Source organism: Micropruina sp., assembly GCF_047606365.1.
GTDB lineage: Bacteria > Actinomycetota > Actinomycetes > Propionibacteriales > Propionibacteriaceae > Micropruina.
Genome location: NZ_JASGEN010000032.1, coordinates 1 through 40,507 on the forward strand (window position 1 = coordinate 1; position 40,507 = coordinate 40,507).

General features: G+C 68.3%; 36 protein-coding genes and 1 pseudogene. 22 read left to right on the plus strand and 15 right to left on the minus strand.

What is annotated here, in order from left to right; genetic code table 11:
* The 5 genes and pseudogenes from QM624_RS04565 to ileS all read left to right on the plus strand — a co-directional run.
* Nucleotides 1–644, plus strand: a pseudogene (locus QM624_RS04565) (hypothetical protein); the annotation flags it as partial.
* 196 nt (nt 645–840) lie between these two features.
* Nucleotides 841–1,173 carry a YbaB/EbfC family nucleoid-associated protein gene (locus QM624_RS04570; protein ID WP_298131035.1) on the plus strand — a complete coding sequence of 111 codons (333 nt, stop codon included), beginning with the start codon at nt 841–843 and terminating at the stop codon, nt 1,171–1,173.
* A gap of 15 nt (nt 1,174–1,188) precedes the next feature.
* The gene (gene recR / locus QM624_RS04575) at nt 1,189–1,803 is read left to right on the plus strand and encodes a recombination mediator RecR (protein WP_415089187.1); all 615 of its coding nucleotides are present in this window, start codon (nt 1,189–1,191) and stop codon (nt 1,801–1,803) included.
* 139 nt (nt 1,804–1,942) lie between these two features.
* Nucleotides 1,943–2,359 (plus strand): hypothetical protein, encoded by a 417-nt coding sequence (locus QM624_RS04580; RefSeq protein ID WP_415089189.1) that lies wholly within the window; start codon nt 1,943–1,945, stop codon nt 2,357–2,359.
* 355 nt (nt 2,360–2,714) lie between these two features.
* A complete protein-coding gene (gene ileS / locus QM624_RS04585) occupies nt 2,715–5,852 on the plus strand; it encodes an isoleucine--tRNA ligase (protein ID WP_415089191.1) in 3,138 nt (1,045 codons plus the stop codon).
* A 106-nt stretch (nt 5,853–5,958) separates the two neighbouring features.
* Here the strand turns inward: ileS and QM624_RS04590 are convergent, their stop codons facing one another.
* Nucleotides 5,959–6,354, minus strand: coding sequence for a hypothetical protein (locus tag QM624_RS04590; protein WP_415089193.1), 396 nt, complete (start codon nt 6,352–6,354; stop codon nt 5,959–5,961).
* Nucleotides 6,355–6,548: 194 nt separating this feature from the next.
* Between QM624_RS04590 and QM624_RS04595 the strand changes: the two genes are divergently transcribed.
* From QM624_RS04595 to QM624_RS04605, 3 genes are read left to right on the plus strand one after another with little or no spacing between them, the layout of a single operon-like run.
* Nucleotides 6,549–8,471: a beta-glucoside-specific PTS transporter subunit IIABC gene (locus tag QM624_RS04595; RefSeq protein WP_415089195.1), complete on the plus strand. Its 1,923-nt coding sequence runs from the start codon at nt 6,549–6,551 to the stop codon at nt 8,469–8,471.
* Entirely contained in the window at nt 8,455–9,915 is a 1,461-nt protein-coding gene (locus QM624_RS04600; RefSeq protein WP_415089197.1) for a glycoside hydrolase family 1 protein, read from the plus strand. The genes QM624_RS04595 and QM624_RS04600 overlap by 17 nt, the downstream gene beginning before the upstream one ends.
* A gap of 14 nt (nt 9,916–9,929) precedes the next feature.
* Nucleotides 9,930–10,769 carry a PRD domain-containing protein gene (locus tag QM624_RS04605; RefSeq protein ID WP_415089199.1) on the plus strand — a complete coding sequence of 280 codons (840 nt, stop codon included), beginning with the start codon at nt 9,930–9,932 and terminating at the stop codon, nt 10,767–10,769.
* A 28-nt stretch (nt 10,770–10,797) separates the two neighbouring features.
* Here QM624_RS04605 and QM624_RS04610 read toward each other — a convergent pair whose 3' ends face one another.
* From QM624_RS04610 to QM624_RS04620, 3 genes are all read right to left on the minus strand, one after another.
* Nucleotides 10,798–11,241 carry a TA system VapC family ribonuclease toxin gene (locus tag QM624_RS04610; RefSeq protein WP_415089201.1) on the minus strand — a complete coding sequence of 148 codons (444 nt, stop codon included), beginning with the start codon at nt 11,239–11,241 and terminating at the stop codon, nt 10,798–10,800.
* A complete protein-coding gene (locus QM624_RS04615) occupies nt 11,238–11,471 on the minus strand; it encodes a hypothetical protein (protein ID WP_415089204.1) in 234 nt (77 codons plus the stop codon). Before QM624_RS04615 ends, QM624_RS04610 begins: the two co-directional genes overlap by 4 nt.
* A gap of 88 nt (nt 11,472–11,559) precedes the next feature.
* Entirely contained in the window at nt 11,560–13,815 is a 2,256-nt protein-coding gene (locus QM624_RS04620; RefSeq protein ID WP_415089206.1) for a glycoside hydrolase family 3 N-terminal domain-containing protein, read from the minus strand.
* Between the two features lie 291 nt (nt 13,816–14,106).
* Here QM624_RS04620 and QM624_RS04625 point away from each other — a divergent pair, with 291 nt between their 5' ends.
* The 8 genes from QM624_RS04625 (at nt 14,107) to QM624_RS04660 (ending at nt 24,086) form a co-directional block, all read left to right on the plus strand.
* Nucleotides 14,107–16,158, plus strand: a complete 2,052-nt coding sequence (locus QM624_RS04625; protein WP_415089208.1) for a bifunctional aldolase/short-chain dehydrogenase — start codon at nt 14,107–14,109, stop codon at nt 16,156–16,158.
* Between the two features lie 298 nt (nt 16,159–16,456).
* Nucleotides 16,457–17,251 (plus strand): (Fe-S)-binding protein, encoded by a 795-nt coding sequence (locus tag QM624_RS04630; protein WP_415089210.1) that lies wholly within the window; start codon nt 16,457–16,459, stop codon nt 17,249–17,251.
* On the plus strand, nt 17,248–18,720 hold the full coding sequence (locus QM624_RS04635) for a LutB/LldF family L-lactate oxidation iron-sulfur protein (RefSeq protein WP_415089212.1): 1,473 nt from the start codon (nt 17,248–17,250) through the stop codon (nt 18,718–18,720). Before QM624_RS04630 ends, QM624_RS04635 begins: the two co-directional genes overlap by 4 nt.
* A complete protein-coding gene (locus QM624_RS04640) occupies nt 18,713–19,372 on the plus strand; it encodes a LutC/YkgG family protein (RefSeq protein ID WP_415089214.1) in 660 nt (219 codons plus the stop codon). Before QM624_RS04635 ends, QM624_RS04640 begins: the two co-directional genes overlap by 8 nt.
* Before the next feature lie 263 nt (nt 19,373–19,635).
* Nucleotides 19,636–20,943, plus strand: coding sequence for a DUF6716 putative glycosyltransferase (locus QM624_RS04645; protein WP_415089216.1), 1,308 nt, complete (start codon nt 19,636–19,638; stop codon nt 20,941–20,943).
* Nucleotides 20,940–22,106 carry a cytidylyltransferase domain-containing protein gene (locus QM624_RS04650; RefSeq protein ID WP_415089218.1) on the plus strand — a complete coding sequence of 389 codons (1,167 nt, stop codon included), beginning with the start codon at nt 20,940–20,942 and terminating at the stop codon, nt 22,104–22,106. The genes QM624_RS04645 and QM624_RS04650 overlap by 4 nt, the downstream gene beginning before the upstream one ends.
* Nucleotides 22,103–23,023: an N-acetylneuraminate synthase family protein gene (locus QM624_RS04655; protein ID WP_415089220.1), complete on the plus strand. Its 921-nt coding sequence runs from the start codon at nt 22,103–22,105 to the stop codon at nt 23,021–23,023. The genes QM624_RS04650 and QM624_RS04655 overlap by 4 nt, the downstream gene beginning before the upstream one ends.
* Nucleotides 23,024–23,030: 7 nt before the next feature.
* On the plus strand, nt 23,031–24,086 hold the full coding sequence (locus tag QM624_RS04660) for a hypothetical protein (protein ID WP_415089222.1): 1,056 nt from the start codon (nt 23,031–23,033) through the stop codon (nt 24,084–24,086).
* Between the two features lie 34 nt (nt 24,087–24,120).
* On the opposite strand, the gene QM624_RS04665 is transcribed toward QM624_RS04660, so the two are convergent.
* Together QM624_RS04665 and QM624_RS04670 are read right to left on the minus strand one after the other, a co-directional pair.
* A complete protein-coding gene (locus tag QM624_RS04665) occupies nt 24,121–25,077 on the minus strand; it encodes a type IV toxin-antitoxin system AbiEi family antitoxin domain-containing protein (protein ID WP_415089224.1) in 957 nt (318 codons plus the stop codon).
* A gap of 93 nt (nt 25,078–25,170) precedes the next feature.
* Nucleotides 25,171–26,121, minus strand: a complete 951-nt coding sequence (locus QM624_RS04670; protein WP_415089226.1) for a Gfo/Idh/MocA family protein — start codon at nt 26,119–26,121, stop codon at nt 25,171–25,173.
* Nucleotides 26,122–26,338: 217 nt separating this feature from the next.
* Here QM624_RS04670 and QM624_RS04675 point away from each other — a divergent pair, with 217 nt between their 5' ends.
* Nucleotides 26,339–27,607, plus strand: coding sequence for an aspartate kinase (locus tag QM624_RS04675; protein WP_415089228.1), 1,269 nt, complete (start codon nt 26,339–26,341; stop codon nt 27,605–27,607).
* Between the two features lie 212 nt (nt 27,608–27,819).
* Here QM624_RS04675 and QM624_RS04680 read toward each other — a convergent pair whose 3' ends face one another.
* From QM624_RS04680 to QM624_RS04705, 6 genes are all read right to left on the minus strand, one after another.
* The gene (locus tag QM624_RS04680) at nt 27,820–29,358 is read right to left on the minus strand and encodes a tripartite tricarboxylate transporter permease (RefSeq protein WP_415089230.1); all 1,539 of its coding nucleotides are present in this window, start codon (nt 29,356–29,358) and stop codon (nt 27,820–27,822) included.
* A gap of 2 nt (nt 29,359–29,360) precedes the next feature.
* Complete coding sequence (locus QM624_RS04685; protein ID WP_415089231.1) at nt 29,361–29,963, minus strand: tripartite tricarboxylate transporter TctB family protein; 603 nt, start codon at nt 29,961–29,963, stop codon at nt 29,361–29,363.
* Complete coding sequence (locus tag QM624_RS04690) at nt 29,960–30,958, minus strand: Bug family tripartite tricarboxylate transporter substrate binding protein (RefSeq protein WP_415089233.1); 999 nt, start codon at nt 30,956–30,958, stop codon at nt 29,960–29,962. Before QM624_RS04690 ends, QM624_RS04685 begins: the two co-directional genes overlap by 4 nt.
* Nucleotides 30,959–31,092: 134 nt before the next feature.
* A complete protein-coding gene (gene lon / locus QM624_RS04695; RefSeq protein ID WP_415089235.1) occupies nt 31,093–33,402 on the minus strand; it encodes an endopeptidase La in 2,310 nt (769 codons plus the stop codon).
* 163 nt (nt 33,403–33,565) lie between these two features.
* Nucleotides 33,566–34,489 (minus strand): formylglycine-generating enzyme family protein, encoded by a 924-nt coding sequence (locus QM624_RS04700; protein ID WP_415089237.1) that lies wholly within the window; start codon nt 34,487–34,489, stop codon nt 33,566–33,568.
* A gap of 8 nt (nt 34,490–34,497) precedes the next feature.
* Nucleotides 34,498–35,358, minus strand: a complete 861-nt coding sequence (locus QM624_RS04705; RefSeq protein WP_415089239.1) for an aldo/keto reductase — start codon at nt 35,356–35,358, stop codon at nt 34,498–34,500.
* 180 nt (nt 35,359–35,538) lie between these two features.
* Here QM624_RS04705 and QM624_RS04710 point away from each other — a divergent pair, with 180 nt between their 5' ends.
* The gene (locus QM624_RS04710; protein WP_415089242.1) at nt 35,539–36,339 is read left to right on the plus strand and encodes a helix-turn-helix transcriptional regulator; all 801 of its coding nucleotides are present in this window, start codon (nt 35,539–35,541) and stop codon (nt 36,337–36,339) included.
* 131 nt (nt 36,340–36,470) lie between these two features.
* On the plus strand, nt 36,471–37,283 hold the full coding sequence (locus tag QM624_RS04715; RefSeq protein ID WP_415089257.1) for an aldo/keto reductase: 813 nt from the start codon (nt 36,471–36,473) through the stop codon (nt 37,281–37,283).
* Between the two features lie 154 nt (nt 37,284–37,437).
* Here QM624_RS04715 and QM624_RS04720 read toward each other — a convergent pair whose 3' ends face one another.
* Both QM624_RS04720 and QM624_RS04725 read right to left on the minus strand, forming a co-directional pair.
* Entirely contained in the window at nt 37,438–37,701 is a 264-nt protein-coding gene (locus QM624_RS04720) for a type II toxin-antitoxin system RelE family toxin (protein WP_415089244.1), read from the minus strand.
* Nucleotides 37,701–37,973, minus strand: a complete 273-nt coding sequence (locus QM624_RS04725) for a ribbon-helix-helix protein, CopG family (protein ID WP_415089246.1) — start codon at nt 37,971–37,973, stop codon at nt 37,701–37,703. Before QM624_RS04725 ends, QM624_RS04720 begins: the two co-directional genes overlap by 1 nt.
* Nucleotides 37,974–38,194: 221 nt before the next feature.
* Between QM624_RS04725 and QM624_RS04730 the strand changes: the two genes are divergently transcribed.
* Complete coding sequence (locus tag QM624_RS04730; protein ID WP_415089248.1) at nt 38,195–38,545, plus strand: hypothetical protein; 351 nt, start codon at nt 38,195–38,197, stop codon at nt 38,543–38,545.
* A 214-nt stretch (nt 38,546–38,759) separates the two neighbouring features.
* Here QM624_RS04730 and QM624_RS04735 read toward each other — a convergent pair whose 3' ends face one another.
* Nucleotides 38,760–39,182, minus strand: coding sequence for a hypothetical protein (locus QM624_RS04735; RefSeq protein ID WP_415089250.1), 423 nt, complete (start codon nt 39,180–39,182; stop codon nt 38,760–38,762).
* Between the two features lie 156 nt (nt 39,183–39,338).
* Here QM624_RS04735 and QM624_RS04740 point away from each other — a divergent pair, with 156 nt between their 5' ends.
* Together QM624_RS04740 and QM624_RS04745 are read left to right on the plus strand one after the other, a co-directional pair.
* Nucleotides 39,339–39,833: a pyridoxamine 5'-phosphate oxidase family protein gene (locus tag QM624_RS04740; protein WP_415089252.1), complete on the plus strand. Its 495-nt coding sequence runs from the start codon at nt 39,339–39,341 to the stop codon at nt 39,831–39,833.
* A gap of 178 nt (nt 39,834–40,011) precedes the next feature.
* Nucleotides 40,012–40,507 (plus strand): AAA family ATPase (locus QM624_RS04745; RefSeq protein ID WP_415089254.1); only part of this gene is annotated, 496 nt, incomplete at its 3' end.

A 40,507-nucleotide genomic window follows, 5' to 3' on the forward strand; every position in this document is an offset into this window, starting at 1 on the left:
CCGCGCCGGAGCGTCCGGCGACCGCACCGGAGCGTCCGGAGCAGTCGGCGCCCGCGGAACCTCCGACCGCGCCGCCGGCAGCCCCCGCCGAGCCGACCCCGGCGCCGACGCGAGGCGGACGGTCCTCGACCGGGTTGACCACCGTCGATTTCCGCCGGCTGTGGCCCGACATCCTCGACGAGGTGAAGAAGCGGCGCCGGTTCACCTGGATCCTGCTCAGCCAGAACGCTCATGTGGTCGACGTCCTCGACGGCGTTCTCACCCTCGGCATCGCCAACCCCGGTGCCCGGGACAGCTTCGGACGCGGCGGCAGCGAAGACGTGCTGCGCGAGTCGATCCTGCAGGTCACCGCCACCGGGGTGAGCATCAAGGTGATCGACGCCGGCCCGTCCGAGAATCCGGCAGCGACCCCGGCGCCCGTCCAGCAGGCGGCACCGTCTCCGGCGCCGCAGCCCTCGCCCCCGCGTCCGTCCGCCGCGGCTCAGGCACGGCAGAACATCCGAGCCACCAGCAACTCCGTCGAGCCGCCGCCCGAAGAGGACGAGCCCAGCCGCGACGACGAGTCGCTCGAAGAGGCCAGCGCCAACCACGACGAACTGCTGGCCAAGCACCTCGGCGCCGAACTCATCGCCGAAGAGGAGTAGCCGCACTCGATTCCGTTGGTCGAGCTTGTCGAGACCCTGGGACCGGCGACAGAGGTTTCGACAAGCTCAACCACCGGCGAGCAGCATCGGCCGTCGCTCGCGGACGTCTGTGCCGGCGACCCACCGACTGCGAACCGGGTCATCCACGCACGCGTGGGTAACATTGCCCGGTGCCCCACCACCGATTGGAGACGTGATGTTCGGCGAGCAGGGATTCGACATGAACGCGCTGCTGGCGCAGGCCCAGGCCATGCAGTCGCAGATTCAGCGTGCCCAGGACGAGCTGGCGGCCAAGCAGGTGCGCGGCTCGGCGGGCGGTGACCTGGTCGAGGTGACCGTGAACGGCGCCGGCGAGCTGCTGGCCGTCGACATCAAGCCCGAGGCCTGGGACGAGGACGACCCGTCGACGCTCGGTGACCTGATCGTCGCCGCCGTCCGGGACGCCAACAAGAAGGTGGCCATCCTGGCCGAGAGTTCGATGCCGCCGCTGCCCGACCTGGGTGGTCTGGGCGGCCTCCCCGGCCAGTGAGCCGGGGGTAACGCGGTGTTCGAAGGCCCTATTCAGGAGCTGATCGACGAACTCGCCCGGCTACCGGGGATCGGCCCCAAGGGTGCGCAGCGGATCGCGTTCCACATTCTCACCACCGATTCCACCGACGTCGAACGGCTGGCGGACGCCCTGCGGCACGTCGCCGAAAAGGTCAGGTTCTGTGAGCGCTGCTTCAACATCAGCGAGGGCGAGCTGTGCCGGATCTGCCGTGATCCGCGGCGCGACCAGACCGCCATCTGTGTCGTGGAGGAATCCAAGGACGTGATGGCGATCGAGCGGACCAACGAGTTCCGTGGCCTTTACCACGTGCTCGGCGGCGCCATCTCACCGATCGACAACGTCGGCCCCGGCGACCTGCACATCCGTGAACTGGTCATCCGGCTCGGCGACGGCACGGTCACCGAGGTGATCCTGGCCACCGACCCCAACCTTGAGGGCGAGGCCACCGCCACCTACCTGTCCCGGCTGCTGGTGCCGATGGGGGTCACCGTGTCGCGGCTGGCGTCCGGGCTGCCGGTGGGCGGCGACCTCGAGTACGCCGACGAGGTCACCCTGGGTCGTGCCTTCTCCGGACGCCGCCGGCTCGGCGAATCCGCCGCCGTCGGCTGACCGCACCCTCGGACGAGGGACCGTGGGCCGAGGGATCTGTCCCCATGGTCCATTTCGTCGGCACTCACAGCCTCCTGACAGTTGTCTGCCTAGGATCCCGACGCACGATGGAACCCATCGAGCCAAGAGGAGTTGAGAGATGGGTCCACGAGGAGGCGGAGGCTTCGGCTTCCTGCATCTGATCGCCGGCCTGGTCGGGCTGGCATTATTCGTCGCGGTCATGCTCGGGTTGGTCGCCCTGGCGTTGGGCATCGCCCGCAAGAAGGGTTGGGGTCCGCGATGGAAGCCCGGTCATGGTCCTGGGCGCGGCCCGCGCCACGAGCCGGGCGCCCCGCCGCACGGGCCGGGTCCCTGGGAGGCGCTGCGCATCCTGGATGAGCGGCTGGCACGGGGTGAGATCGAGATTGACGACTATCACGCCCGCCGGAACGCACTGAACGGGGCCAGCTACCCGCCGTTCCAGCAGCCGCCGACACCGCCCGGCCCGCCGGGGCCGGGGCACCCGCCGGACGGCCCGCCGCCCACCCGCGAGGAGCCGACGCCGCCGGCACCCTGAGGGCCGCCCAACACCGCGATAAGGATCGGGATCGAGCACGGACTGCCGTGTTCGATCCCGATCTTTGTTCGTGACAGACGCGGCCGTTGGCTGCCCCCGCTTTTGGGCGAGTCCAGTGCTGCGGCTACGATGGGCGACTGTCGCAAGGCACTGATGGGGCCATCACCCCGGAGCTGCCGGAAGAACAGCGCGGCGTCCAGCTGGATCGCCGAGCCCACTAGAACCGGCCGCGGCGCACCACGAGAGGGTCGTCCCACGCGGGCGGCCAAGAAGGGTGGTACCGCGGGGTTCGCCTCGTCCCTTCGTCCCTGGCCGGGTCAAGTCCCGGTAGTCAGCAGCAGACGAAGGAAGACCGATGACCGAGTATCGCCCCGTGCCGCCGCAGGTTGATCTGCCCGCGATGGAGCGCGAGATCCTCGACCTGTGGGACGCCCGGAACACGTTCGACAAGACGCTTCAGGCCACCCAGGGTGGCCCGGCGTGGACGTTCTACGAGGGCCCGCCGACCGCCAACGGCACGCCCGGCACCCACCACATCGAGGCCCGGGTGTTCAAGGACGTCTTCCCGCGGTTCAAGACCATGCAGGGCTTCCACGTCGACCGCAAGGCCGGCTGGGACTGTCACGGCCTGCCCGTCGAACTGGCGGTTGAGAAGGAGCTGGGCTTCAACGGGAAGCCCGACATCGAGGCGTACGGCATCGAGGCGTTCAACGCCAAGTGCCGCGAATCGGTCGGACGGCACGTCGACGAGTTCAGCGCGCTCACCCGCCGGATGGGCTACTGGGTGAACCTCGACCAGGCCTACTGGACGATGGACGCCTCATTCGTCGAGTCGGTCTGGTGGGCGCTGAAGCAGATCTTCGACGCCGGCCTGCTGGTCGAGGACCACCGGGTCGCCCCGTACTGCCCGCGCTGCGGCACCACGCTGTCCGATCACGAGTTGGCGCAGGGCTATGAGGACGTCATCGACCCGTCCGTCTACGTCCGATTCCCGCTGACCAGCGGCCCGCTGGCCGGCAAGGCGTCCCTGCTGGTCTGGACGACGACACCCTGGACGCTGGTCAGCAACACCGCGGTCGCCGTCCATCCCGACGTGACCTATGTGGTGGCGACCAAGCTGGCCACTGCGTCCGACGACGAGCCGGAGACCCTGGTGGTTGCCGAACCGCTGGTCGAGAAGGTGCTCGGCGAGGGCTGGCAGATCGAGGGCAGCTACACCGGCCGCGAGTTGGAGCTGTGGAGGTACCAGCGACCGTTCGACCTGGTCGAGTTCCCGGACGTGGTGGGCGGCACTCACTACGTGGTGCTGGCCGACTACGTCACCACCGAGGACGGCACCGGCCTGGTCCATCAGGCGCCCGCGTTCGGTGAGGACGACATGGCGGTCTGCCGGGCCTACGGGTTGCCGATGGTGAACCCGGTGCTCCCCGACGGCACCTTCGAGGCCGATCTGCCGCTGGTCGGCGGCGTCTTCTTCAAGACCGCCGACAAGTTGCTGGTCGCCGACCTGGCCGCGCGTGGGCTGCTCTACCGCGAACTGCCCTACGAGCACAGCTACCCCCACTGCTGGCGCTGCCACACCGCCCTGCTCTACTACGCCCAGCCGTCCTGGTACATCCGGACCACCCAGATCAAGGACGCCCTGCTGCGCGAGAACGAGGGCACCACCTGGTACCCCGAACACATCAAGTGGGGCCGCTACGGCGACTGGCTGAACAACAACATCGACTGGGCGCTGTCCCGGTCGCGGTACTGGGGGACGCCGCTGCCGATCTGGCGCTGCCCCAACGGCCATCTCACCTGTGTCGGTTCGCGCGCTGAACTGTCCGAGCTGAGCGGCGGCGACCAGTCGGTGCTCGACCCGCACCGTCCGTTCGTCGACGACGTCACCTTCGGCTGCCCGCACTGCCACGAGACCGCACACCGGGTGCCCGAGGTGATCGACGCCTGGTTCGACTCGGGCTCGATGCCGTTCGCGCAGTGGGGTTACCCGTGGGCCGAGGGTTCGAAGGAGCGGTTCGCCGACGCCTACCCGGCCGACTTCATCTGTGAGGCGATCGACCAGACCCGCGGCTGGTTCTACTCGCTGATGGCGGTCGGCACGCTGGTCTTCGACGCGTCCTCGTACCGCAACGTGCTCTGCCTGGGCCACATCCTGGCCGAGGACGGTCGCAAGATGAGCAAGCACTTGGGCAACATCCTGGAACCGATCCCGCTGATGGACAAGCACGGGGCGGACGCGGTGCGCTGGTTCATGGCGGCCGGCGGTTCGCCGTGGGCGTCCCGGCGGGTGGGGCACACCACGATCACCGAGACCGTCCGCAAGGTGCTGCTGACCTACTGGAACTCGGTCGCGTTCCAGGCGCTGTACGCCCGCACCAACGGGTGGACCCCTTCGTCCTCGCCGGTCGAGGCTCCCGCTCATGTGCTGGATCGCTGGCTGGTGTCGGTGCGAACCGCGCTGGTCCGTGAGACCACCGCGGCGCTGGAGAACTTCGACACCCAGCGCTACGGGGCACTGATCGCCGACTTCGTCGACGACCTGTCCAACTGGTACGTGCGGCGCTCGCGGCGGCGCTTCTGGGAGGGCGATCCGGGTGCGCTGCAGACCCTGCACGACACCCTCGACGTGGTCACCCGGCTGATGGCGCCGCTGGCCCCGTTCATCACCGAACGGGTCTGGCAGGACCTGGTGGTCGCCACCAACTCCGACGCTCCCGAATCGGTGCACCTGGCGTCCTGGCCGGTGGCCGACGAGGCGGTGGTCGACGCCGGGCTGAACGACGCGATGCGGCTGACCCGCCGGCTGGTCGAACTGGGCCGGTCGGCGCGGGCCGAGGCGCGGGTGAAGACCCGGCAGCCGCTGTCCCGGGTGCTGGTGCCGTCCGGTTCGTTCGCGAAGCTGGACGCCGAACTGCGCGCCGAGATCGCCGCCGAGCTGAACGTCCAGACGGTGGAGTCATTCGCGTCCGCCGGTGACCTGGTCGACTACTCGGCCAAGGGCAACTTCCGTGCGCTGGGTAGGCGTTTCGGCAAGGACACCCCGAAGATCGCCGCCTCCATCGCGGCCGCGGACGCCGCCGAACTGGCTGCCGCGCTGGCGGCGTCCGGTAGGGCGACGGTCGCCGGGGTCGAGGTGAGCGCGGACGAGGTGATCGTCTCCGAGCGGCCCCGCGAGGGCTGGTCGGTGGTCAACGAGCAGGGCGAGACGGTGGCGCTCGACCTGGAGCTGACCCCCGAACTGGTGCGTGCCGGCCTGGCCCGCGAGGTCGTCCGGCTGGTGCAGGAGAAGCGCAAGACGTCCGGCCTGGAGGTATCCGACCGGATCACCCTGCGCTGGGCCGCAGACGGCGACCTGGCCGACGCGGTCCGTGCCCACGCCGACACGATCGCCGCCGAGGTGCTGGCCACCGCCGTGATCGAGGCCGAGCCGTCCGACGATTGGGCGACCGACGCCGACCTCGGCCTGTCCTTCGCGGTCACCAAGGCCTGATCGGTAAACCCCCTCCCTAACTAGTTCAGCCCTCCCGCATGCGGGAGGGCTGAACTAGTTAGGGAGGGCCCTAGCGGGCGGGTGCTCGGGCGACGAGGGGACCGGGTCAGCTGTAGGGCGGACGCGGGTAGCCGGTGCCGAGCGCGCGGCGGCGCTGGCGCAGGTTGCTCTTCAACGCGCGCAGGATGGTGTTGACGATGAGGGCGCCGATCAGTACCGGCCAGAAGCCAGCCCCGGTGAAGATCACCAGCACGAACGCCACCGGCCAGATCAGCCTGGCCAGGGTGACGACCACCGTCTCGAACTGCGACGGCGGCGGGACGGCGCTACCGGGCGCAGGCACCACGTAGCCCGACACCGAGGGCTGGCTCGTGCCGTACGCCGGGAAGTCGGTGTCGGTGGGCTCGTCCGGGGTCGCGTCGTACGGCGTCGGACCGCCCGCTTGGAAGGGCGGCTGCTGCCACCGCGGCTCCGGTTCGCCGGTCGGCGGGTTGCTGGTCACCCTGCCAGGGTATGCGCGGATGCGGGAGCACCGGTTGACATCGGCAGCCCGGGGGCACATTCTGTCCTCGGACATGTGACTGGTCATGCAGGCAGGATCCAACGGTTCTCGCGCACGTCGTTGTGCGGGCGACATCCGTTGGGTCCTTTTTTGTTGCCTCGAACCGGTCCGGCTACGAACCGAGGGAGGAATACATGGACTACGACAAGACCGCGGCGGCGATCCTCGAGCAGGTGGGCGGGGCATCCAACGTCGGTGCGCTGACGCACTGCTCGACCCGGCTCCGCTTCACCCTGGCGGACGGCGGCAAGGCCGACGTGGAGGCGCTGAAGAAGGTCCCGGGCGTGATGGGGGTCGTCTCCACCGGCCAGTTGCAGGTGGTGATCGGCAACGAGGTGGTCGAGGTCTACCAGGCGCTGCGCCGGCTGCCGGGACTGGCCGGGGCCGCCGCGCCGCAGGCGTCCGCACCAGGCCCCAAACGGTCGTGGGGTGCGGTGGTGATCGACTTCATCGTCGGCGTCTTCCAGCCGCTGATCCCGGCGATCGCCGGTGCCGGTGTGCTGAAGTCGTTGCTGCTCCTGCTTTCGTCGCTGGGCTGGATGAGCACCAAGTCGGACACCTACATCGTGCTGTCGTCGATCGCCGACGCCACCTTCTTCTTCCTGCCGCTGATGGTGGCGGGCACCACCGCCAGCAAGCTCGGAGTCAACCGTCTGGTGGCCATCGCCGCTTGTGCTCCGCTGGTTCTGCCGTCCCTGACGGCCTTGATGAAGGATCCGGGGCTGACCGTCTTCGGCCTGCCGATCACCAACGTCGCGTACAACTCGCAGGTCTTCCCCTCGCTGCTGATCGTGCTCTTCCTCGCTCTCATGGAGCGGTTCTGGACGCGGGTGTCGCCCAAGCCGATCCGGATCTTCTTCGTGCCGATGATGAGCCTGCTGATCACCGTGCCGGTGGGCCTGGTCGCGCTCGGCCCGCTCGGCTACAACCTCGGCCTGCTGTTCACCGGCGCGATCCTGTGGGTCTTCAGCACCTTCGGCTGGGTCGCCACGATGCTGCTGGCGATGGCGCTGCCGTTCCTGGTGTCGCTCGGCATGCACAAGCCCTTCCTGCCGTACGCGATCAACCAGTACTCGACGACCGGTTCCGAGCCGCTCTACCTGCCGGCCTCGCTGGCGCACAACATCGCCGAATCCGGCGCCATGTTCGGCGTCGCCGTCCGCACCAAGAACGGCGACGTCCGCTCGACGGCGCTCTCTGCCGGCATCTCGGCGCTGTTCGGGATCACCGAACCCGCCCTGTACGGCGTCACCATTCAGAACAAGCGCGCGCTGTGGAGCGTGCTGGTCGGTGCCGGCCTGGGCGGCGCCTACGTCGGACTGACCCACGTCGCCGGTTTCGCTGTGGTGGGCCCCGGCCTGGCCAGCATGTCGATGTTCATCGATCCGACCAATCCGATGAACATCGTCAACGCCTTCATCGGCTTCGGCATCGCCTTCGTCGCCAGCCTGGCCGCGTCGTTGATGTTCTGGAAGGACTCCGATTCGGCGAGTGTGGAGGCCATCCAGGAGCGCACAGCGTCGCAGGCGCCTGCCGCGCCGCAGGCGTCCGAGACCGCTGTTGCCGCCACGGACGTGGCGGATTCGGAGCTGGTCAGCCCATTGACCGGGACCGTGATCCCGCTCATCCAGGTGCCGGACGCCGTGTTCGCCGGCGGAGCCCTGGGGGAGGGTGTGGCGATCGTGCCGAGCGTGGGCGTGGTGCACGCGCCCGCCGACGCCACCGTGGTCACGGTGTTCGAGTCGAAGCATGCGATCACCCTGCGCACCGATTCCGGTGCCGAGATCCTGATTCACGTCGGTCTGGACACGGTGAAGCTGCAGGGCGCCCCCTTCGAGACGCTCGTCGCCAACGGGCAGCACGTGGGGGTCGGGGAGCCGCTGCTGAAGGTTGATCTGGAGGCGATCAAGCAGGCCGGCTACGACATCACCACGCCCGTCGTCGTGCTCAATTCGGCCAGGTATGGTCTGACTCCGTTGGCCGACGCCGAGGTGGAGGCCGGACGGCCGCTGCTGGCGCTGACCGTGAAGGGAGAAGCCGATGTCGCGCTTTCCTGACGGCTTCCTGTGGGGCGGTGCATTGGCGGCGAACCAGGTCGAGGGTGCCTGGGACGCCGACGGCCGGGGACCCTCGGTGGCCGACATCGCCACCTACAAGCCGAACGTCGACCCCAAGGAGTACGCCGCGCACCACGTGGTGACCTCGGAGGGAATCGCAGCTGCCCTCGCCGACCCCGACGTGACCTACTACCCGAAGCGCCGTGGGATCGATTTCTACCATCGTTGGCGCGAGGATCTGGCCCTGTTCGCCGAGCTCGGGTTCGGCGTCCTGCGGGTGTCGATCGCGTGGAGCCGGCTCTACCCCACCGGTGAGGAAGAGACGCCCAATCCGGCGGGCGTCGCCTTCTACCGAGACCTGTTCACCGAGATGCGACGGCTCGGCATCGAGCCGCTGGTCACCCTGTCGCACTACGAGATGCCGATCCATCTGGCGACCGCCTACAACGGCTGGAGCGACCGGCGGGTGATCGAGCTGTTCGTCCGGTTCGCCACCACCTGTTTCACCGAGTTCGGCTCGCTGGTGAAGCTGTGGCTCACCTTCAACGAGATCGACAGCATCCGCCGGCATCCGTTCACCACCGCCGGGGTGATCGAGGACAAGAGCCCCCAGGGTTTCGAGCAGGCGGTCTACGAGGCACTGCACCATCAGTTCGTGGCCAGCGCGCTGGTGACCCAGCTCTGCCACGAGTTGATCCCCGGCAGCCGGATGGGCTGCATGCTGACCAAGCTGACCACCTACCCGCTCACCTGCGAGCCCGAAGATGTGGCGGCGGCCCAGGCCAAGAATCTGGAGAACCACTTCTACACCGACGTGCAGACCTTCGGCGTCTACCCGCGGTTGATCCTCGCCGACCTGGAACGGCGTGGCATCACGCTGCCGATCCTGCTCGGCGACGAGGAGTTGCTGGCCGCGCACACCGCCGACTTCGTGTCGTTCAGCTACTACATGTCGATGACCGAGTCGGTCAGCCCGGACGCCGAACGCACCCCGGGCAACACGGTGTTGGGGGTGAAGAACCCGTACCTGCCGTCCAGCGAATGGGGCTGGCAGGTCGATCCGGTCGGACTGCGCATCTCGCTGATCGAGTTGTACGACCGGTACCGCAAACCGCTGTTCGTGGTGGAGAACGGGCTCGGTGCGCGCGACGAGCTGACCGCGGAGGGGAAGATCCACGACCCGTACCGGATCGCCTACTTCCGGTCGCACCTGCGCGAGATGCGCCGGGCGGTGGACCAGGGCGTGGAGCTGCTGGGCTACACCAGCTGGGCACCGATCGACATGATCAGCGCCTCGTCCTCGCAGATCAGCAAGCGGTACGGGTTCATCCACGTCGACTTCGACGACCTGGGCAACGGCAGCGGGCAGCGCCGCAAGAAGGACTCCTTCGCCTGGTACCAGCGGGTGATCGCCAGCAACGGCGCCTCGCTGGACGAGGAGTGACGGGCGCGCACTGAATGCGGATCAAGAAGGTGTTCAACTCCAGCGTCGTCCTGGCCTCGGGCCCGGACGACGCGGAGTTGATCCTGCTCGGCAAGGGCATCGGCTACGGTCAGCGCCCCGGTGACCTGGTACCCGAGGGTGCCCCGGATCGGTTCTTCGTGCCGGTCCGCAACCCGGTCGCCAAGGAACTGCTGCAACTGCTGGACTCGATCGGACCCGAATACCTCGAGCTGACCCGCGAGATCATCGCCTACGCCGAGCAGGTGCTGGGCGCCGAGCTGCATCAGCACCTGTACGTGGCGCTCACCGACCATCTGCATTTCGCGGTCGAACGGGCGCATGCCGGGCTGCCGGTGGTGAACCGGCTGGCCTGGGAGATCCGCAGCTACTACCCGGTCGAGTACCGGATCGGCCGCTACGGCCTCGACCGGCTGCGCGAGCAACTCGACGTCCGGCTGCCCGACGACGAGGCGGCCAACATCGCCTTCCACATCGCCAACGCCCGGCACACCCAGGACCAAGTCGCCTTCGACGCCTTCGAGGCGGCCCGGCTGATCGACCAGGTGGTGACCATCGTCACCTACCGGATGGGCATCGAGCGGCAGCCCGACAACGTCCACTTCTCCCGGTTCGTCACCCACATGCAGTACTTCGCCGACCGGTTCTTCACCGACCGGATGCTGGCCAGCGGCGACGACTTCCTGTTCGACCAGCTCTCCCGGCGCTACCCCGGTGCGATCGCGTGCGCCGAGCGCGTCCGGGAACACATCCAGGACGCCTACCGCCAGCGTCTGCCCAACGAGGAGGTCGCCTACCTCGCCCTGCACATTCAGCGGGTCAGCGAGAAGGTGTAAACCGGGGCACTAGATCGTGAGCCTTGGGTCAGCGCGAAGGTGTGCCTCGTCCCAGGACGACTAGGTCGTCAGTCGTGGCGCCTGGCACTGCGTCCGGCGGGATGCGAGCGTCCAGTGTGACGAATCGGCCCCGGTGATGGACGGCCAGGGCGAGCAGGTACAGATCAGTCAGTTGCCGCGGGCCGTGCACGCGTGTCCGCGTGACGGCGTCCAGCACGCTGATGTCGGCCGGCCAGAACTCATGGGTTGGTGAGACTCGGGCGCCTGCCAGAAGTTCCATGGCCGCGCCGACGCTGACTGACCCCGGGTAGGCCGGTTGGCTGAGAATGCGGACGAAGCCGTTCTCGGTGATCGGGCAGGACGCCCAACCGTGCTCGGCGTTGGCAAGCAGCCAGTCGCGTGCGGTCAAGTGATGAATGTGGTCCTCATCGAACAAGGCGATCAGCATGTTGATGTCGAGCAGGGCCCTCACTCGCCGAGTTCCTCACGAAGCGCGTCGACCAGTTCGTTGGTGACCACGTCGCCTCGCCGGGCGAGCGGCTGGAAACCGAGGAATCCCCCTGCCCCTGCGGGACGGTGTGCTCCGGCCAAGCCGATGCGAGCGAGGTCGGACAGAACCTCGCCGGCCGTTCGGCCTTCGGCCTTGGCCCGCTCTTTTGCAGCGATCAGCACATCGTCGGCGATCGTCAAGGTGGTGCGCATGCATCTGATGCTACCTCATATGATGATCCAGCCCGGTTGGGGCAACAAGCCGTTGCCCGAACGGGTTGCGGGGCGAGACGGTGGTGGCTCAACCGGTCACGGTCAGGAGTGTGCCCAGCTCGGCGGTCGAATCACCGCCGACATAGATCTCGATCTCGGTGGCGTCCTGCACCCAGTCGCGGGTCGCGGCACTCCAGTAGCGCAGCTGGTCCGGGCCCACCTCAAAGGTGACGGTCTCGGTCGCACCGGCTGCGATGGGCAGCCGGCGGAAGGCTTTCAGCTCCCGAATCGGACGGCTCGAGGTGCCGTAGCGCTGGTGGAGGTACAGCTGCACCACCTCGTCCGCGTCCACTGTCGAGGTGTTGGTGACGTCCACCGTGACCTCGACGCTCTGGCCGACCTCGATCTGCTCGGCCGACAGTCGCAGGTTCGCGTAGTCGAACGTCGCATACGACAAACCGTGGCCGAACGGGTACAGGGGGCCGGACGGTTCGCTCCAGTACCGGCGGTCCGCGTCGTCGGGCTGGAAGGTGCGCAGGTGCGAGTAGATCACCGGCACCTGACCGGCGTGCCGCGGCCAACTGAACGGCAGCCTGCCGGCGGGGGAGACGTCGCCGAACAGCAGCGCGGCCACCGCTTCGCCGCCGCGGGTGCCCGGGTACCAGGCCTGCAGGATCGCCGGCACGCTCTCCTGCGCCCAGCGCAGGTCGACCGGACGTCCGGACATCACCACCAGCACGGTCGGTGTTCCGGTGGCGACGATGCGCTGCAGCTGCTCCAGTTGGCGTCCGGGCAGTTCCAGGGTGTCGTTGGACGCCTTCTCGCCGATCTGGTTCTGCCGCTCGCCGACCACCACCACGGCCACGTCGCTGATCGAGGCGAGCTCGACGGCCAGCGCGATCTCGGCGTCGTCGTCATGGTCGAGGGCCGTTCGGGCGACCACCGAGTCCATGTTGTCGAACATCGACGGGTAGAGCCGTTCGGGAATGCCGGCGCCCGGGGCGAAGGTGACCTCGCCGATGGCGCGGGCGCGGATGCCGTCCAGAATGGTGGCGGTCTCGGTGGTGTCGTAGTCGAACGCCCACGGGCCGAGAGCGTCGCGCGGCGAGTCGGCGAGCTGGCCGATCACGGCGATCGAGCCGGTATCGGCGGCCAGCGGCAGCGCATTGCCGGCGTTCTTCAGCAGCACAGCCGAACGCTCCGCAGCCGTCCGGGCCACCTCGCGATGCTCCGGGGTGTTCAGCACAGCAACGCTGCCGGCCTCGTCGGCGTACGGATTCTCGAACAGACCGAGCCGGAATTTGGCTCGCAGGATGCGTCGCACCGCCTCGTCGATCACCTGTTCGTCGACCAGGCCGGCGGCGACGGCGTCCGGCAGATGCGCGAAAGCCGGGTCTTCCATGGTCATCTCGAGATCGAGTCCGGCGTTCATGGCCCGCGCGCCGGCGTCGGCCAGATCCTTGGCGAAGTGCTGGGTGACCAGGGAGCGGACGGCGCCGGCGTCCGACACCACGAAGCCGTCGAAGCCGAACTCGTCGCGCAGCACCTCGGTCAGCAGCCAGCGGTTGCCGGAGGCCGGCACCCCGTTGAGGTCCATGTAGGCGCTCATGATGTTCGCGGCACCCGCCTCGACGGCGGCCCGGAACGGCGCCAGGTAGACGTTCCACAACTCCGAATCGGAGATCTCGGAATCCTCGTAGTCGCGACCGCCGCGCGCCGCGCCGTAGCCGGCGAAATGCTTCGGACCGGACAGGATCGACTCCGGCCCGAAATCACCCTGGAACCCGCGGACGTGGGCCGCCGCCACCGCGCCGCCCAGCACCGGATCCTCACCGGCGCCCTCGACGATCCGGCCCCAGCGCGGATCGCGGGCGATGTCGACCATCGGCGCGAACGCCCAATGGATGCCGACCGCGCGAGCCTCCCGGGCCGCGACCGCCTCACCCGCGGCGATCATCTCCGGATCCCACGAGGCGGCCTGGCCGATCGGCACCGGAAAAATGGTCCGGAAGCCGTGGATCACGTCGTAGCCGAACAGCACCGGAATGCCGAACCGGCTACCCTCGATCGCCATCCGTTGCAGCCGGTTCGCCGTCGCCGGATCGCGGACGAACAGCAGCGACCCGGCACCCCCTTCGGCCAGCGCGGCTTCGACCTTGCGCGGCGACTCCAGGAACTGGTGGGCCTCGGGCGAGCCGTCGTCGGCCAGATCCTGGGCGAAGGTGCCGAAATAGAAGTACTGGGTGACCTGTCCCGCCTTCTCTTCCAGGCTGAGCCGGGCGAGCAGGTCCTCGACCCGCTCGTCGATGCTGAGCCCGGGGTTCCGGAACGGCAGATCGGTCATGGTTCTCCTTCGAACACGTGTCGCACCTCAACGCTGGCGGTGCTTGAGGGAACGCTGATCAAACGCAACCACCGCTGGTTGAGCTTGTCGAAACCCCTTGCCGCAGAGGTCTCGACAAGCTCGACCGACGATGGATCAGCGACTCCTTGGGGACAGCCTGCCAGGTCGGTCGGACACCTGGCAGGGTCGTGACCGCGATCCGGCGACGGCACTCCGACAAGTGGGAACGCAGCCAGGTGGGCCGGTACGGCTGTGGTATTCATGGCGAATCCGAGAGGAGCGTGGCCAACGATGACCGATTCCGCCGTGACCAACCCCGCTGTCGAGCAGTTAATCGCCCGATCGCACAGCCTGGGCGCCGACCCCCGCACCACCAACTACGGCGGGGGCAACACCTCGGCGAAGGGGACGGCGATCGACCCGGCCACCGGCGGTCCGGTCGAGTTGTTGTGGGTGAAGGGCTCGGGCGGCGACCTGGGCACGCTGGCACCGTCCGGGCTGGCGGTGCTGCGGCTCGACCGGATGCGGGCGTTGACCGGCGTCTACCCGGGCGTCGAGCGCGAGGACGAGATGGTCGCCGCCTTCGAATACTGCCTGCACGGCAAGGGCGGTGCGGCGCCGTCCATCGACACCACGATGCACGGCTTCGTGGACGCCCCGCACGTCGACCACCTGCACCCCGACGCCGGGCTCGCGATCGCCACCGCCGCCGACGGAGAGGAACTCACCCGGCAGATCTTCGGTGACAAGGTGCGTTGGGTGCCGTGGCGGCGTCCGGGTTTCCAGCTCGGCCTCGACATCGCCGCTCTCGCCAACGACGACCCGGACGTCGTCGGCTGCATTCTCGGTGGTCACGGCATCACCGCCTGGGGGCAGACCTCGCAGGAGTGCGAGGCGAACTCGCTGTGGATCATCCGCACCATCGACGACTACATCGCCGCCCACGGGAAGCCTGACCCGTTCGGCGGTATCCGCGAGGGTTTCACTGCGCTCCCGGACGCCGAACGCCGCGCCCGCGCGCTGGCCCTGGCACCCACCCTGCGGGCCATCGCCTCGCAGGATCGGCGGATGGTCGGGCATTTCACCGACACCGACGTGGTGCTCGACTTCCTGGCCTCACAGAAGGCGCCGGCGCTGGCCGAGTTGGGCACCTCGTGTCCCGACCACTTCCTGCGCACCAAGGTCAAGCCGATGCTGCTCGACCTGCCGCCCACCGCGCCGCTGGAACAGACCGTCGAACGGCTGCACGAACTGCACGCCGCCTACCGCGACGACTACGCCGGTTACTACCAACGCAACGCCGACGAAGGCAGCCCGGCGATCCGCGGCGCCGACCCGCTGATCATCCTGATACCCGGCGTCGGCATGTTCTCCTACGGCATCAACTCCCAGACCGCGCGGGTGGCCGGCGCTTTCTACACCAACACCATCAACGTGATGCGCGGCGCCGAGGCGCTGTCGACCTACGCGCCGGTGCCCGAGCGGGAGAAGTTCCGGATCGAGTACTGGGCGCTCGAGGAGGCCAAGCTGCAACGGCTGCCCAAGCCGAAACCGCTGGCGGCCAAAGTGGCCCTGATCACCGGCGGCGCCGGCGGCATCGGCAGCGCGATCGCCCGGCGGTTCGCCGCCGAAGGTGCCTGCGTGGTCCTCGCCGACCTGGACGAGGCCAAAGCGCAGCGGATCGCGTCCGAGATCGGCAACGCCGACGTGGCGCTCGGGCTGGGCTGCGACGTCCGGGACGCCGAGCAGGTGCGGGCCGCGATCGACGCCACCGTGCTCGCCTTCGGCGGGCTGGACATCGTGGTCAACAACGCCGGCCTGGCGGTGTCGAAGCCGCTGCTGGAGACCACCGAGACCGACTGGGACGCCGAACACGACGTGCTCGCCAAGGGCTCATTCCTGGTCTCCCGCGCGGCGGCGAAAGTGCTGGTCGGGCAGGGGCTGGGCGGCGACATCGTCTACATCAGTTCGAAGAACTCGGTGTTCGCCGGGCCGAACAACATCGCCTACTCCTCGGCGAAGGCCGACCAGTCGCACCAGGTCCGGCTGCTGGCCGCCGAACTCGGCCAGCACGGCATCAAGGTCAACGGCATCAACCCGGACGCCGTCGTCCGCGACAGCGGCATCTTCGCCGGTGCCTGGGCCGCCAACCGGGCCGCCACCTACGGGGTGCCCGAGGAAGAACTGGGCGCCTACTACGCGCAACGCAGCCTGCTCAAGCGCGAGGTACTGCCCGAACACGTCGCAGGTGTCGCTTTCGTGTTGTGCACCGACGAGTTCTCGCACACCACCGGCCTGCACGTTCCGGTCGATTCCGGGGTGACCGGAGCCTTCCTGCGCTGACCCGAGCCGTTGGGATGCGCTGCTCAAAGCCTCTCCCTCGTCATCCCGGACTTGATCCGGGATCTCTCCCGACTGAGATCCCGGGTCGGAGCCCGGATGACATAAATGATCAGCTCGACCGGCGGTGGGATGCGTGGCTCACCGAGCGCTTATCGCGACGTTCAAATTGCGGAAATGCCACGGACGCACCGAAAAGGGGGAATCGCTTGCGGGCATCGAGTTTTGGGCTTTGACTAGCAGTTGAGCGGGTTTCGGGGACGTGATCGGCGCGGCTCCGGGGCCCCCGTGGAGGAGGGCCATGAACGTCCCGACCAGCACCGTCGCGCTGTTCGCCACCTGCATCAACGACACGATGTTCCCGGAGACACCCAAGGCGGTGGTCCGGCTGCTGGAGCGGCTCGGCTGCCGGGTGGACTTTCCGCTGCAGCAGACCTGTTGCGGCCAGATGTTCACGAACACCGGGTACTTCCATGAGGCGATGCCGTCGGTGCGGAACTTCGTGGACACCTTCGAGCGCTACGACTACGTGGTCGGGCCGTCCGGCTCATGCGTCGGTTCGGTGCGCGACCAGCACCCGATGCTCGCCCACCGACACGGTGACCCGGGCCTGCAGCGCCGGGTCGAGGCGATCGTGGCGAAGACCTACGACCTGAGCGAGTTCCTGGTCGATGTGCTCGGTGTAACGGACGTCGGCGGCTACTTCCCGCATCGCGTCACCTACCATCCGACCTGCCATTCACTACGGGTGACGAAGGTCGGCGACCGGCCCTACCGGCTGCTGTCTGCGGTCCGTGGACTCACCCTGGTCGAGTTGCCGAACGCTCAGCAGTGCTGCGGCTTCGGCGGCACCTTCTCACTGAAGAACTCCGATGTCTCGGTGGCGATGGGCACCGACAAGGTGCGGGCCATCCTCGACACCGGCGCCGAATACGTGGTGACCGGGGACAACTCCTGCCTGATGCACATCGGCGGCCTGCTCAGCCGGATGCGGGCGGGCGTCAAACCGATCCATCTCGCCGAGATCCTGGCCAGCACCGAGGAGGCCCTGGTCGCCGCCGGTGCCACCGCCCCGCAGCAGGGAGGTGCGCGATGAGCGCCGTCCGTCGCACCCCGGCACCGCCGCCCGGCGACCTGCAGGACATGCCGAAGTTCCCCAAGAACGCCGCCAAGGAACTCCGCAATACCCAGCTGCGCAAGAACTTGCGGCACGCGACCACCACGATCCGCGAGAAGCGGGCCAACGTGGTGGCCGAACTGCCGCACTGGGAGCAGCTACGGCGGGCCGGTGAGGCGATCAAGAACCGCACCCTGTGCCACCTCGACGACTACCTGCTGCAACTGGAGGAGTCGCTGACCCGCAACGGCGCGATCGTGCACTGGGCCTCCGACGCGGCAGAGGCGAACCAGATCGTGATCGACGTGGCCCGGGCCAAGGGCGCCGACGAGGTGGTCAAGGTGAAGTCGATGGCCACCCAGGAGATCGACCTCAACGAGGCGCTCGAAGCGGCCGGCATCGCCGCCTGGGAGACCGACCTGGCCGAGTTGATCGTCCAGTTGGGGCATGACCGGCCCAGCCACATCCTGGTGCCGGCGATCCACCGCAACCGGTCCGAGGTGCGTGAGATCTTCACCGAAGAGATGGGCCGCTACGGCACGCCTCCGCCGGAGGGGCTGACCGACGATCCGGCGATGCTGGCCGGTGCGGCCCGCGTCCATCTGCGGGAGAAATTCCTGCGTGCCAAGGTGGCCGTCTCCGGCGCCAACTTCGCCGTCGCCGACTCGGGAACGCTCGTGGTGGTCGAATCCGAGGGCAACGGCCGGATGTGCCTGACCCTGCCCGAGACGCTGATCTCGATCGTCGGCATCGAGAAGACGGTGCCCACGTTCGACGACCTGGAGGTCTTCCTGCAGTTGCTGCCACGCTCGTCCACGGCGGAACGGATGAACCCGTACACCTCGATGTGGTCGGGGGTGCGCGACGGCGACGGCCCGCAGGAGGTGCATGTGGTGCTGCTCGACAACGGCCGCACCAAGGTGCTCGCCGATGAGGTCGGACGCCAGGCGCTGCGCTGCATCCGCTGCTCGGCCTGCCTGAACATCTGCCCGGTCTACGAACGCGTCGGCGGGCACGCCTACGGCTCGGTCTATCCGGGCCCGATCGGCGCCATCCTCACCCCGCAGCTGCGCGGCACCGCCTCCGCGGTGGATGCCTCGCTGCCGTTCGCGTCCTCGTTGTGCGGCGCCTGCTATGAGGTGTGCCCGGTGCGGATCAATATTCCCGAAGTGCTGGTGCACCTGCGCAACCAGGTGGTCGAGTCGCATGGGCCCAGCGTTGAGGGCGCGATCATGAAGGCCGGCGGTTGGGTGATGGGTGACGGACGCCGGCTCGCCCTGGTGCAGAAGGGTTCCGAACTGGCCGGACGCGTCCTGCCCGGCGAGGTGATCGGCCCGCTGCCCGGACCGGCGGCCGGCTGGACCGGTGCGCGCGACCTCCCCAAGCCACCCACCCAGACCTTCCGCGACTGGTGGGTCGCCGAGCATCAGGGCGGCGGCGATGAGTAGCCGGGACGCCATCCTGGGCCGGGTCCGTGCCGCGCTGGCCGATGTGCCGGCGGTGCCCGCCGCCGACGATGTCGAGGTCGACTGGGAGTACGGTCAGCGACCAGCCACCGCCGCCGAGGACACCCTCGGACTGTTCGTCGAACGGGTCGAGGACTACCGGGCCGAGGTCAGCTGGGTGACGCCTACCGAGGTCGCCGCCCGGATCGCCGACGCTCTGGGCGACCATGAAGTGACCTCCGCGGTGCTGCCGGCCGGTGCGCCGCAGGAATGGCGCGACGCGATCGCCGCGAAGGGAATCACCGTGCTCACCGACGATCCGGTGCTCAACCACGCCGAGCTGGACGGCACCGGCGCGGTGGTCACCGCGTCCCGGGTGGGGATCGCCGAGACCGGCACCATCGTCCTCGACCACGGCCCCGACCAGGGACGTAGGGCGCTCTCCCTGGTGCCCGACCTGCACGTCTGCGTGATCCGCGCCGACCAGGTGGTCGCCGACGTGCCCGAGGCGGTGGCCCGGCTGCGGCCGTCCATCGACGCCCGGCAGCCGCTGACTTGGATCAGCGGGCCGTCCGCGACCAGCGACATCGAACTGTCCCGGGTTGAGGGGGTGCACGGTCCCCGCACTCTGCGGGTGCTGCTGGTCGACGGCTGACGTCCCTTCCTCATCCCGGCCTTCGCGTCATGCCGGCGGACGCCGGGATCTCCGCCGGACGCGACTTGGCGGTTGAGATCCCGGAGCAAGTCCGGGATGACGAAAGGGGAGGGCGTGGAGTCCACCCCGAGTTAACCGACGTGACCCACGGCGTTGGCCATCGCGTCGATCCCCCTGCCTAGCGTCAGGGCCATGAGCAGGTCTGATGAAGCCCGGATGAAGCGGGCGTGGAAAAGCGTGCAGCCAGGCCTAGCGTCGCGCCCATGACCACTTCCGAGGACACTCCGCGTTCCCCGCGGGTGCTGGTGCTGGCTGATACCGACAGCCGCTGGAAGTGGGGGCTGCTGACCGCCCGGCAACTCTTACCGGCGTCCGTGCCCGTCGGTCTGCTGCTCCATTCGCTGCGCGGCCCCTCGGCGCAGCAACTCGCCGACAGCGGGGTGGAGCAGCAGCCGACCATCATCGAGAGCATTCCCGCGTTCGTGGCGTCCGAGGAACTCGACGCCGTCGATGTCATCGTGCTGGCCCTGCCCGGCGGCGGGGTACAGGCGGTGCTGCACGGGTTGGCGCGGCGCTGGAACACGCCCGGACGGCGTCCGCTGGTGATCAGCGGTTACGTCGGCGTCGTCTACGAGAAGCACGTCGAGGGCCTGCTGCTCCGGGCCGGCTCGGACGTCATCCTGGCCAACAGCCCGGCCGACGCCGAATCGTTCCGGACCATGCTCGCCGGCGCCGGTCGGGACCCGTCGGTGGTGCTGCCGACCGTGCTGCCGTTCCTCGGACCCGCCGATTCTGCCCGCGAGCACGGCAGCCCGTTCACCGTCACCTTCGCCGCCCAACCCGGCGTACCGGGGCCGCGGATCGACCGCGAGTTCGTGGTCCGCCGGCTGATCCGGCATGCCACCCTGCACCCCGAGCGCGAGGTGCTGCTCAAGGTGCGCACCCGGATCGGTGAGCACACCACCCATCGCGAGGACCATCCGTACCAGCTGCTCGGACCCCGCCTCGGCGTCCAGAAGCCGGCCAACCTGCACGTGGTGCACGGCAACATGGGCGAGGTCCTGGACCGCACCGACCTGCTGGTCACGGTGTCGTCCACCGCCGCCGTCGAAGCCATGCACCGCGGCATCCCGACCGCCATCCTCACCGACTTCGGCCTCAAGGAACGGCTCGGCAACCACTACTTCATGGGTTCCGGCTGCCTGGCCTCGTTCACCGACCTGGACGCCGGCGTGACACCGCGAGTGGACCCCGAGTGGGCCCGTGACCGCGGCATCGGCCCCAGTGACGCCGTCGAGCAGGCGCAGCGACGTCTCGCCGACCTCGTCGCGCACGACGTCCGGCACCCGCTGCGGCCCGGCTACACGATGGACAACGCGGGCGCGATGCTGCCCGACCTGCTCGGCCGCTACGGGCTGAGCGCATACGGCCGCGAGTTGGAGGCCGACGACGACTGGGCCAGTGACCTGCCCTCGGCGGTGCGCTCACTGGTGTCGCGGGCGGCCCGCACCGCCTACCGGCAGGGCGTGCACACCGTCGCGCCGACACTGCGGCGATTGGCGCGGCTGTGAATGTGCTGGTGGTGATCCCGGCCCGCGGTGGCTCCAGGGGTGTGCCGGGCAAGAACGTGGCACCGGTCGGCGGTGTTCCGCTGGTCGCGCGCGCCGTGCACGCCGCGCTCGCCTCCGGCGTCGGTGCGGTAACGGTGTCCACCGACGACGACCGGATCGCCGACGCCGCGAGCGTTGCGGGCGCGTCCGTCACCCGCCGTCCGGACGCGTTGGCCGGCGACGCGGCGTCCAGCGAATCCGCCCTGCTGCATGCCCTGGACGAGCACCGGGAGCGCACCGGGCACGACGCCGAGGTGCTGGTGATGGTGCAGTGCACCAGCCCGTTCCTCACCGCGTCCGAGATCGCCGACTGCGTGGCGGCCGTCGAGGCCGGTGCCGACAGTGCATTCACCGCCGCGCCGAGCCACGGCTTCCTATGGCAGCGCGACGGATCGGGCGACGCGGTGGGCGTCAACCACGACAAGACGACCCGCCCGCGGCGGCAGGACCGGACGCCCGAGTTCCTGGAGACCGGCGCGGTCTACGCGATGCGGGTCGACGGCTTCCGGCGCTCCGGGCACCGGTTCTTCGGTCGCACCGTGCTGATCGAGACCGACCCGGCCCGCGTCCTCGAGATCGACGAACCGGACGACCTGGAACGATCCCGGCTGCTCGCCCCGCTGCTGGACGCAGGCACGTCCGCTCCGCAGCGTGCCGACCTGGACGCCGTGGTGCTCGACTTCGACGGCACCCAGACCGACGACTCGGTGCTGGTGGCGTCCGACGGCAGCGAACAGGTGCGGGTACATCGCGGTGACGGGCTCGGCATCGCCGCGCTGCGCCGCTCCGGCCTGCCGGTGCTGATCCTGTCCAGCGAAACCAATCCCGTGGTGCGCGCCCGGGCCCGCAAGCTCGGCGTCCCGGTGCTGCACAGGGTCGACGACAAGGCCACCGTGCTGCGCGACTGGTGCGCACGCGAGAGCGTCGACCCGGCCCGCGTCCTCTATGCCGGCAACGACGTCAACGACCTCGGCTGCTTCTCACTCGTCGGGTGGCCGGTTGCGGTCGCCTCCGCCCATCCGGTCGTGCGCGAACGCGCGCGGCTGGTCACCTCCGTGCCGGGAGGGCACGGAGCCATTCGTGAAATCGCTTCCTGGATCCTCGGAAAGGACCTCGCATCATGACCACCATCTCTCCCCGTGATCGGCTGATCGGCGACCGCCGGGTCGGCCCCGGCCAGCCCGTCTACATCACCGCCGAGATCGGCCTGAACCACAACGGTGAGGTGAGCACCGCGCTCGCCCTGATCGACGTCGCGATCGCCGCCGGCGCGGACGCCGTGAAGTTCCAGAAGCGGACGCCCGACGTCTGTACCCCGCGCGATCAGTGGGACGTGGAGCGTGACACCCCGTGGGGCCGGATGCGCTACATCGACTACCGGCACCGCATCGAGTTCGGCGCCGACGAATACCGGATCATCGACGAATACTGCCGCGACAAGGGCATCGACTGGTTCGCTTCGCCGTGGGACGTGGCCAGCGTCGACTTCCTGGACGGCTTCGACGTGCCCGCCCACAAGATCGCCTCGGCCTGCCTCACCGACGACGAGCTGCTGCGGGCCATCCGGGCCTCCGGACGCACCGCGATCCTGTCCACCGGCATGTCGACGCCGGCGCAGATCCGGCACGCCGTCGAGGTGCTGGGCAGCGGCAACGTGGTGCTCTGCCACGCCACCTCGACCTACCCGGCCGCCAACGACGAACTCAACCTGCAGATGATCAACACGCTGATGACCGAGTACCCGAACGTGCCGGTCGGCTACTCGGGCCATGAGCGCGGCCTGCAGACCACGGTGGCGGCCGCCGCGCTGGGTGCCTGCTTCCTGGAGCGGCACATCACCCTGGACCGCACCATGTGGGGCTCCGACCAGGCCGCCTCGCTGGAGCCGGCCGGGCTGACCCGGTTGGTGCGCGACGTCCGGGTGATCTCGGAGTCGCTGGGTGACGGAGTGAAGAAGGTCTACGAAGGTGAGTACGCGGCGATGCGGAAACTGCGCCGGGTGGCGGGCGTGGTGGCCGATCAGGCCGCGCGGGTGGCTTGAGGCCGTCATGGCCAAGAAGACCCAGAAGAGCCGCAAGCCGAAGCGCACCACGCTCGCCCTGGTGGAGAGTCCGGCGCAACTGCTCAACGTCATCGAATGGGCGTTCGCCCACGGCGCCGAGGCGCAGACCCGGCTCGCGGTGCTGCCGCCCCGTGACGTCACCACGCGGCTGCAGCTCGAGGCGGTGGCCGACCTGGCCCGGGAGGCCGGGCTGGCCGCGACCTGGTACGAGCCGCGGAAGTCCGCCGCCTCGCTGGTCGCGGTGGCCTGGGAGCTGTTCCCCAAGCTGGCCAAGGCCGAGCGGCTGGTGGTGGGGGACCCGTTCTCCCGCTTCGTGCAGGCGGTGTTGCCGCTGGCCGATGTGAGCGAGGTGGTCGTCGTCGATGACGGCACCGCCACCATCTCGTTCATCACGCAACTGGCCCGCGGTGACCGACTCAGCCGGTGGCATCTGGCCGAGAGCGGACGCGACGTGGTGATCGACCTGCTGTCGGAGCACGCGCGGGACTTCTTCACGCCGTCCAAGCGCGACGGCCGCAGCATCGAGGTGTTCACCGCTATGCCGGTGCAGGCGCCGTCCGGTACGCGGCAGAGCACCAACACCTTCGCCTGGACGCGGAGCCGGTTCGGCCCGCCGGTGGTCACCGACACCGCCGACGTGGTCGGCACCTCGCTGGTCGAGACCGGCGTGGTGGACGCCGACCGCTACCTGGCCGGCGTGGTGGCCGTCACCGAACGCTTCGGCGCCGGCCGGTACTTCGCGCACCGCCGCGAGAGCGACGCCAAGCTGGCCACCATCGAAGCCCGCACCGGCCTGCGGGTGGTGCGCCCCGACGTCCCCCTGGAAATCGCCGTCCGCCGCGGCCCGGTCAGCCGCCTGATGGTCAGCTACCCGTCCACCGTGATGCACACGCTGCCCCTGGTGCTGGTCGACACCCCCGTCGAACTCGCCGTCGCCGACGTCCCCACCGCCTGGCTGACCCCCGGCGCCCCCGTCGCCGCCGGCGACTTCCTGGAACACGTCACCAGCACCGCCCGCAAGCGCCACACCGCCCTGACCTGACAAACCCCGGCGAATCGATCAAGATCGGGCACCGCTAGCGGTGCCCGATCTTGATCGATTCCGAGTCGGGAACCAGCCGGCAGCGAGGGCAGGGCTGCAATGGCCCCTCCCACCCGCTTGTCATCAGAAACTGCGCGACCTGCCTAGCGGTGCGACATGCGCCGATGCCGGTTACGTCCGCCCACCCGAACCGCAGAGTGGTCAAGCCGAGCAGGGCGTGATCGTTGTCTCGGTTCATGTCGCGTAAGGCAGCGCCTCCCGTGTGATGGAGCTTGCTGTCGAGTTCGACGAGCAGGCGGTACTCCTCGTACCAGGCGTCGCTGCGGTACGCACGCAGCGCGTGTTGCTGGCGAGTGGCGATCGGCAGATGGTGCGCGCGCTCCACTTGCACGAGGTAGCGGCGTTCCAGGGCCGAGTGGGCACCCTGCGATACGTCACCAAGAATCTCGCGGAGCATGCCCCGGTTGCGCAGGACCGGGCGTTGGTTCAGTTCGTTCAGCAACCGTTTGGCGGTGGTCTTGCGTTGGCTGATGGCGTCCGCCAGCAACGCCGCCATCTCGTCCTCGTCGGCCTCGGCGCATAGATCAAGCACGGTCTCCTCAATCGTGGTCCGGGGCGGATCGCCAGCCGACTGGCGGACTGCGCGGATGAACCGCCACCCGAGTCTCGGTGCTCGCGGCACGCGGACGAAGACCGCTATCTCGTCGGGCTCGGCCTTTCGTAGACCCAGCAAGTGGGCAGCGGCCTGATGCCCGAGAACGGCTCCCTCGCCACCCAGGAGAATGCCGGCCCAGGCGCGACTGAGCCACCCAGATCCCGGACCAAAGCTGTAGATGCCAGGTGTCACTCGCCCCAGTACGCCGTCGGCAAGGAAACGGACGATGACCCGGCGATGCACCCCGTGGCCGACTAGTTGCCCGCGGCTCAATACTCCGGCCTGCGCCTGGGCAAGTTCGCGTAGTGAGGCGGAAAGCTGGGTTCGAGGGGGCACGCCCTCAGTGTGGGCACCTTCCACGAAAAGTGGTCAGAACAATCGATCCAGATTGGGCACCGCTAGTGGTGCCCAATCTGGATCGATTGACGCTCAGATCTGCTCGAGAACCTCGGCCATGATCCGCTGGACGGCGATCGTGTCGTCCAGCGGCATGATCGGGCTCTCGGTGAGGCCGGCGGCCAGGCATTCGCCGACGTGCTCGATCTCGTAGCGGTAGCCTGAGTCGAACTCCAGCGTCTCCGGGGTCTTCTCGCGCCAGATCGTCACGGACGCCGCCCGGTGGAACCGCGGGTGCACGTCCACCCAGCCCTTCGTGCCGGTCAGCATCATCCGGCCCGGGCCGTAGGTGGTGAACGCGCCGGCCAGGGTGGCCGAACGGCCGTCGGCGTAGCCCAGCAGCACCGAGAACTCGCCCTCGACGCCGGTGGAATAGCGGCCGCCGACCGCGCGCACCACGTCCGGGGTGCCGAGGAAGTGCTGCGCGAACGAGAGCACGTAGACCCCGAGGTCGAGGACGGCGCCGCCGCCCTTCGCCGGGTCGAAGAGCCGATCCTCGGCGTCGAACTCACGAAACGCCGTCAGGTCGCCCTGGCAGCCGCGGATCTCACCGAGTTCGCCGCGCTCGATCAGCGCGCGGACGTGCCGGACCGCCGGGTTGAACCGGGTCCACATCGCCTCCATCGCGAACACGCCCGCCTGGCGGGCGGCCGCCGCGATGCGTTCGGTGTCGGCGACGGTGGCGGTAAACGCCTTCTCGACCAGAACCGCCTTGCCCGCCGCGATTGCGGCCAGTGCGATGTCGGTGTGCTGCGGATGCGGGGTCGCGATGTAGATCGCCTGCACCGCGGGATCCTCCACCAGCGCCTCGTAGGAGGAGTGCCAGCGAGGAACGCCGTGCTCGGTGGCGAACACCTCGGCGCGCTCCGCCGAGCGTGAGCCGACCGCCACCAGCTCAGCATTGTCGGCCTGGTGGAAATCGGGGACGATCGCGGCAGCCATGCGTCCGGGCCCAGCGATGCCCCAGCGGATCGGTTCGGTCATGGGCGTCACGGTATCGGTTGCAGCGCCTGGTGGAACGAAAAGAACCGTCCCTTCGTGCCGCGACCTGGGACGAAAAGAACCGTCCCTTTCGTGCCGCGAGCCGATGCGGCGTCGGTTGAGCACCCTGGCGGACGCCGACCGAGGGGCGGCTGCTCGTCGGCGGCGTCGGCGGGTTCTGGCAAAGTAGAGAAGGTTGGTCTCCAGGAAGGGCAAAGCCTTGCGGGTCGTGCAGAAGTTCGGTGGGTCGTCGGTGGCGAACGCCGACAGCATCAAGCGGGTGGCCCAGCGCATCGTCGACACCAAGTCCCGCGGGGCCGAAGTGGTCGTGGTGATCTCGGCCATGGGTGACACCACCGACGAGCTGATGGACCTGGCGCTCGAGGTGTCGCCGCAACCGCGTCCGCGGGAACTCGACATGCTGCTCACCGCCGGTGAGCGGATGAGTGCCGCGCTGCTGGCCATGGCGATCAACGATCTCGGTTTCGAGGCCCGCTCGTTCACCGGTTCGCAGGCCGGAGTGATCACCACCGGCACCCACGGCGACGCCCGGATCATCGACATCACGCCGGGCCGCATCCGCACCGCACTCGAGGACGACGACATCGTCATCGTGGCCGGTTTTCAAGGGGTTTCGCAGACCTCCAAGGACATCACCACGCTGGGCCGCGGGGCGTCCGACACCACCGCGGTGGCGCTGGCCGCCGCCTTGAAGGCCGACTACTGCGAGATCTACTCCGACGTGGACGGCGTTTTCACCGCCGACCCGCGGATCGTGCCCGGGGCGTCCCGGATTCCCGAGATCTCCTACGAGGAGATGCTCGAGATGGCGGCGCAGGGCGCCAAGATTCTTCATCTGCGGTGCGTCGAGTACGCCCGCCGCGAGAACGTGCCGGTGCATGTCCGGTCGTCGTTCTCGACCAAGCCCGGCACCTGGGTCAAGGACATCGAGAACAAGGAAGGCACGGCGATGGAACAACCGCTGATCACCGGGGTGGCGCACGACCGGAGCGAGTCCAAGATCACGGTGGTGGGTGTGCCCGACCGGATCGGTGCCGCCGCCGAGGTGTTCTCGGCCGTCGCCGCCGCGGGCATCAACATCGACATGATCGTGCAGAACCAGTCGATCGCCAACGACAACACCGCGATCACCTTCACGCTGCCCGGCAGCGACAAGGTGCGTGCACTGGACGCCCTGCACGGTGCCCGTGAGCAGATCGGCTTCGCCGAGATCCTCTACGACGACGGCATCGGCAAGGTGTCGGTGATCGGCGTCGGCATGCGCTCGCATCCGGGCGTCTCGGCCACCTTCTTCCGGGCCCTCGCCGACGCCGGCATCAACATCCACATGATCTCCACCTCCGAGATCCGGATCTCGGTCGTGGTGTCGTTGGCGGACGTCGACGCCGCCGTCCGTGCCGCGCACACCGCCTTCGGCCTGGATTCTGCCTCCGGCGAAGCGGTCGTCTACGCCGGCACCGGCCGCTGACGCGTCCGCTGCCCGCGTGAGGGCGTGCCCGGCCGCTGACGCGTCCGTCCCCTTGTGACGCCGGCACCGGCCGCTGATCTGAGATTCCGGGTCAAGCCCGGAATGACGTGGCTGCGGCTGGAATGACATGGCTGGGCCGGAATGACGTGATCAGTTCGTTCGTCATCCCGGCGAACGCCGGGATCTCCGTCACGGGCCCAGCCAAGAGCCGCCTACTGCCGCTCGGCGACCTCTTCCGCGGCTTCCAACTCGGCGGCGAGCTTCTTCTCCTGCACTCGCCGGTAGCCGTTCCAGATGACGCCGATCACCAGGACGGCGTACAGCCCGATGGTGATCGGTGAACTGACCAGCACGGCCGGATTGTTCGACGAGTTCGCCATCGCGTCGCGCAGCGAATACTCGGCGAGCGGACCGAGGATCAGTGCGATCAGCACCGGCGCCAACGGCACGTCGTACTGCCGCATCACGAAGCCGAGCAGGCCGATCGCGATCATCACCGCCAGGTCGATGACGGACGCGCCCGCGGCGTAGACACCGAACGCGGCGAAGACGGTGATGCCGGCGTAGAGGTACTCCTTCGGCACCTTGAGCAGCATCGCCCACATCGGCGCGAACGGCAGGTTCAGGATGAGCAGAATGACCATCGCGATGAACAGCGCCGCCAGCAGCGCCCACACCACGTCGGCGCTGCGTTCGAACAACAGTGGGCCGGGCTGCATGCCGTACTGCTGGAAGGCGACCAGCAGCAGCGCGGCGGTCGCCGAGGTCGGCAGGCCCAGCGCCAGCAGCGCGCCCATCGCCGAGCCGGCGGTGGCATTGCCGGCGGCCTCGGGCCCGGCTACGCCCTGAATCGAGCCCTTCCCGAACATCGGCTTGGCCCGCCGGGCGTCCAGCTTGCGCTCGGTGCCGTAGGCGAGGAAGGTCGGTACCTCGGCGCCGCCGGCCGGAATGATCCCGAACGGGACGCCGAAGCTCGTTCCGCGTAGCCAGGCCGGCAGTGCGGCCCGGAACTCCGCGCCGCTCAGCCAAGGCCGCCCGCCGGCGTGGATCAGCTTCTTGTCGTCGGGCCGTCCCACCTTGGACGCCACATGCAGCACCTCGCCGATGGCCAGCAGGGCGACGGTGATCACCACCACCGAGATGCCGTCGAACAGCGCCGGAATGCCGAAGGTGAAGCGGGCTGTGCCGGTGGACTGGTCGATGCCAACCACGGCCAGCGCCAGTCCGAGGGCGAGCGCGGCCAGACCACGGATCACCGAGTCGGCCACCACCGTCGAGATGGCGACGAAGGCGAACAGTGCCAGCGCGAAGTACTCGGCCGGGCCGAACTGGGTGGCCAGCGAAGCCATCGTCGGGGCGAAGAAGACCACCAGGATCGTGGCCAGGATGCCACCGGTGAAGGCGCCGATCGCGGCGGTGGCGAGGGCCTGCGGCGCGCGTCCGTTGAGCGCCATCATGTGTCCCTCGAACGAACTCGCGATGGCCGTGCTGTTGCCGGGGGTGTTCATCAGGATGCCGGCGATCGAGTCGCCGAACAGTCCGCCGAAGTAGATGCCGGCGAACATGGTCAGCGCGGAGAGCGGTTCCAGGGTGAAGGTCAGCGGCAACAGCAGCGCCACCGCCATCGCGGAGCCCAGCCCGGGCAGCACGCCGATCGCGGTGCCGAGGAAGGCGCCGACCGCTACCCAGAGCAGGTTCTGTGGGGTGAGCACCTGGCCGAAGCCGTTGAACAGGTTGACGAGTTGTTCCATGGTCAGCTCCCCAGCAGTAGCAGGCCTGCGGGTAGCGACATGCCGAGCAGTCCGCTGAACACCACTTGGATCATGGACGCCAGGCCGAGGCCCATGATCAGCCCGGTGACGTGCCGGCGTCCGCCCAGGGCGACCGACATCGCCCAGAACAGCAGCGTGGCGCTGATCAGCCAGCCGACCGGCTCGAGAATCAGGGTGAACCCGATCAGCGCCGCCAGCGCGGTGCCCAGCTTCATCCAGTTGACGCCCTTCGGCACCTCATCGGCGTCGGCCTTGATCTGCGGCGCGACGGTCTCGTCGAACGGGTCGTGCAGCACCGAGACGCCCGACATGGCGTCCTGCTCGGGTGTGCTGGGTACCGGACGTGGATGCCGGAGCGTCTCGATCACGATCAGGGCGGCGCCCAGCAAACAGATGCCGGCGACGATCCACGGGAAGGTCTGCGGCCCGAACGCGCCGTTGTCGCTGGTCTTCATGGTCAGGTTGCCGTAGATCAGCAGTCCGGCGATCACCACCAGGACGCCGGCGATGATCAGGATGCCGCGGTCGGGCCCTTCGACAGCGGTGGCGGCCTGCTCGTCGGCGGCGTGTTCAGTCGTACTCATGCCAACCCCAGCTCCTTCAGCAGAGCCGTGATCGACTGCTGCTCCTCGGCGATGAACTTCTCGAAGTCAGGGCCGGTGAGGAAGTTCTCCTTCCACCGGTTGCGGTTGACCGCCTCTTTCCACTCGGCTGTGGCCACCATCTCGGTGACGATCGCGGTCAGCTCGGCGCGGTCGGTTTCGCTCAGGCCGGGCGGAGCGACCAGGCCGCGCCAGTTCACCAGATCGACCTCGGGGTGACCCAGTTCGATCATGGTGGGAATGTCGACGCCGGCGAGCCGCTCGGGTGCGACGACGGCGAGGGCGCGGAGCTTGCCCGATTCGATCATGTCGCGGAAGTCGTTGTAGCCGCTGATGCCGACGTTGACGGTGCCCGCCGCCGAGGACAGCAACGAGATGGTGAGCTCGCCGCCGCCGGAGTGTGGGGTGTACTTCACGTCCGAGCCGGGGATGCCGACGGACTTGGCCAACTGCCCGGCGACCAGATGGTCCACGCCGCCCGCTGAGCCGCCGCCGACCGGAGTCGCCGCCGGATCCGCCTTCCAGGCGGTCAGGAAGTCGTCCAAGGTTCGATGGGGTGAGCCGGCTGGGACGGCGACGACCTGGAAGTCCTCGGCCAGCCTCGCGATCGGCGTGGTGTTGGCGAGACTGAAGTCGGAGCCGCGGGCGATCCCGCCCAGCATCACCGTGCCGGTCACCATCAGGATGTTCGGCTGGCCCTCCATCCGGACCAGCTGGCTCAGCCCGATGGTGCCGGCAGCGCCCGGCACGTTGGACACCTGCACGGTGCCGACGATCTTGTTCTTGCGCAGCGATTGCTGCGCCTCACGGGCCACCAGATCCCAGCCGCCGCCGGCAGCGGCGGGGGCCATCATGGTGAGCGATGCACGGGCCTTGCCGGTCGTCTCGGTGTCACGGGCGTCCGCGACGGCGAAACCGGCAAGCACGAGCACGACGACGGTCGAGATGATCGACCAAGGGGTCAGCTTCGTTGCCATGGGGGTACTTTCGTTCGCGCCGGGGCGCTCGGGGTTGACCGCCATGGTCGGTTGTCGTGCCGTACCGCGTCAATGGTTCTGGTCGAGGGTTCCGGCTCGGTGACCGGAACCCTCGACCAGTGAACGTCGAAACCTCAGGCGGCGAAGACCGTCGCCTGCTGCGCAGGATCGAGCGCTCCGGCGAGGATCTCGCGGACGTCCGACACCAAGTGAACGGTGACGTCGGCGAGGATCTCGGCCGGGACGTCGTCCAGGTCGGGTTCGTTGCGCTGCGGCAGGTACACCTCGGTCAGCCCGGCGCGCTGGGCTGCGAGCAGCTTCTGCTTGGCGCCGCCGATCGGCAGCACCTGCCCGGTCAGCGACACCTCACCGGTCATTCCGACCTCGGCCCGCACCGTGCGTCCGGTCAGCATCGAGACCAGAGCGGTCGTCATCGTGACACCGGCGGACGGCCCGTCCTTCGGCACCGCACCGGCCGGCACATGCAGATGCACCGGATGGTCCAGCTGCTCCGGCGTGATGCCGAGCTCGGCCGCATGCGCCCGCACGTAGGACAGGGCGATCTGCGCCGACTCCTTCATCACGTCGCCGAGCTGGCCGGTGATGGTCAGTGACGTCGTCGATCCGGGCAGCAGGGACGCCTCGATGTACAGCACCTCGCCGCCCATGCCGGTCACCGCCAGCCCGGACGCCACACCCGGCACCGCCGTCCGTTCGCGCGATTCGGGCAGGAACCGCGGCCGGCCGATCAACTCCTTCAGCGAGGTCTGGTCGACGACGGCGGGCAGGTCTTTGAGGCCGACCTTGCGGAACGCCTTGGCGAGCAGCCGCTCCATGGCCCGGACGCCGGGCTCGCGGGTGTAGTGCGCGGCGATCTCACGCAGCGCGTCGTCGGTCACGCTCACCTCGTCCGGGGTCAGCGCGGCGCGCTCGAGCAGCCGCGGCACCAGGAAGTCGCGCGCGATGGCGACCTTGTCGTCCTCGGTGTAACCGTCGAGCGAGATCAGTTCCATCCGATCGAACAGGGCGGCCGGAATGGTGTCCAGCACGTTCGCGGTGGCGATGAACAGCACGTCGGACAGGTCGAGATCGAGCTCCAGGTAGTGGTCGCGGAAGGTGTGGTTCTGCGCCGGGTCGAGCACCTCGAGCAGGGCCGCCGCCGGGTCGCCCCGGTAGTCGGCGCCGACCTTGTCGACCTCGTCGAGCAGCACCACCGGGTTCATCGAACCGGCCTCCTTGATGGCCCGGACGATCCGGCCGGGCAGCGCGCCGACGTAGGTGCGGCGGTGGCCGCGGATCTCAGCCTCGTCGCGGATGCCGCCCAGCGCCACCCGGACGAACTTGCGGCCCAGGGCGCGGGCGACCGATTCGCCGAGCGAGGTCTTGCCGACCCCGGGCGGGCCGGCCAGCAGGATCACCGCGCCGGACCCGCGTCCGCCGACGACCTGCAGGCCGCGTTCGACGCGACGAGCGCGGACGCCGAGGTACTCGACGATCCGCTCCTTCACCTCGTCCAGGCCGTGGTGGTCGGCGTCCAGAACGGCGCGGGCAGCGGTCAGATCGGTGGCATCGTCGGTGCGCACCGACCACGGCAGTTCGAGGACCGTGTCCAGCCAAGTGCGGATCCAGCCCGCCTCCGGGTTGCCGTCGCTAGAACGTTCCAGCTTGTCCACCTCACGCAGCGCGGCGTCGCGGACGGCGTCCGGAAGGTCGGCGGCCTCGACGCGGGCACGGTAGTCGTCGCTGCCGTCCGGCTCACCCTCGCCGAGCTCGGAGCGGATCGCCTTCAGCTGCTCGCGCAGCAAGAACTCGCGGTTGCGCTTCTCCACCGATTCCTGGACGTCGTGCTCGATCTTCTCGCTCACCTCGGTCTCGGCGAGATAATCGCGCGTCCACTCGACCAGCTTGGCCAGCCGGGTCTCGACGTCAGCGGCCTCCAGCAGTTGCCGCTTGCGGTCGTTGGAGAGGTACGGCGCCCAGCCGGCGGTGTCGGCCAGCGTGCTCGGATCGTCGATGGCGCTGACCGTGTCGATCACCTGCCAGGCCTCGCGGCGCTGCAGCACGCTGATCACCAGCCGGCGGTACTCCTCGGCCAGCTCGTGGACGCGGTCGCCGGACGCCTCGTCCTCGACGAGTTCGGCCTCGACCCACAGCGCGGAACCGGGACCGGTCACACCGTTGCCGATGCGGGCCCGCTGCCCCGTGCGCAGCACGGCGGCCGGAGCGCCCCCGCGGGCGCGTCCAATCTGTTCGACGGAGGCGACGACGGCGGACGAGCCGTAGTGGCCGTCCAGGCGCGGCGCGGCGAGCAACTCGCCGTCGGAGGAGGTCTGAGCCGCATCGATCGCCGTCTTCGCGGCGTCGTCGAGCGGAATCGGGACGATCATGCCCGGCAGCAGCACGATGTCGTCGAGGAACAGAACGGGAAGATGCTTCGTAGTCATGTGAGCTCCAAAGTTGAGTGCACAAGACTCAACCCGGATTCGACGTGGAATGTTCCATGCAGGCATCTGCTCCGCTGTAGGCGAACGGCTGCGTAGCTTCGCCGAACCACGACTGGGCGGGCGGGGCACGATCATTTCCGGCCTTAGCTCGCTACACCACGGGTCACGACAGGCCGATGCGCAGTCCGATGGTGTGATCGGTGGTGGAGTAGAAGTAGCGGTATGTCGTGGTGAAGCGGTATTCGTCGTTGTAGTAGAAGCTGCCGCCTCGCTTGATGTAGTTGTCGCTGGGGGTGTCGTTGAGTGGGTCGACCTGTGCCTGGTTCGGGTAAGGCGCTGCGTAGTCGGCGACCCATTCGTACACATTGCCGCTCATGTCGTAGAGGCCGAGTTCGTTGGGCCGCTTTTGCTTGATGGGATGGACGCTGGGTCCGTCGTCGCTGGTCCAGCCGACCTTGGACAGGTCGTTGCTGCCGGCGTATCGGAAGTCCTGGCTCTTCCTCCCGCCCTTGGCGGCGAATTCCCACTGTGCCTCGGTGAGCATGTGGAAGTTCCGGTCTTCGGGGATGATGCGAGCGGCGTGGGCCTGCTGGTTGAGCTGTTTGACGAACGTGCGGCTGTCGGGCACGGTGATGCTCGCTACTGGGTGCTGGAGGTCGACTTCGTCGAAGCTAGTGTTCATGACTTGGTTCCAGAGGGCCTGCGTCACTTCGGTTTCGCCGATCGTGTACGAGGACAGTGTGACTTTGTGTTCTCCGGCTTGATTGGCGACCTGTGTGCCGCCCTCCGCTGCCCGCTTGTCGTCGCCCATGGTGAAGGTGCCGCCTTCGACGAGGATCATGGTGAACTTCACGCCGTTGAGGTCGTAGGTGGCGGTCGCCAGTTCACCGGACGCGGGTGTTGCGGGCTCGGTCGTCTCCGTGATGGTCGGCGTCCCGGCACTTGATTTGGTGCTCGTGCTCTGTGGTTGTGGTTCCGTCTGGCCGGTGCAGCCAACGAGGGAGAGGGTCAGCGCAAGCCCGCCGGCAACTACTGCAGTTGATGTTCTCCCCAGGCGCGGCGCTCGGGCGTCGGTGGTGCTGGTCATGGGTTTCCTCAGTTGCGCCAGAACACGGGGAACTCGCTGTGCTGCCCGTAGTCCTTGATCGGTGCGAGGTTCTTCAGTGTGTCCATGTCCTCGTCGGAGATCTCGAAGTCGAGTTCAGCGTTCTGGCGCATGTGGTCGGGGTTCGCAGCCTTGGGCAGCGGCAGCAGACTCAACTGAAGCGTGTAGCGGATGCACAACTGCGGCACGCTGACCTGGTACTTCTCGGCGATGGTCAGAATGTCGGGGTTCCCCAAGAGCTCGCCATGGCCGACCGGTGAGTACGCCTCGACGAGGATGCCCTCGTTGTGGCAGTAGTCGATCACGTCGAACGGAGTGTTGGTGACGTGCGCGAGGATCTGGTTGACGACCGGCTTCACCGCGCCGCCCTGCAGCACGTTCTCGATGTCCGGCTGCTCGAAGTTCGATACGCCGATCGAACGGATCTTTCCGGTTTGGTGGAACTCCTCGAGCGCGCGCCACGCTTCTAGGTTGCCGGCGAAGTGGCGATCCTCGCCGCGGAACTCGGCCCACGGCCAAGGGCTGTGGATGATCATCAGGTCGATGTAGCCGATGTCCAGCGCCGCCAGCGACCCCTCGATCGCGGCCCTCGCCTCGTCGTAGGTCTTGAAGTCCGCTTGCAGCTTGGTGGTGACGAACAGTTCTTCGCGGGGGACGCCGCTGGTGCGGACGCCGTCGCCGACGCCGCGCTCGTTGTCGTAGCCCTGGGCGGTGTCGATGTGGCGGTAGCCGATCGCCACTGCGGCACGGACCGCGTCGGCGGCCTTGTCGTCGGCGATCATCCAGGTGCCGAGTCCGAGCTTGGGGATCTCGATGCCGTTGGACAGGGTGTAGTGCTCTGTGAGAACCATCCGCTTCCTTCCGTCGTGACGTGCGGGGTTTCCATCCCAGCACCGACGGACTGCGGGGTGGGAGTGCCTCCCAGGTCCCCCCAGGGCCGCAGACGAATCGGATTGAATGGGGGCACGAGCAGGAAAGAGGAGATCCGGGAATTCCTCGTCTCCCGGCGTGCGAATGTGACTCCGGCGGAGGTGTCGCTGCCCGACTTCGGCGACGAGCGGCGCGTGCCGGGGCTGCGTCGCGAGGAGGTCGCTCAACTCGCCGGGGTGAGCACGGACTACTACACGCGCCTCGAACGGGGGAACGTCCAGGGCGCGTCCGACAGCGTGCTCAACGCCGTCGCCCGCGCACTCAGGCTCACCGACATCGAGCGGGAGCACCTGTTCTCCCTCGCCCGCCCTGTCTCACCGCGAGAGCGCCAAGCCCCCGCGCGGACAGTGCGGCCGTCGTTGCAGCGGATGCTGGATTCGTTCACGACCCCTGCGGTCATCTACGACGTGACCCAGGAGATCATCGCGTCCAACCTGCTCGGCCGCGCCCTGTTCGCGCCGCACTTCGAGTCCGACCGACCGAACATGGCCCGGTTCATCTTTCTCGACTCCCGCGCCCCGGAGTTCTATCTGGACTGGCCCATGGCGTGCTGCATGACCGCGGCAACGCTCCGCCTTGAGGTGGGCCGAGACCCGCTCAACGAGGAGCTGACGGCGCTGATCGGCGAACTGTCGACGCGCAGTCCGCAGTTCCGACGCGACTGGGCCGACAACGACGTCCACGAACACCGCACCGGCACCAAGGGCTACCGGCACCCCATCGTGGGCGAGATCGAGTTGCAGTTCGACAACCTCGAAGCACCCGGCGAGCCAGGGTTGCAGATCCTCACCTACACCGCCGAGCCTGGCAGCGCCGCGGCTGAGAAGCTCGTGGTTCTCGCCTCCTGGGCCGCGGCCGGCCAGGAGCCGGACCACTCAGACAACGATGCAGGGTCGCGCTGACACCCAGCGCAGCTGAGCCTCCGGCTTGGGGGGTGTCTGAGAAGTCCTCTCACCACTCGGGGCGTTCGATGGATGCTGGATACGGTGGCGCGAGAACGCGCGCGCATCCTGTGTTCGAAGGAGGGACCATCGTGAGCATCCCTGCACTGACCATGAACGATGGCCGGTCGATCCCGCAGCTCGGGTTCGGCGTCTGGCAGATCACCGGCGGCAAGACCGTGCCGACGGTCCTGACTGCGTTGGAGGCCGGATACCGGCACATCGACACCGCGGCCGCATACGGCAACGAGAGGGGCGTCGGACAGGCGATACGTGAGTCCGGCGTCCCCCGCGACGAGCTGTTCGTCACCACCAAGCTCGACACCACAGACATGGGGCGAGCTCGCGCCGCCCTCGAAGACAGCCTCAACGCACTCGGCCTGGATCATGTCGATCTATACCTGATCCACTGGCCCGTGCCCCGCCACCGGAGGCGATTCGACGCTTGGGCAGCGATGGAGCAGGCACAGGACGAGGGCCTCGCCCGCTCAATCGGCGTCTCGAACTTCACGCTGCGCTATCTCCAGGAGATCGTGGACCTCGGCGGCACAGTGCCCGCGGTGAACCAGATCGAGTACCACCCCAGCTATCAACAGCGCACGCTGCAAGCCTTCGCGGCCGAGCAGGGCATCCTCACCGAGGCACACTCGCCCCTCGGCATGGGAGCCGGCCCACGGGATCGGACCATCACCCAGATCGCACAGCAGCACGACGTGACACCCGCGCAGGTGATCCTGCGCTGGCACCTCGAGCAGAGCCGTGTGGCCATCCCGAAGTCGGTCACCCCTTCCCGCATCGTCGAGAACATCACCGTGACCGGCTTCGAACTCACTGCAGACGACATCGCAGCGATCGACGCCCTCGACACCGGAAAGTACCTCGGCTGGGACCCCGAGCACGTCTAAGCCCCTCGTAACCCGCGGAAACAAGAATGATGGCGGATGTCTCCACCTCCTCCCGGCACGCCATTGCGCGACTGCTGCTCTTGCGGACCACCCCTTCGGGCCCATCTCGATGGACCTCTACCTACCCGCCTCCCTGCGTTGACGCCCAGGGCTCCTAGTCGTAGACCGAGCTGCGGTGACCCACATCGAGGGCGATGATCACGAGCTCGTGGCGCTGCATGTCGAGCAAGACGCGGTAGTCGCCGACACGGAGCCGCCAAAGACCCGCGAGCGGGCCCGTGAGTGCCTTGCAGCGAGCCTGGGGTTCGTCGAGGTCGCCCAGGCCGTAGAGCTTTACGAGGATGCGTCGGGTGGTCTGCTTGTCGAGCTTGCGCAGCGAGCGTTCGAAGTCCGCACTGAGACGTATCGACCAGACCATCAGGCGTCGTCGTCGCGAGCTTCAGCATGCAACTCGTCGGGATCGAAGCCCAGCTCGCGGGTGACGTCGTCGAGCGGCCGGGTTGGCTCCGTACCTCGGCGGATGGCTTCTGCGCGCGCGGCCACCGAGTAGGCCCATTCCAGCTCGGCGAGATGCTCCTCCAGCGCCTCGCGGACGTAGAAGGCCGCGGGACGGCCGGTTACCCGGCTGAGCGCCTCAAGGCGGCCTTTGAGGTCGTCGGGGAGCCGGATGCTCACCACGCTTGTAGACATGTAAACATCATCCTTCCCCGTGGTCGGATAGACAAGCCCGCACTCCTGCGTCCTTCGTCCACGTCGCCCCGGCGGGCCCCGGAAAGGGATCGTCTCCGGGCGACTCCGACAAGGGGCCGTCTACCTTGAGGGGACGCCTGGAGAGGCTTGGCTCGTGCGCATTGGCTTCTGCCTGCCATGCTTCGGCCATGACCTTTGAGTGCAGACGATGCCATCGACCGGTGCGTGACGCTGCCCACTACGAGGTCTTCGAGGGTATGCATTATGTGTGCTTCCACTACGAGTTCGAGCACGGTGACACCGATGTGGATGCCGAATGTTCAGCCGGCGGATGCCCGTCCGGCTCGCTGACCGGGGGCCGCGGCAAAGTCATCGCAACTGCTCGTGAGCTTGCGTTGGACGCCGCCGGCGATGCCCCGTGGATGAACGCCACCCTGCATGACTACTTGGACGCGCTCGGAACATGGCTCGCGGAATCCGGCGGCTACGACAAGAACAGGGATCGGGTCCTGCCCGGAAACGGATGGGAAGTCATGAACGACGCGCTTCGAGCGGCGACGCAATACAAGTAGCCGGCTCCGCCTAGAACCCCGGCACGAGACTCCAGCACGCAGTCGCACGTGCACGAACCGGACTGTTGCTGTACCTCGGAGTCTCGTGACCTAGTGCCGACCGCATCCGGCCATCATCTCCCACCTCAGCCGAGGTACCAGTGGTCGTCGGTAGGACTCCCTCGGCCCGACTCTGATCGTCGCGAGCGGAGCCTGGAGCCTCGCCGGTTCGTGCTCAGCCGTCAGGGTCCAGCAGGTGGATGATGCCGGCGTGGGTGACGGTCGAGCAGATCAGCCGCTGTCGGCCGTCCAGGAAACCGACGTCTACGAAGCCCAGGCCCGTCGGCGCCACGCGATCACCGTGCGGATCGCGGACGACCCGGAACAGCCCGGTTTCGGCCAGTCTGGCGAAGAGCTCGCGGTGCGCTCGGCAGAGCAGGACGGTCGCTTCCGCCTCGGGCTTCGGGTAGCCGGGACGAGGCCCCACTCCCACGATTCTCGCTGGGTCGAACCCGTCGAGCAGAGAGGCCAGCGGCTCCGGAGACACGCCGCGGCGGATCACCCACTCCAGGCCGGCCGTCCGCGGTCGCAGGCTCGTTAGGAGCGTCCGCTGCTCGTCGAGTGTGGGCAGCACCAGCTCCATGTCCACCTTCCTCACCGGGTAGTCGAATGTCGAACGGGTGGCCGGGACGAGCATCCGATCGGACGGGGGACCGTCTGGCGGTCCTCAGCGCTGAGGTTGGAAACCGTAGCGTGACCGGCCAGCCACCCGCGCGGGTGTGTTGAGGAAGGACGGGCTGAGTAGCGTCAAGAAATGACTGACACCGCATCCGACAAGAACGCCGAGTTCAAGCAGGTCGGGAAGCTGATCTCGAAGGCGAGGTTCGCGTTCGTCACCACCCACGCCGACGGGCGGCTGCTCAGCCGTCCGCTCGCCATCCTGGAGCGCAAGTTCGACGGCGACCTGTACTTCTTCACCGCGGACCCCTCGCCCAAGACCGAGCAGGTGGTCGCCGACTCCCAGGTCAACGTCAGCCTTCAGTCCGGGGACAACTACCTCTCCATCGCGGGCACCGCTTCGGTGACCCGGGACGCCACGCTGATCGACGAGCTGTGGAACCCGTACGCCGAGGCCTGGTTCGAGCAGGGCCGGGACGACCCGGCGGTTGCGCTGCTGAAGGTGCATGCCGATTCCGCCGAGTACTGGACGGTCGACAGTCCCAAGCCGATCGCACTGATCAAGTACGTGAAGGCGATGATCACCGGCGAGAAGCCCGACGTGGCGACCAACACCTCGGTCGACCTCTGAGGACGCTGACGTCACTGGACGGCTGAGATCACATTCACCCCACCGACTTTGTGGGCCTTCGCCACTCAGCAGTTGCGGCCTGAGCCGGAGCCCGGATTGCTCGCTCACATGGAGCGCGGCATCGCACGTGTTGCCATCAACACGCTCTCGCTTGTGTGGCTTCTGCCACGATGGCCGGATGAATGCAGTTGCCGAATCCCACACCGTCGACGGACTGTCCTTCGCTGATGCTCGGTCGATCGTTGCTGAGGTTCTGGCCCAGGTGGATCGAGTGGTGGTCGGCAAGCATGACCAGCTGGCGCTGGTGCTGGCAGGAGTGCTTGCTCGCGGTCACGTGCTGCTGGAGGATCTGCCCGGCGTGGGCAAGACGCTGGCCGCCAACGCGTTGGCGACCGCTCTGGGTTTGGAGTTCCGTCGTGCCCAGTTCACACCGGACTTGTTGCCGTCGGATCTGACCGGGTCATCGGTGTACGACCAGCAGCATGCTCGTTTCGAGTTCCGGCCAGGGCCGGTGTTCACCGGTCTGCTGCTGGCAGACGAGGTGAACCGGACGCCGCCGAAGACGCAGGCGGCGCTGTTGGAGGCGATGCAGGAGCGGCAGGTCAGTATCGACGGCGACACCAGGGCGTTGCCGGTGCCGTTCCATGTCATCGCGACCGCGAACCCGATCGAGC

Bases quoted from the DNA above. Each gene is read 5' to 3' on its own strand.
- QM624_RS04615 (WP_415089204.1), bottom strand. From the start codon at position 11,471: ATGCGCACCACCTTGACGATCGCCGACGATGTGCTGATCGCTGCAAAA.
- QM624_RS04655 (WP_415089220.1), top strand. From the start codon at position 22,103: ATGACCACCATCTCTCCCCGTGATCGGCTGATCGGCGACCGCCGGGTC.
- QM624_RS04645 (WP_415089216.1), top strand. From the start codon at position 19,636: ATGACCACTTCCGAGGACACTCCGCGTTCCCCGCGGGTGCTGGTGCTG.
- QM624_RS04635 (WP_415089212.1), top strand. From the start codon at position 17,248: ATGAGCGCCGTCCGTCGCACCCCGGCACCGCCGCCCGGCGACCTGCAG.
- QM624_RS04595 (WP_415089195.1), top strand. From the start codon at position 6,549: ATGGACTACGACAAGACCGCGGCGGCGATCCTCGAGCAGGTGGGCGGG.
- lon (WP_415089235.1), bottom strand. From the start codon at position 33,402: ATGACTACGAAGCATCTTCCCGTTCTGTTCCTCGACGACATCGTGCTG.
- QM624_RS04600 (WP_415089197.1), top strand. From the start codon at position 8,455: ATGTCGCGCTTTCCTGACGGCTTCCTGTGGGGCGGTGCATTGGCGGCG.
- QM624_RS04685 (WP_415089231.1), bottom strand. From the start codon at position 29,963: ATGAGTACGACTGAACACGCCGCCGACGAGCAGGCCGCCACCGCTGTC.
- QM624_RS04700 (WP_415089237.1), bottom strand. From the start codon at position 34,489: ATGACCAGCACCACCGACGCCCGAGCGCCGCGCCTGGGGAGAACATCA.
- QM624_RS04690 (WP_415089233.1), bottom strand. From the start codon at position 30,958: ATGGCAACGAAGCTGACCCCTTGGTCGATCATCTCGACCGTCGTCGTG.
- QM624_RS04640 (WP_415089214.1), top strand. From the start codon at position 18,713: ATGAGTAGCCGGGACGCCATCCTGGGCCGGGTCCGTGCCGCGCTGGCC.
- QM624_RS04625 (WP_415089208.1), top strand. From the start codon at position 14,107: ATGACCGATTCCGCCGTGACCAACCCCGCTGTCGAGCAGTTAATCGCC.
- QM624_RS04570 (WP_298131035.1), top strand. From the start codon at position 841: ATGTTCGGCGAGCAGGGATTCGACATGAACGCGCTGCTGGCGCAGGCC.
- QM624_RS04740 (WP_415089252.1), top strand. From the start codon at position 39,339: ATGACTGACACCGCATCCGACAAGAACGCCGAGTTCAAGCAGGTCGGG.
- QM624_RS04705 (WP_415089239.1), bottom strand. From the start codon at position 35,358: ATGGTTCTCACAGAGCACTACACCCTGTCCAACGGCATCGAGATCCCC.
- QM624_RS04720 (WP_415089244.1), bottom strand. From the start codon at position 37,701: ATGGTCTGGTCGATACGTCTCAGTGCGGACTTCGAACGCTCGCTGCGC.
- ileS (WP_415089191.1), top strand. From the start codon at position 2,715: ATGACCGAGTATCGCCCCGTGCCGCCGCAGGTTGATCTGCCCGCGATG.
- QM624_RS04725 (WP_415089246.1), bottom strand. From the start codon at position 37,973: ATGTCTACAAGCGTGGTGAGCATCCGGCTCCCCGACGACCTCAAAGGC.
- QM624_RS04620 (WP_415089206.1), bottom strand. From the start codon at position 13,815: ATGACCGATCTGCCGTTCCGGAACCCCGGGCTCAGCATCGACGAGCGG.
- QM624_RS04580 (WP_415089189.1), top strand. From the start codon at position 1,943: ATGGGTCCACGAGGAGGCGGAGGCTTCGGCTTCCTGCATCTGATCGCC.
- QM624_RS04660 (WP_415089222.1), top strand. From the start codon at position 23,031: ATGGCCAAGAAGACCCAGAAGAGCCGCAAGCCGAAGCGCACCACGCTC.
- QM624_RS04630 (WP_415089210.1), top strand. From the start codon at position 16,457: ATGAACGTCCCGACCAGCACCGTCGCGCTGTTCGCCACCTGCATCAAC.
- QM624_RS04605 (WP_415089199.1), top strand. From the start codon at position 9,930: ATGCGGATCAAGAAGGTGTTCAACTCCAGCGTCGTCCTGGCCTCGGGC.
- QM624_RS04670 (WP_415089226.1), bottom strand. From the start codon at position 26,121: ATGACCGAACCGATCCGCTGGGGCATCGCTGGGCCCGGACGCATGGCT.
- QM624_RS04680 (WP_415089230.1), bottom strand. From the start codon at position 29,358: ATGGAACAACTCGTCAACCTGTTCAACGGCTTCGGCCAGGTGCTCACC.